The sequence below is a fragment of the Mesorhizobium sp. M0491 genome, assembly GCF_040321265.1.
Classification (GTDB): Bacteria; Pseudomonadota; Alphaproteobacteria; order Rhizobiales; family Rhizobiaceae; genus Mesorhizobium.
Genome location: NZ_JAMYRE010000002.1, coordinates 335425 through 392043 on the forward strand (window position 1 = coordinate 335425; position 56619 = coordinate 392043).

The 56619-nt window shown below is 62.8% G+C and carries 54 protein-coding genes and 1 pseudogene (2 of these 55 cut by a window edge); 29 read left to right on the top strand and 26 right to left on the bottom strand.

Translation table 11 applies throughout. The features are described from left to right. Window positions 1-558, top strand: the 3' portion of a protein-coding gene (locus NKI69_RS03620; RefSeq protein ID WP_126069400.1) for a cobalamin B12-binding domain-containing protein. It extends 141 nt beyond the left edge of the window; the window shows 558 of its 699 coding nt (coding positions 142-699); its start codon lies beyond the left edge, outside the window; it ends in the stop codon at window positions 556-558. 84 nt (window positions 559-642) lie between these two features. Here NKI69_RS03620 and NKI69_RS03625 read toward each other — a convergent pair whose 3' ends face one another. Continuing rightward, the gene (locus NKI69_RS03625) at window positions 643-783 is read right to left on the bottom strand and encodes an entericidin A/B family lipoprotein (RefSeq protein ID WP_013531174.1); all 141 of its coding nucleotides are present in this window, start codon (window positions 781-783) and stop codon (window positions 643-645) included. Window positions 784-845: 62 nt separating this feature from the next. Between NKI69_RS03625 and NKI69_RS03630 the strand changes: the two genes are divergently transcribed. The 10 genes from NKI69_RS03630 (at window position 846) to NKI69_RS03675 (ending at window position 10032) form a co-directional block, all read left to right on the top strand. After that, window positions 846-1475 (top strand): DUF1638 domain-containing protein, encoded by a 630-nt coding sequence (locus tag NKI69_RS03630; protein ID WP_128304379.1) that lies wholly within the window; start codon window positions 846-848, stop codon window positions 1473-1475. Window positions 1476-1587: 112 nt separating this feature from the next. Continuing rightward, on the top strand, window positions 1588-2163 hold the full coding sequence (locus tag NKI69_RS03635) for a DUF4893 domain-containing protein (RefSeq protein WP_128304380.1): 576 nt from the start codon (window positions 1588-1590) through the stop codon (window positions 2161-2163). 93 nt (window positions 2164-2256) lie between these two features. After that, the gene (locus NKI69_RS03640; protein WP_128304381.1) at window positions 2257-3036 is read left to right on the top strand and encodes a formyl transferase; all 780 of its coding nucleotides are present in this window, start codon (window positions 2257-2259) and stop codon (window positions 3034-3036) included. A 203-nt stretch (window positions 3037-3239) separates the two neighbouring features. Next, the gene (locus tag NKI69_RS03645; protein WP_023812316.1) at window positions 3240-3542 is read left to right on the top strand and encodes a virulence factor; all 303 of its coding nucleotides are present in this window, start codon (window positions 3240-3242) and stop codon (window positions 3540-3542) included. Continuing rightward, window positions 3535-4173, top strand: coding sequence for a methylenetetrahydrofolate reductase C-terminal domain-containing protein (locus NKI69_RS03650; RefSeq protein WP_128304382.1), 639 nt, complete (start codon window positions 3535-3537; stop codon window positions 4171-4173). Before NKI69_RS03645 ends, NKI69_RS03650 begins: the two co-directional genes overlap by 8 nt. After that, window positions 4170-5261, top strand: a complete 1092-nt coding sequence (locus NKI69_RS03655) for a methylenetetrahydrofolate reductase (RefSeq protein ID WP_128304383.1) — start codon at window positions 4170-4172, stop codon at window positions 5259-5261. Before NKI69_RS03650 ends, NKI69_RS03655 begins: the two co-directional genes overlap by 4 nt. Window positions 5262-5402: 141 nt before the next feature. Continuing rightward, on the top strand, window positions 5403-6377 hold the full coding sequence (locus NKI69_RS03660) for a methyltetrahydrofolate cobalamin methyltransferase (protein ID WP_023812319.1): 975 nt from the start codon (window positions 5403-5405) through the stop codon (window positions 6375-6377). Beyond that, the gene (locus NKI69_RS03665; protein WP_352552491.1) at window positions 6328-8478 is read left to right on the top strand and encodes an ASKHA domain-containing protein; all 2151 of its coding nucleotides are present in this window, start codon (window positions 6328-6330) and stop codon (window positions 8476-8478) included. Before NKI69_RS03660 ends, NKI69_RS03665 begins: the two co-directional genes overlap by 50 nt. Before the next feature lie 187 nt (window positions 8479-8665). Then, the gene (locus tag NKI69_RS03670) at window positions 8666-8851 is read left to right on the top strand and encodes a hypothetical protein (protein ID WP_127258513.1); all 186 of its coding nucleotides are present in this window, start codon (window positions 8666-8668) and stop codon (window positions 8849-8851) included. Between the two features lie 233 nt (window positions 8852-9084). Continuing rightward, on the top strand, window positions 9085-10032 hold the full coding sequence (locus NKI69_RS03675) for an alpha/beta hydrolase (protein ID WP_128304386.1): 948 nt from the start codon (window positions 9085-9087) through the stop codon (window positions 10030-10032). 27 nt (window positions 10033-10059) lie between these two features. Here the strand turns inward: NKI69_RS03675 and NKI69_RS03680 are convergent, their stop codons facing one another. After that, window positions 10060-10959, bottom strand: coding sequence for a LysR substrate-binding domain-containing protein (locus NKI69_RS03680; RefSeq protein WP_127291815.1), 900 nt, complete (start codon window positions 10957-10959; stop codon window positions 10060-10062). Between the two features lie 218 nt (window positions 10960-11177). Between NKI69_RS03680 and NKI69_RS03685 the strand changes: the two genes are divergently transcribed. The 3 genes from NKI69_RS03685 to NKI69_RS03695 all read left to right on the top strand — a co-directional run bounded on the left by NKI69_RS03685 (window position 11178) and on the right by NKI69_RS03695 (window position 13120). Further along, window positions 11178-11363, top strand: coding sequence for a hypothetical protein (locus NKI69_RS03685; RefSeq protein ID WP_013531162.1), 186 nt, complete (start codon window positions 11178-11180; stop codon window positions 11361-11363). 338 nt (window positions 11364-11701) lie between these two features. Then, window positions 11702-11836, top strand: coding sequence for a hypothetical protein (locus NKI69_RS03690; RefSeq protein WP_023812324.1), 135 nt, complete (start codon window positions 11702-11704; stop codon window positions 11834-11836). A 345-nt stretch (window positions 11837-12181) separates the two neighbouring features. After that, the gene (locus NKI69_RS03695) at window positions 12182-13120 is read left to right on the top strand and encodes a GlxA family transcriptional regulator (RefSeq protein WP_348625597.1); all 939 of its coding nucleotides are present in this window, start codon (window positions 12182-12184) and stop codon (window positions 13118-13120) included. A gap of 76 nt (window positions 13121-13196) precedes the next feature. Here the strand turns inward: NKI69_RS03695 and NKI69_RS03700 are convergent, their stop codons facing one another. The 12 genes from NKI69_RS03700 to NKI69_RS03755 form a co-directional block, all read right to left on the bottom strand. Continuing rightward, a complete protein-coding gene (locus tag NKI69_RS03700; RefSeq protein WP_023812325.1) occupies window positions 13197-13538 on the bottom strand; it encodes a peptidase inhibitor family I36 protein in 342 nt (113 codons plus the stop codon). A gap of 166 nt (window positions 13539-13704) precedes the next feature. Next, window positions 13705-14553, bottom strand: a complete 849-nt coding sequence (locus NKI69_RS03705) for a DUF1194 domain-containing protein (protein ID WP_023812326.1) — start codon at window positions 14551-14553, stop codon at window positions 13705-13707. An 84-nt stretch (window positions 14554-14637) separates the two neighbouring features. Beyond that, on the bottom strand, window positions 14638-17199 hold the full coding sequence (locus tag NKI69_RS03710; RefSeq protein WP_023812327.1) for a GcvT family protein: 2562 nt from the start codon (window positions 17197-17199) through the stop codon (window positions 14638-14640). A 154-nt stretch (window positions 17200-17353) separates the two neighbouring features. Further along, complete coding sequence (locus NKI69_RS03715) at window positions 17354-18112, bottom strand: FkbM family methyltransferase (protein ID WP_023812328.1); 759 nt, start codon at window positions 18110-18112, stop codon at window positions 17354-17356. Further along, the gene (locus NKI69_RS03720) at window positions 18109-19341 is read right to left on the bottom strand and encodes a hypothetical protein (RefSeq protein WP_352720085.1); all 1233 of its coding nucleotides are present in this window, start codon (window positions 19339-19341) and stop codon (window positions 18109-18111) included. Before NKI69_RS03720 ends, NKI69_RS03715 begins: the two co-directional genes overlap by 4 nt. A gap of 21 nt (window positions 19342-19362) precedes the next feature. Further along, on the bottom strand, window positions 19363-20793 hold the full coding sequence (locus tag NKI69_RS03725) for an aspartate aminotransferase family protein (protein WP_245273256.1): 1431 nt from the start codon (window positions 20791-20793) through the stop codon (window positions 19363-19365). A 104-nt stretch (window positions 20794-20897) separates the two neighbouring features. Beyond that, window positions 20898-21905 carry an NAD-dependent epimerase/dehydratase family protein gene (locus tag NKI69_RS03730; protein ID WP_128304388.1) on the bottom strand — a complete coding sequence of 336 codons (1008 nt, stop codon included), beginning with the start codon at window positions 21903-21905 and terminating at the stop codon, window positions 20898-20900. Further along, entirely contained in the window at window positions 21902-22351 is a 450-nt protein-coding gene (locus NKI69_RS03735) for an EamA family transporter (RefSeq protein WP_023812332.1), read from the bottom strand. The genes NKI69_RS03730 and NKI69_RS03735 overlap by 4 nt, the downstream gene beginning before the upstream one ends. Before the next feature lie 123 nt (window positions 22352-22474). Continuing rightward, window positions 22475-23827: an FAD-binding oxidoreductase gene (locus NKI69_RS03740; protein ID WP_023812333.1), complete on the bottom strand. Its 1353-nt coding sequence runs from the start codon at window positions 23825-23827 to the stop codon at window positions 22475-22477. A gap of 2 nt (window positions 23828-23829) precedes the next feature. Beyond that, the gene (locus NKI69_RS03745) at window positions 23830-25263 is read right to left on the bottom strand and encodes a UbiA family prenyltransferase (RefSeq protein WP_023812334.1); all 1434 of its coding nucleotides are present in this window, start codon (window positions 25261-25263) and stop codon (window positions 23830-23832) included. Window positions 25264-25465: 202 nt separating this feature from the next. Beyond that, entirely contained in the window at window positions 25466-25729 is a 264-nt protein-coding gene (locus NKI69_RS03750; RefSeq protein WP_023812335.1) for a hypothetical protein, read from the bottom strand. Window positions 25730-25883: 154 nt separating this feature from the next. Next, entirely contained in the window at window positions 25884-28370 is a 2487-nt protein-coding gene (locus tag NKI69_RS03755) for a mechanosensitive ion channel family protein (protein WP_023812336.1), read from the bottom strand. A 256-nt stretch (window positions 28371-28626) separates the two neighbouring features. On the opposite strand from NKI69_RS03755, the gene NKI69_RS03760 reads away from it, so the two are divergent. The 5 genes from NKI69_RS03760 to NKI69_RS03780 all read left to right on the top strand — a co-directional run bounded on the left by NKI69_RS03760 (window position 28627) and on the right by NKI69_RS03780 (window position 35429). Beyond that, a complete protein-coding gene (locus NKI69_RS03760) occupies window positions 28627-29886 on the top strand; it encodes a sarcosine oxidase subunit beta (RefSeq protein ID WP_023812337.1) in 1260 nt (419 codons plus the stop codon). A 17-nt stretch (window positions 29887-29903) separates the two neighbouring features. Beyond that, the gene (locus tag NKI69_RS03765; RefSeq protein ID WP_023812338.1) at window positions 29904-30218 is read left to right on the top strand and encodes a sarcosine oxidase subunit delta; all 315 of its coding nucleotides are present in this window, start codon (window positions 29904-29906) and stop codon (window positions 30216-30218) included. Continuing rightward, complete coding sequence (locus NKI69_RS03770) at window positions 30215-33223, top strand: sarcosine oxidase subunit alpha (protein ID WP_352720087.1); 3009 nt, start codon at window positions 30215-30217, stop codon at window positions 33221-33223. Before NKI69_RS03765 ends, NKI69_RS03770 begins: the two co-directional genes overlap by 4 nt. Further along, the gene (locus NKI69_RS03775; RefSeq protein WP_023812340.1) at window positions 33216-33818 is read left to right on the top strand and encodes a sarcosine oxidase subunit gamma; all 603 of its coding nucleotides are present in this window, start codon (window positions 33216-33218) and stop codon (window positions 33816-33818) included. Before NKI69_RS03770 ends, NKI69_RS03775 begins: the two co-directional genes overlap by 8 nt. A 168-nt stretch (window positions 33819-33986) precedes the next feature. Then, the gene (locus tag NKI69_RS03780; protein ID WP_023812342.1) at window positions 33987-35429 is read left to right on the top strand and encodes an MFS transporter; all 1443 of its coding nucleotides are present in this window, start codon (window positions 33987-33989) and stop codon (window positions 35427-35429) included. A gap of 11 nt (window positions 35430-35440) precedes the next feature. On the opposite strand, the gene NKI69_RS03785 is transcribed toward NKI69_RS03780, so the two are convergent. After that, window positions 35441-36145 (bottom strand): nitroreductase, encoded by a 705-nt coding sequence (locus tag NKI69_RS03785; RefSeq protein WP_023812343.1) that lies wholly within the window; start codon window positions 36143-36145, stop codon window positions 35441-35443. A gap of 180 nt (window positions 36146-36325) precedes the next feature. On the opposite strand from NKI69_RS03785, the gene NKI69_RS03790 reads away from it, so the two are divergent. Genes NKI69_RS03790 through NKI69_RS03810 form a run of 5 tightly spaced genes read left to right on the top strand, consistent with a single transcriptional unit; the run spans window position 36326 to window position 43910 of the window. Further along, a complete protein-coding gene (locus NKI69_RS03790) occupies window positions 36326-36913 on the top strand; it encodes a helix-turn-helix domain-containing protein (protein WP_502895354.1) in 588 nt (195 codons plus the stop codon). A 20-nt stretch (window positions 36914-36933) separates the two neighbouring features. Beyond that, window positions 36934-39387 carry a GcvT family protein gene (locus tag NKI69_RS03795; RefSeq protein WP_023812345.1) on the top strand — a complete coding sequence of 818 codons (2454 nt, stop codon included), beginning with the start codon at window positions 36934-36936 and terminating at the stop codon, window positions 39385-39387. Continuing rightward, on the top strand, window positions 39384-40289 hold the full coding sequence (locus NKI69_RS03800) for a homocysteine S-methyltransferase family protein (protein WP_023812346.1): 906 nt from the start codon (window positions 39384-39386) through the stop codon (window positions 40287-40289). Before NKI69_RS03795 ends, NKI69_RS03800 begins: the two co-directional genes overlap by 4 nt. Next, the gene (locus NKI69_RS03805; RefSeq protein ID WP_023812347.1) at window positions 40282-41463 is read left to right on the top strand and encodes a pyridoxal phosphate-dependent aminotransferase; all 1182 of its coding nucleotides are present in this window, start codon (window positions 40282-40284) and stop codon (window positions 41461-41463) included. The genes NKI69_RS03800 and NKI69_RS03805 overlap by 8 nt, the downstream gene beginning before the upstream one ends. After that, window positions 41460-43910, top strand: coding sequence for a GcvT family protein (locus NKI69_RS03810; protein ID WP_023812348.1), 2451 nt, complete (start codon window positions 41460-41462; stop codon window positions 43908-43910). The genes NKI69_RS03805 and NKI69_RS03810 overlap by 4 nt, the downstream gene beginning before the upstream one ends. A 101-nt stretch (window positions 43911-44011) precedes the next feature. On the opposite strand, the gene NKI69_RS03815 is transcribed toward NKI69_RS03810, so the two are convergent. The 7 genes from NKI69_RS03815 to NKI69_RS03845 form a co-directional block, all read right to left on the bottom strand. Next, complete coding sequence (locus tag NKI69_RS03815; RefSeq protein ID WP_023812349.1) at window positions 44012-44599, bottom strand: NAD(P)H-dependent oxidoreductase; 588 nt, start codon at window positions 44597-44599, stop codon at window positions 44012-44014. Beyond that, the gene (locus NKI69_RS03820; protein ID WP_023812350.1) at window positions 44599-45180 is read right to left on the bottom strand and encodes an NAD(P)H-dependent oxidoreductase; all 582 of its coding nucleotides are present in this window, start codon (window positions 45178-45180) and stop codon (window positions 44599-44601) included. Before NKI69_RS03820 ends, NKI69_RS03815 begins: the two co-directional genes overlap by 1 nt. 205 nt (window positions 45181-45385) lie before the next feature. Next, the gene (locus NKI69_RS03825; protein ID WP_031213523.1) at window positions 45386-46789 is read right to left on the bottom strand and encodes an FAD-binding oxidoreductase; all 1404 of its coding nucleotides are present in this window, start codon (window positions 46787-46789) and stop codon (window positions 45386-45388) included. After that, window positions 46789-48087: a cytosine deaminase gene (locus NKI69_RS03830; RefSeq protein WP_023812352.1), complete on the bottom strand. Its 1299-nt coding sequence runs from the start codon at window positions 48085-48087 to the stop codon at window positions 46789-46791. The genes NKI69_RS03825 and NKI69_RS03830 overlap by 1 nt, the downstream gene beginning before the upstream one ends. Window positions 48088-48091: 4 nt before the next feature. Then, a complete protein-coding gene (locus NKI69_RS03835; RefSeq protein WP_023812353.1) occupies window positions 48092-48943 on the bottom strand; it encodes an ABC transporter permease in 852 nt (283 codons plus the stop codon). Then, a complete protein-coding gene (locus NKI69_RS03840; protein ID WP_023812354.1) occupies window positions 48930-49757 on the bottom strand; it encodes an ABC transporter ATP-binding protein in 828 nt (275 codons plus the stop codon). Before NKI69_RS03840 ends, NKI69_RS03835 begins: the two co-directional genes overlap by 14 nt. A gap of 12 nt (window positions 49758-49769) precedes the next feature. Beyond that, entirely contained in the window at window positions 49770-50774 is a 1005-nt protein-coding gene (locus NKI69_RS03845) for an ABC transporter substrate-binding protein (protein ID WP_352720094.1), read from the bottom strand. 265 nt (window positions 50775-51039) lie between these two features. Here NKI69_RS03845 and NKI69_RS03850 point away from each other — a divergent pair, with 265 nt between their 5' ends. The 4 genes and pseudogenes from NKI69_RS03850 to NKI69_RS03865 form a co-directional block, all read left to right on the top strand. Beyond that, entirely contained in the window at window positions 51040-51423 is a 384-nt protein-coding gene (locus NKI69_RS03850) for a RidA family protein (RefSeq protein ID WP_023812356.1), read from the top strand. Window positions 51424-51477: 54 nt separating this feature from the next. Next, window positions 51478-52281: a creatininase family protein gene (locus NKI69_RS03855; protein WP_023812357.1), complete on the top strand. Its 804-nt coding sequence runs from the start codon at window positions 51478-51480 to the stop codon at window positions 52279-52281. A 169-nt stretch (window positions 52282-52450) separates the two neighbouring features. Further along, entirely contained in the window at window positions 52451-52705 is a 255-nt protein-coding gene (locus tag NKI69_RS03860; RefSeq protein WP_023812358.1) for a type II toxin-antitoxin system ParD family antitoxin, read from the top strand. Then, a pseudogene (locus NKI69_RS03865) lies at window positions 52705-52989 on the top strand (type II toxin-antitoxin system RelE/ParE family toxin); the annotation flags it as partial. The gene NKI69_RS03860 and the pseudogene NKI69_RS03865, both read left to right, overlap by 1 nt. Window positions 52990-53023: 34 nt before the next feature. Here NKI69_RS03865 and NKI69_RS03870 read toward each other — a convergent pair. Further along, on the bottom strand, window positions 53024-53533 hold the full coding sequence (locus NKI69_RS03870; protein WP_023812360.1) for a tyrosine phosphatase family protein: 510 nt from the start codon (window positions 53531-53533) through the stop codon (window positions 53024-53026). Further along, window positions 53530-54579: a threonine-phosphate decarboxylase CobD gene (gene cobD / locus NKI69_RS03875; protein ID WP_023812361.1), complete on the bottom strand. Its 1050-nt coding sequence runs from the start codon at window positions 54577-54579 to the stop codon at window positions 53530-53532. The genes NKI69_RS03870 and cobD overlap by 4 nt, the downstream gene beginning before the upstream one ends. Here cobD and cbiB point away from each other — a divergent pair. Next, complete coding sequence (cbiB, locus tag NKI69_RS03880) at window positions 54578-55546, top strand: adenosylcobinamide-phosphate synthase CbiB (RefSeq protein ID WP_023812362.1); 969 nt, start codon at window positions 54578-54580, stop codon at window positions 55544-55546. The two genes, cobD and cbiB, sit on opposite strands and share 2 nt — an antisense overlap. A 271-nt stretch (window positions 55547-55817) precedes the next feature. Here the strand turns inward: cbiB and cobO are convergent, their stop codons facing one another. Both cobO and NKI69_RS03890 read right to left on the bottom strand, forming a co-directional pair. Then, on the bottom strand, window positions 55818-56432 hold the full coding sequence (gene cobO / locus NKI69_RS03885) for a cob(I)yrinic acid a,c-diamide adenosyltransferase (protein ID WP_023812363.1): 615 nt from the start codon (window positions 56430-56432) through the stop codon (window positions 55818-55820). A gap of 1 nt (window position 56433) precedes the next feature. Beyond that, on the bottom strand, window positions 56434-56619 hold the 3' portion of the coding sequence (locus tag NKI69_RS03890) for a bifunctional adenosylcobinamide kinase/adenosylcobinamide-phosphate guanylyltransferase (RefSeq protein ID WP_352720126.1). It continues 261 nt past the right edge of the window; 186 of the gene's 447 nt are visible here — the last part of the coding sequence; its start codon lies off the right edge, out of view; its stop codon occupies window positions 56434-56436.

Consider the following 56619-nt stretch of genomic DNA (forward strand, 5'->3'; position numbering starts at 1 on the left):
AAGGTGCTGACTGAAGCGCTGGTCGAAGGCATGCGCATCGTCGGCGAGGATTTTCGCGACGGCATCCTGTTCGTTCCCGAAGTGCTGCTTTCGGCCAACGCGATGAAGGCCGGCATGTTCATCCTGCGTCCGCTGCTCGCCGCCACTGGCGCGCCGAAGCAGGGCAAGATGGTCATCGGCACCGTCAAGGGCGACATCCACGACATCGGCAAGAATCTCGTCGGCATGATGATGGAAGGTGCTGGCTTCGACGTCATCGATCTCGGCATCAACAATGCGGTCGAGAAATATCTCGATGCGATCGAACAGCACCAGCCGGACATCATCGGCATGTCGGCACTGCTGACCACGACCATGCCTTACATGAAGGTCGTCATCGATACGATGAAGGAAAAGGGCATCCGCGACGATTATGTCGTGCTGGTCGGCGGCGCGCCGCTGAACGAGGAGTTTGGCAAGGCCGTCGGCGCCGATGCCTATTGCCGCGATGCGGCGGTGGCGGTCGAGACCGCCAAGGACTACATGAAGCGCAAGCACAATGTGCGCGCTTCGGCCTGATTGGCCAATTCGACATGGACAATAGGAAGCCGCGCCTTGCAGCGCGGCTTTTTTGTTCCCAGATGGTGGAGAAGGCCGCGCGGATCAGGGCTTGGTGACGGTGTCCTCGACCGCCTTGGCAGTCGATTTGACATCCCTGCCGACACCACGGACGGTGTTCGCGCAAGCCGCAAGGGCCAAGGCGCAGGCCAGGATGGCAATCGGCGTGATGCGTAGCAGTTTCATGGACGGTGTCTCCCTCAATAGATAATTAGCGCCACAACAACGAAGGCCGCTCGACTGGTTCCATGGCCAAGACGCAAAAAACGAAACCGAATCAAGACGACAGGCTGCTCGTCATCGCCTGCGGGATGATTGCGCGTGAAGTTCTGGCCGTCAAGGAACAGCTCGGACTGGATCACCTCGACCTGACCTGCCTGCCGGCGGAATTCCATTTCTACCCGGACCGCATCGCTCCGGCCATGGACAAGGCAATCGAAAAGGCCAAGGCCGAAGGCTACAGCAACATCTTCGTCGGCTATGCCGATTGCGGCACCGGCGGCCTGCTCGACAGGGTCTGCGAGAAGCACGGTGTCGAGCGCATGGCCGGCCCGCACTGCTTTGCCTTCTATCAAGGCATGGAGGCCTATGCGAAAATCGCCGACGACGACATGATGTCCTTCTACATGACCGACTTCCTCTGCCGGCAGTTCGACGCCTTCTTCATGAAGCCGCTCGGCCTCGACAAGCACCCGGAACTGATCAAGGACTATTTCGGCAACTATGAGAAGCTGATCTATCTCGCACAGACTAACGATCCGGAACTCGACAAGGTCGCCGAAAAGGCCGCCAAAATGCTTGGTCTCGTCTATGAACGCCGCGCAACCGGCTACGGCGACCTGACGGCCGGAATGGCGCTGGCGGCTGCACACGCCTGAAGCAATTCTTGACCCGCTATGCTCCAACCCTGGATGACAGGCCATCGAGAACGGGTAAGTTGTGCGCCACAAGGCAACAGGCCCTCCAGCCATTCGAACGTGGAAACGCACGATGACCCCTCACCTCTTGATAGCCGTACTCGGTCTCCTCTGTTTCGCCCTGCCCGCTCATGCCGACGGCGAGGTGCAGAAACTCATCACCCCAGCCGACAAGGCACGGCTCGACAAATATGGCGAGACCCGCAAGGCAGCGCTCGCCGAGGCGAAGGCGGGCGACCCGGCCGAGGTCAAGCAACTCGACACCTTGCTGGCAAAACCGCTGGTGGCCTTCTCCGACAAGGACCTGACCGGCAGCTGGCGGTGCCGCACCATCAAGGCCGGCGGGCCTTTGCCGCTCGTCATCTATGGCTGGTTCAAGTGCAAGGTGACCGACGACGGTTCCGGCTGGCGGCTGGAAAAGATCAGCGGTTCGCAGCGCACCAAGGGCCGCTTCTTCGACGATGGCGAGAAACGCGCGATCTATCTCGGCTCCTTCTATGTCAAGGATGATCCGGCAAAGCCCTATGGAAGCGGCCCGCAAACCGACCAGGTCGGCTACGCCTTCCGCAACAGCGCCAAGGAATGGCGTATCGAATTTCCGGCGCCCTACTACGAATCGAAGCTCGATATCATCGAATTCAAGCGCTGACTGTGTATCGAAGGCTGATCACCAAGGATTAACCCGGACGCCCTAGCATCCCAACCATTATCAAGAACGGGTTGCTTGGAGGGGGCAATATCCATGGCAGCATCAGAATCCAGCACGCGGATCGTGGTCGTCACCGGCGGCGGCCAGCATGTCTGGGCTATGATCAATGCAATCGCCGATCGCGTTGGTCCTGTCAGCGTCGTCCTCGAAACCCCTGAATCCAAAAAGCAATTGCTGCGTGGCCGGGCTCGCCGCCAAGGCTGGATCTCCGCCATGGGCCAGCTTGGCACGATGGTGCTGAGCAGGTTGGGCAAGCGATTCCTGGCCGGCCATAGCGCGCGATTGATTGCCGAGGAGAAGCTGGAGGTTGAGCCGCGACCAGGCCAGGAGATCATCCAAGTATCCTCGGCCAATGGGCTTGAGTGCCTGCAGGTAATCCAGAAGATCCGGCCAGGCGTTGTGCTGCTCAACGGTTGCCGACTAATCTCGGCGGAGATGCTGAGCAAAATGCCCTGCCCGGTGCTCAATTACCATGCGGGCATCACGCCGAAATATCGCGGCATGAATGGCGGCTATTGGGCTCTGGTATCAGGCGATGCGCAGAATTTCGGCACGACTGTCCACCTCGTCGACGCTGGCGTCGACACCGGTGGCGTGCTGAAGCAGGCGCGCGGACGATCGAAAAAGGGCGACACCATCTCAAGTCACGCGCTACGCCAGACGGCGTTCTCGCGCGACATCTGCGTCGAGGCCGTCAGCGATGCACTGGCTGGAAAACTCACGACGATCGATCCCGGCCTGCCTTCGAAGCTGTGGTATCATCCGACGATCTGGTTCTACGTCTGGACGGGCCTCAGAACCGGCATCTGGTAGCGAGTTCCTCGCCCGTATCCGCATGCCGCACGCTGGCTCTTCCGGCGCGTCGAACCTGCCGCCAGCACACGCCGCAAACGAATAAACCCACCTTTCATTTTACGACATCCAAATGCGTCGCTTTTGAATGCGCGCGCGTCGTCCCATAACAAGCGGCCCCACTGCGCTTCCGGCAATGCTCGCAGATCGAGGAGTGAGAATTCATGGCCGATCTGATCGTCGTCTACTGGCGCGACATCCCAGCCCAAATCATCGTCAAGAAGGGCCGGCAGAACGCCAAGCGCGAACTGCCGCTGCGCTTCACCGAGGCGATCGACATGTGCGCGATGCGCACTGGCGCCGGCGGCACCGACGATTATCTGGCCGAATGGCGCAAGGCCGATCCCGTCCCGGTCGGCGATGACCTCGAAGCCGAGGTCGAGAAGGCATTCAACGATATCGACACGAAATACGACCGCGAGCGGCTGGTCGCCCTGGTCAAGGCAGGCGGCAAAGAAAATGTCTGAAACCATTCCTGCCAAGGATGGCCAAAGGGTTGTCCAGCCGGTTACCCAAGCCACTCTGGTCAAGAAGGCAGCGCCGAAATCCGACTACAAGCCGGCCGACGTGTCGCCGCAGCGGCGCGTGCAGCGTTCCTTTGCGGTTCGGCTGTGGTCGATCAGGCATTCGCGTCTGCTCGAATGGTTCTACGCCAAATTCGCCGACATGTTTCTGCTCCTCCATCCCCTCTGGAAGGGCATAGGCTACGGCCGCGTCGAAGGGCCGATCAAATTCGTCGAGAAGCGCGTCAAGGGCTTCATGTTCGACTGCCGCATGTGCGGCCAGTGCATCTTGTCCTCGACCGGCATGTCGTGCCCGATGAACTGCCCCAAGCAATTGCGCAACGGCCCTTGCGGCGGCGTCCGCGCCAACGGCAATTGCGAGGTCGAGCCCGATATGCCCTGCGTCTGGGTCAAGGCCTGGGAAGGCTCGCAAAACATGGTGCACGGCGACAGGATCCTGACCGTGCAGAAGCCGGTCGACCAGTCGCTGCGCGAAACCTCGGCCTGGCTGCGGGTGACCGCGCAGGCGGCCACCGCGCGCGAAGCGGCCGCTGCCGCCAAGAATGAGACGGCCAACACCGGGGCGTCGGCATGATCGGCCGCCAGCGCGACGAGAACCCGGCTGGCATCCACCTGCCGCTTGAGCCCTTGCCCGGCCACACCTCGCGCGGCCGGCTGGAGCGCGTGCTTAGGCGCGGCGAATTCGCGGTGACGACCGAACTCAACCCACCCGACAGCGCCGATCCCGAAGACGTCTATAACAGGGCGAAGATTTTCGATGGCTGGGTCGACGCCATCAACGCCGTCGACGCATCGGGCGCCAATTGCCACATGTCGTCGGTCGGTATCTGTGCGCTTTTGACCCGCATGGGCTATGCGCCGATCATGCAGATCGCCTGCCGCGACAAGAATCGGATCGCCATCCAGGGCGACGTGCTGGGTGGTGCCGCCATGGGCGTGGCCAACATGCTGTGCCTGACCGGCGACGGCGTGCAGGCCGGCGACCAGCCCGGCGCCAAGCCGGTGTTCGACCTCGACTGCATGTCGCTGTTGGAAACCTGCCGTATCATGCGCGACAATGGCAAGTTCCTGTCCGGCCGCAAGCTGACGACGCCGCCGCAGCTTTTCCTGGGTGCTGCGATCAACCCGTTCGCGCCGCCGATCGATTTCCGGCCGCATCGCCTGGGCAAGAAGATCGCCGCCGGCGCGCAATTCGTACAGAGCCAATATTGCTTCGACGTGCCGATGTTCCGCACCTACATGCAAAAGGTGCGCGACCTCGGCTACACCGAAAAATGCTTCATCCTGGTTGGCGTCGGCCCGCTCGCCTCGGCCAAGACGGCCAAATGGATCCGCTCGAACGTGCCGGGCATCCATATTCCCGATTCAGTCATCAAGCGGCTGGAAGGCGCCCAGGACCAGAAGAAGGAAGGCAAGCAGCTCTGCATCGACATCATCAATGAGGTGAAGGAAATATCAGGCGTTTCCGGCGTTCACGTAATGGCCTACCGGCAGGAGGAATATGTCGCCGAGATCGTCGATGAATCGGGCGTTCTGAGGGGCCGCCAGCCGTGGAAACGTGAGATCCGTCGCGACGACCAGATGGTCGCCGACCGGCTCGACAGCATCTTGCACGACGACATTACCGAAACGCAGGTGGACATGGTGAAGACCGCGCACTGATGTATGTCGCCCAAAAGTGGGAACCGGTTTTGGGACAACGACATACTTTAACTCGAGGCGAAGCGCGGACGGCCACCCATTCGCTTGAACGAAAACAGACAACGATATAAAGAAATCTTTATATCACGGCGGAGAGAATTCATGACCCGTACCATCGTCGCTTCGGCGACACGAGAAATCATCATCGGCTTCGACCAGCCGTTCTGCGTGATCGGTGAACGCATCAACCCGACCGGCCGCAAGAAGCTGGCCGCCGAGATGATCGCGGGCAATTTCGAGACCGTCATCAGGGACGCATTGGAGCAGGCAGCGTGCGGCGCCACCATGCTCGACGTCAACGCCGGTGTCACCTCGGTTAACCCGAACGAGACCGAACCCGGCCTCTTGGTGCAGACGCTGGAGATCGTGCAAGGACTGGTCGACCTGCCGCTGTCGATCGACAGTTCCGTCACCGCAGCGATCGAAGCCGCACTCAAAGTTGCCAAGGGCCGTCCGCTGGTCAACTCCGTCACCGGCGAGGAAGAAAAGCTCGAAGCCATCCTGCCGCTGGTGAAGAAGTACAATGTGCCTGTCGTCGCCATCTCCAACGACGAGACCGGCATTTCGATGGACCCGGATGTCCGTTTCGCCGTCGCCAAGAAGATCGTGCAGCGTTGCGCCGATTTCGGCATTCCGGCGCATGACGTCGTCGTCGACCCGCTGGTCATGCCGATCGGCGCGCTCGGCGACGCCGGCCGCCAGGTGTTCGCGCTGCTGCGTCGCCTGCGCGAGGAGCTCAAGGTCAACACCACCTGCGGCCTGTCCAACATCTCCTTCGGCCTGCCGCATCGCCACGGCATCAACGCCGCTTTCATCCCGATGGTGATCGGCGCCGGCATGACATCAGCCATCATGAACCCGGTACGCCCGCAGGAAATGGAAGCCGTGCGCGGCGCCAATGTGCTGAACGGCACCGACGAGAACTGCACCAACTGGATCAGAACCTACAAGGATTACAAGCCGGCCGAAGGCGGCCAGGCGGTCGCCGCCCCGACGCAGGTCAATGCGCCGGGCGACGGCGCCGGCAATGGCGGCCGCCGCCGTGGCGGCCGTGAAGCCCGGATGGGCCGAGGATAAGCGCGCAATCGTGAACTCACCTGCAAACATCACCGATCCGCTCGTGCTTTTCATGCCGTCCGGCAAGCGCGGGCGGTTTCCTGTCGGCACACCGGTGCTTGATGCCGCGCGCCAGCTTGGTGTCTATGTCGAAAGTGTGTGCGGCGGACGCGCCACCTGCGGGCGCTGCCAGATCGAAGTGCAGGAAGGCAATTTCGCCAAGCACAAGATCACCTCTTCCAACGACCACATCACGCCCAAGGGCGCCAAGGAAGAGCGCTATGAGCGCGTCCGCGGCCTGCCCGAACGGCGCCGCCTCTCCTGCTCGGCGCAAATCCTCGGCGACCTCGTCATCGACGTGCCGCAGGACACCGTGATCAACGCGCAGACCATCCGCAAGGATGCCGACACCAGGGTCATCGCCCGCGATTCGGCGATCCGCATGTGCTATGTCGAGATCGAAGAGCCCGACATGCACAAGCCGCTTGGCGACCTCGACCGCCTGAAGATCGCGCTGATGCACGACTGGGGCCTGAAAAGCCTCGATTTCGATTTTCATCTGCTGCCGCAGGTGCAAGGTATCCTGCGCAAGGGCAACTGGACCGCGACCGCCGCCATCTACAAGGATGCCGACTCAGAGACAGCGCGCGTCGTGGCGCTGTGGCCCGGCCTCAAGAACGAAGCCTATGGGCTGGCTTGCGACATCGGCTCGACCACCATCGCCATGCATCTGGTATCGCTGCTATCGGGCCGCGTCGCCGCCTCGTCGGGCACCTCGAACCCGCAGATCCGCTTCGGCGAGGACCTGATGAGCCGCGTCTCCTATGTGATGATGAATCCTGACGGGCGCGAAGGCATGACGGTCGCCGTGCGTGAGGCGATCTCGGGCCTGGTCGACAAGGTCTGCGCCGAAGGCAATGTCCAGCGCAACGACATCCTGGACAGCGTCTTCGTCGGCAATCCGATCATGCACCATCTGTTCCTCGGCATCGATCCGACCGAGCTTGGCGGCGCGCCCTTTGCGCTGGCCGTTTCGGGCGCCGTGCATATCAAGGCATCCGACATCGGCTTGAAGCTCAACCAGGGCGCCAGGCTCTACATGCTGCCTTGCATCGCCGGCCATGTCGGAGCGGACGCGGCGGCGGTGACGCTGTCGGAAGGCCCGCATCGCCAGGACGAGATGATGCTGATCGTCGATGTCGGCACCAATGCCGAGATCGTACTCGGCAATCGCCAGCGGGTGGTTGCGGCTTCCTCGCCCACCGGCCCTGCCTTCGAGGGTGCCGAAATCTCCGGCGGCCAGCGGGCAGCACCCGGCGCCATCGAGCGCGTGCGCATCGACCCAGACACGCTGGAGCCGAAATACCGCGTCATCGGCTCGGAACTGTGGTCCGACGAACCGGGCTTCCTGGAGAGCGTCCAGGCAACCGGCGTCACCGGCATCTGCGGTTCCGGCATCATCGAGGTGGTGGCCGAGATGTATCTCGCCGGCATCATTTCCGAGGACGGCGTCATCGACGGCGGGCTTTCGGCCCGTTCGCCGCGCGTCACCGCCAACGGCCGCACCTTCTCCTATGTGCTGAAGGAAGGCTCCGCCGCATTGACGGAAGATGGGCCGAAGATCACCATCACCCAGACCGATGTGCGCGCCATTCAGCTTGCCAAGGCAGCGCTTTATGCCGGGACCAAGCTGTTGATGGAAAAGCAGAACACCGAGCATGTCGACCGCATCCATTTCGCCGGCGCCTTCGGCTCCTTCATCGATCCGAAATACGCCATGGTGCTCGGGCTGATCCCGGATTGCGACCTCGACAAGGTCTCGGCCGTCGGCAACGCCGCAGGTGCCGGCGCCCGCATGGCGCTGCTCAATCGCGGCTACCGCCGCGAGATCGAGGACACGGTCAGCAAGATCGAGAAGATCGAGACGGCGCTGGAACCGAAATTCCAGGAGCATTTCGTCTACGCCATGGCGCTGCCCAACAAGGTCGATCCGTTCCCAAAACTGTCGGCAGCGGTGAAACTGCCGCCGCGCAAGACGGTCAGCGAGGACGGCGTTGCCGGCGACGCCGCTCCCCGACGGCGTTCGCGCGAAGGCCACGCCGCCAGGCGTGGACGGGAATAAGCGGCCGCGCCCAGGCCACCGCCTTTCCAAACTCATTTGCATGCAAATGTTTCCGGATCGCTTGATCCGGAAACCAAAACGCTGTTTTCGTGAAATTCGCCAGATACATGGCAGGCGCATTCAACCGGCATCGAATGGCAGGCTGGAGATATCTTTCAGCCGTCGCAACGCTCCAGAGGAGACAACGATGTCAATGCTCGAAAGCCTCGGCCGCTATGGCACGGCCATCAAGAATGCTCACGACCGCAGCAAGGCGCGGCGCTTGTTGAACAGCCTGCCGCCTGAGATTCAGAAGGACATCGGCTGGCCGGTGTCGCCGCGATCCAGCGAAAAGGCAGCACTCATCAACACCATCTGGAGCGCCGCGCGCTGATGACCTTCGCCGACAAATGCAAATTGCTCGGCATGCGCCGGGGATCTCGCATGTCCCCGGCGACCACCAGCAACCGGCTGCGTGCCGCACTTTTGCCGCGCCGCTGAGCATCGCGGCGCGGATCACACCAGCGTGTAGATACGGCGCGAATCTTGACATTTTCGGCCACGGCACGATCTTCGAAGATAGTGGGGGTTCTCTTAGTCGGCTTTGGCCGAAGTTCGCGTATCCGCATGCCAAGTTTGAAAAGCCATGTCGTGTCTTTTGTCCTGCGGCACAGCCGCAAGCAGGCATTTGCCAGTCCGGAAAATCTGCAGCGCTGGATCGCGGCCGCGCGCAAGACCGAGAACCACCGGCCGCCCGCCTCGCTGCACCAGCGTCTCGACATCGAGATGCATACGGTCGATGGCTTCCCCGTCTACGAAATCGCACCCAGGACCGGCGAGCAGAAGCGGATTCTCTACTTGCACGGTGGTGCATATGTCTTTGAAATCACACCCTATCATTGGCACCTAATCGCCGAGATGGCGGATCGGCTGGGCTACGGGATCACGGTGCCGATCTATCCAATCGCTCCCGAACACGATTTCCATGCCATGTTCGGAATGGTTGGCGATGTCTACCGGCAGATGCTCGCCGAGACGGAAGCCGAAGACATCGTCTTCATGGGCGATTCCGCCGGCGGCAATATGGCTGTGGTGCTGACCATGATGGCCGCCGAAGAAGGACTGCCCCTGCCGTCGCGGCATGTGCTCATTTCGCCGGGTCTCGACGTGTCGCTCACCAATCCCGCAGTGTTCGAGGCGGAACGCAACGACCCTTGGCTGGGCATAGCTGGCGGACGAGAGGCAATTCGCCTGTACAGTGCCGGCATCGATCCCAGCGATTGGCACATCAGCCCGGTCTATGGAGATTTGTCCGTGCTGCCAAGAACGCTGCTTTTGACCGGCTCGCGCGATCTTTTGACTCCCGACAATCTGATCTTCGCCGAAAAAGCCCGCGCAGCCGGCGTTGAAATCGATCTTGTCTATGAGGAAGGCATGTTCCACGTCTGGCCGCTGATCGACATGCCGGAAGCCCGGCGCGCCCGCGAGCGCATCGTCGCCTTTCTCGGGGAGAGCCGGATCGTGCACGATACGAGAGTAAGGCATGAACAGCGCCCCGCCGAAGCGGCGGAGTAGCTCTATACTATCGTCCTTGCCAGCCGGTCAGAACTTGCCGGTTTCCCGGAAGACTTCGAAAGTCGCGCGGATGTGGTCGGCAACGGCCTTGACCGGGGCACTGGCATCCGGCGCCACCACCATTGCCAGATTGTAGGTCCCGATGTCGGGCATGCCGTCCTTCGGGCAGAGTTCGACCATGTCATTGCCGAGGAACGACTTCGGCAATGGCGCCACGGCGAGATCGGACATGATCGCGGCGCGCTGGCCGGCCGTGTGCGCGCTCATATAGGCGATGCGGTAGTTGCGGCCCTCGCGGCCAAGCGCGTCGAGCGCCCCGGCACGCCAGGCGCAGCCCTCTTCCCACAGCGATACCGGCAAGGGCTCGCGCAGATGCGCACAGCCGCCCTTGGCACCGGCCCAGACGATCGGCTCGGTCAGCAGCACCTCGGCGCCGAGCGCGCTGGTCTTGTAGGAATTGGTCAACAGCGTGATGTCGAGCGCCCGGTCGTCCATGCGCCGGCGCAGATTGCTGCTCTGGTCTATGGTGACGTCGACGGCGATCGACGGATGCGACTGCGCGAAACGCTTCAGCACATGCGGCAGCACGCGCTCACCGTAATCGTCCGGCGAGCCAAGCCGCACCACACCGACAATGTCGGGAATGATGAACTTCGACACCACCTCGCGATTAATGGACAGCAGCCGGCGGGCATAGCCGAGCAGCATCTCGCCGTCCGTGGTCAGCGACACCGAGCGAGCGTCGCGCGCGAACACGGAGCGGCCGAGAATGTCCTCGAGCTTCTTGATCTGCATGGAAACGGCCGACGGCGTGCGGAACACGGCATTGGCGGCGGTGGTGAAGCTGCCGGTCTCGGCAATCGCCACGAACGTGCGCAAAACATCGAGATCGAGCAGTGGCAGCGGATGATTGAGCGGGGCGTTCATGGCAACCGACCTTCAATTTTTCTGATACAAAACATCATTCCATTTCGTTTGATTGAACATCAGAATGGGTGGATAGTCAACTCCATCGAAGCAGTAGCTGCCCCAAGCAGCCATGAAACGACCTCGACACAGACCTGCATTCGACACGAAATGAAGTTGAAACAAACCCGCAGTAGCCAACTCGCTGTCTGGCACTAGCCAACCCAAAGGAGAAAGAGATGTCTATCCTGTCGTCCCTTGGTCGCATCGCGACCGAATTCAGCGCGGCACGCGCGCGCTATCAGACCGAGCGCGCTATCCGCTCCCTGCCGATCGAACTGCAGAAGGACATCGGCTGGCCTGAAGCTTCCGACACCAAGACCGGTACTCGCAATGGCATCGGATCCTGGGCTGGAGCAAAGTAGATCGTGTGTACCATGTGCTGAAGGCCTGCCGCGCAGCCCGCCCGGCAGGCCTTCTCTGTTTTACTTGTATTCAACTGAGCTTTGGAGCCATGTCGCCGGCGCATGACGCATATGAGAAAGCCGCATAGCGGCTCCTGTTTCCAATTAATGCCTTGTAAATAATCGTAAATTTTGGGCACCTTGCTCAAATCTGTCGCAATCGATGTCGCATTTCATATCAAGCGCTTCGCTTTTGCGATTTAGTTTCTACTTACACAAGCCTATATCAGCGCCAGCAAACGAGCTGCCCCACTCCATCAAGCGAAGGCGACCCGTCTAAGCAACAAATGGAGATGATTATGAAGCTTTTTGCACGCCTCTTTGCCCGCCGCGAAATGAACCTGACCACCGCTCTCGAGCGTCAGCGTCTTGCCAACACCATGCCCGGCCAGACCGGCGCCATGAATGCGGCGCGCCTCGGCTTCATCGCCTGAAGATTTCTAGAGGCAGCGCATCCCTGCCGCTGCTTTAAAATTGCAACGCCGCCTGGCTCCAGCCAGAGCGGCGTTTTGTTCTGTGCGCAGGCCGTACGTTGCCCGTCCCTTGAACAGTTCGTGCCACTTCCAGGGCTCGCTGCACGCCGATTGCCCATTTGCGACCCATGTCGCAAATTTAATCTTGTCGTAGCGGCGTAGCCGATTGACAGACATGGTTTTTCCTGATGTCGCTATGCTATTCGCGACATCCTGTTCGCGCCATGGCTGTGTGAGGTTCCCTTGAACGCGGTAAAGCATCCGATCAAGCGATCGTTTGTATTCTTCCTTATTCCCGATTTCACCATGATCGCTTTTGCGACCGCGCTCGACCCGCTGCGCTCGGCCAATCGCATGCTCGGCTACGAGGCCTATCGCTGGCGCCTCGCCAGCATCGACGGCAAGCCGGTGCGCGCCTCGAACGGGGTCGAATGCGCGGTCAACACCTCGCTCGAGGATGAGCGCAAGAAGATGGCAGGTCCCGACCGGCCGAACATGGCCATCGTCTGCAGCGGCATCAACGTCGAGCGCTACCAGAACAAGTCCGCCTTCGCCTGGCTGCGCGAGGAATACAATCGCGGCGTCGCCGTCGGCGGCCTGTGCACCGGCGCGCATATCCTCGCCGCCGCCGGCCTGTTGTCCAACAAGCGCTGCGCCATCCACTGGGAGAACCTGCCGGGCTTTTCAGAGGCGTTTCCGAAGGCCAATGTCTTTGCCGACCTCTTCGAGATCGACCAGAATATCTACACCTGCGCCGGCGGCACTGCCGCGCTCGACATGATGCTGAAGCTGATCGGCGACGACTTTGACGAGAACCTCGTCAACCGCGTCTGCGAGCAAGTGCTGACCGACCGCGTACGCAGCCCCACCGACCGCCAGCGCCTGCCGTTACGCGCCCGCCTCGGCGTCCAGAACTCAAAGGTGCTGACCATCATCGAACTGATGGAGGGCAATCTGTCGGAGCCGCTGTCACTGATCGAGATCGCCGACCATGTCGACCTGTCGCGCCGCCAGATCGAGCGGCTGTTCCGCACCGAGATGGGCCGCTCCCCCGCCCGCTATTATCTCGAAATCCGGCTCGACCGCGCCAGGCATCTCTTGATCCAGTCCTCGATGCCGGTGGTCGAGGTGGCGGTCGCCTGCGGCTTCGTCTCGGCATCGCATTTCTCCAAATGCTACCGAGAACTCTACGCCCGCTCGCCGCAGCAGGAGCGCGTCGACCGCAAGCAACTGCTGGCGGCCTGATCCGATACGCCCACGGACAAACAGGCTAGTGTCATGATATCGTCAGGCAGCGGCGCCCCGCTGCCTGGAACCAACCTCAGTAATCGTCGCAGGTGCATTCCGCCGAGGAGATACGGTCGTTCCAGTCGCTGCCGCCCAAATTGCGGATCCTGCGCGTGATCTCGATCGAGCGGCCGCCCATCCTAGAATCCTCATAGGCCACGAGCGTGCAGCCGCGGCGAACGATCACCGACGACACACGGTCATTCCAGAACTGGCCGCCACGAAAATTTACGGAATCCTCGGCACCCATGCCGATGGACCGCCCGCGAAAATTCCCGTTCTCGAACATGATACAGGCAGCCTGGTTGTATTGGGCGCTGGCGACGTCGGCATACAGCACGGACGCGACTGCGGTCAGGATGGCAAGACGTCTCATCGGTTTTTCCTCGGTTCGGCAGCGCTCCTGGCTGGGTCACGCGGCCTGCCCAGTTTGCCACTGCTTCGGTCGCGGAGGCAAGCCTGGAGCGTAAGCCCGAACAGGTAGGCAGCGGGGCAAGAGCGGGAGCCGGTTCGGCAAAGATCACGCTCAATGGGGAAGAGCTTTAGCGGCTGTCGAACATCCAGCTGCGGTTTCGCCACATTTTCTCGCCGACCAGACAATCGGTGGTGGATCTCTCCTGTGCCAATATCACCGGCGGATGCGCGGCTTCTTCCGCCGCCCATTGCGGCGAGGCCGGACCGGCGAGTTCCAACACCAGCTTGCGGCGAATGGCTTCGGGAAACTGCGTCCAGTCATTGACCGGGATCATGAAGGCTCCGGGACCACCAATGACGCAGTCGCTGTAGTAGCGATCGAGATTGCTGACGTCGTAGGCGCCGATGAAGCCGCCTCGCGTCATCAGCGGCAGGCCGTTGATGACGATGCCTTGCTTGATCAGCTCGTCGCGGGTCAGGTTGACCGGCGCGCCCTGATTGTTGGGGCCGTCGCCCGAAATGTCGATGACCCGCTTCGTGCCTCGGTAGCCGCTTTCGGCGAACAGGTCGTTGCCGAACTCCAGCGCTCCGGAGATCGAGGTGCGCCGCGCGCTGTTGGGCGGCTGCGCCGACAACTGCGCAACCACGCGCTCGGCGTCGGTGCGGCTGGCGATCACCGTCCACGGCACGATGACGCGCTGCCAGGTGGTACCGGCCCATTCGACATAGGTAACGGCGATCTTGCCATGGGCGCCGTCGGCAATGGCCTGCAGCACATTGTCGTGCGTCAGCGCCGCTGCGTAGCCGTGACGCTGGATCTCGAGTTCGTCCGGAGACATCGACAGCGAGACATCGACGGCCAGCACCAACTCGACATCGACGGGCTCGTCAGCTTGGGTCGCGGGCGTCAACCAGAGCGTCAGCGCGAACGCGGCGCAGCTTGAAAGGAAATGTCTTGCGCAGGCAAAAGCAGACATGCCGCAAGGGTAAGCGAAAACAGCCTGTTTAAAAAGGGAAAAGCCCGGCCAAGGCCGGGCTTTTCGTTCTCAAATTCTGCGGCTTCAACTGCGCGGCTTCAAATTCTCCGGATCATAAAGCGGCTTGTAACCGACAGCGGCGACTTCAACCGGATAGGTCTCGCCGAAATACTCGATAATGAGCTTGCGGCCTTCCTGGGCGTAGGCCCATGGCAGATAGGCGAGGCCGATGTTCTTGCCGATGGTCGGGCCATAGGCCATCGACGTGGTGAACGACCGGCGGCCGAGTTCGTCGACCAGCGTCTCGCCGGTCTTCGGGTCCATCACCGGCATCGTGCCGACAGGATAGCGGGCAACGCCTTTGGAATCGACATTACTGGTCATCACCAGCGTGCACAGCATGGCCGGTTGGCGCTCGCGGGCGCGGTATTCGACATGCTTGGCCTTGCCGCAAAAGTCGTTCTCCTTGACCTTCGGACGCGCAAGATCGGCTTCGAGCAGATTGTACTCGGTCAAAAGGTCGGCGTTCTGCAGGCGCAGGCTCTTTTCCATGCGGCGGGTGTTGGCATAGGTCTCGACGCCGAAGGGCATCACGCCGGTCGATCGCAGCGCGTCCCAGACAGCGAGACCGTCCTCGTAGCGCATATGCAGTTCCCAGCCCTGCTCGCCTACATAGGAGATGCGGAAAGCGGTGACATCCTTGCCGCCGATCCGGACCGGCTTGATCGCCGCGAATGGGAAGTTCTCAACAGAGAGCCCGTCCGGACTTTCGACCACCTTCTGCAAGGTCGCCCGGGCATTCGGCCCCCAGATGCCGATGGTGACATACTTCTCGGTCACGTCGGTGATGGTGACATCGAAACCTTTGTCCTGTGCCGTGCGGCGCATGTACTGGAAGTCGCGCGGACCGGCGTCGGCGCCATCGATCAAACGGCAGCGGTCGGCCATGCGGATGACGGTAAAGTCGGCGCGCACCATGCCTTCCTCGTCGAGGAAGTGGGTGTAGATACCCTTGCCGATGTTGTTGTCGCCGCCGATCTTGGCCGCGCAGAGCCATTCCAGCAGCGCGACATGGTCGGGACCCTCGATGTCGTACATGGCGAAATGCGACAGGTTGACGATGCCGCAATCCTCGCTCATGGCGAGGTGTTCGGCATTGGAGACGCGCCAGAAATGGCGGTTGTCCCACTCGTTCTCACGCACCGGCACCCGGTTGCCGTATTTCTCCAGCAGATGCTCGTTGGCGGCGTAGCCATGGGCGCGCTCCCAGCCGCCAAGCTCCATGAAATAGCCGCCGAGTTCCTTCTCGCGTTCCCAGAACGGCGAGCGCCTGATGTTGCGGGCCTTGGAGAACGGCTCGCGCGGATGCACTGCCGGATTGTAGACCTTCATCGCCGTCTCGGTGCAGCGATCCCAGATGAACTGCTCCTTTGTCTGGTGCGGATAGAAGCGCGCATAGTCGACGGCGTGGTGATCGATCGCGGTTCGGCCGTCGGTCATCCAATCGGCGATCAGCTTGCCCATGCCGGGGCCGTCCTTGACCCAGATGGCGACGGCATACCAAAGGCCCCGCACCTTCTGGCTTTCGCCCATCGACGGGCCGCCATCCGCGGTCACCTGCAAGAGACCGTTGAAGGAATGGCTTTCGTTATAGCCGAGTTCGCCGAGAATCGGCGTCAGCTCCATGGCGCGTTCGAGCGGCGCCAGGATCTGTTCCATGTCGAGATCGCGCTGCGAGGGTGAAAGCCGCGCCTGGTCCTTCTCCAGCAGGTCGCGCGGATGGCAAAGGCGCGGGTTGGTCTCTTCGTAATAACCCCATTCGACCTGCCCGCCCTCGGCGGTCCTGGGATCGCCTGTGTCACGCATATAGGCCGAGTTGCCCTGGTCGCGCAGCAGCGGCCAGCCGATCTCCTTGCCGGTGCCGGCAAACTCGTTGTAGGGGCCGAAAAAGGTCAGCGGATGGTCGATCGGCATGACAGGCAGATCCTCGCCGACCATTTCCGCGATCAGCCGGCCCCATATGCCGGCGCAGACGATGACATAGTCGGCCTCGATGGTGCCGCGATCGGTCACCACGCCTGAAATGCGGCCGTCCTTGACGACAAGCGACCGAGCCGGCGTGTTGGCGAAGGATTTGAGCTTGCCCGAGGCTTCCGCCTGGTCGACCAGCTTGCCGGCGACCGTCTGCGAGCGCGGGATGACCAGACCGGCATCGGGATCCCACAGGCCGCCCTGCACCATCGCTTCTTCGATCAGCGGAAATTTTTCCTTGATCTCGGCCGGTTCGATCAGACGGGCGCGCGTGCCAAACGCCTTGGCGGAGGCGATCTTGCGCTTGATCTCTTCCATGCGGCTGTCGTCGCCGACACGCGCAACCTCAAGGCCGCCGATACGCGCGTAATGACCCATCTTCTCGTAGAAATCGATGGAGTAGAGCGTCGTCCAGCACGACAGGAAATCGTGGCTGGTGGTGTAGCAGAAGTCGGAGGCGTGCGCGGTCGAGCCGATATCGGTCGGGATGCCTGATTTGTCGATGCCGACAATATCGTCCCAGCCGCGTTCGATCAGATGATGGGCGATCGATGCGCCGACAATACCGCCCAGGCCGACGATGACGACCTTCGCCTTTTTCGGAAACTCTGCCATTGCCCGCGACTCCAAAGTGATAAAGCGGGCGGACTATAGGGCGGAGCGGCAGGCCGATTGAAGCCTGTTTGCGACATTGGCAAAAAGCCGAGCGACCAGACGGCAGAATGCTTCACACCGGCGCCTGGGGCGGTTCGCTTTTCGGTGGGCTAACTCAGGCGAAGGCCCAGATGTCCTCGGCCTGAAAGCCGACCTGATAACCTGATGTCTTCAGCTTGACCACGACCTGGCCGATCTCCGGGGCGGGCAGCGCGCCGACCTCGACCTTGATCATGCCGGGGCGGTAGCGCTTGAGGTCCAGCTGTTCGAAGACGATCCAGTCGGCGCCCTCGCAATCGACGAGGAAAGCGTCGATATGGCTGATGCCGTTGCGATCGAGCAGCGTCTGCAAGGTCTCGGATGGCACCTCGATGTCCCTGAGATGCGGCGCGAACTTGTTGAAATTGGCGTCGGCCTCGCCCCAGGCATTCTTGCCCGACATCAGATTGGTGTCGGTGACCGACGAGCAGCCGATAAATTCGATGGGCAACGTGCCGGCCTCGAGGGCGGCGGCATCGAAGGTGTGGACGGTTATCGTGCCCTTTGTCTTCGTCACCGCCACCGGCTCGATGATGAAGCGGTCCGTGTCTGGATAATTGGCGCGCAGTCTCTTCTGGTTGTACGGGATCGGCTCGACCAGCATGGCCCGTGCACCGGGAATCCTGTGCAGCCAAGGCGTCACATCGTCGAACAGTGCGCCGTCGCAGGCGCCGACATTGACCATCTGGAACGGTCGCCCTGCACCACCAAAACGCGCCTTCAGCGCCGCCCTGGCCAGGAACTTGGTGCCGCGCAGCGACGGGCCGCGATCGAGAACGCCCTTGGGAAGAGCAAGCGACAGGGCAACGCGCGCCAGGCTGGATAGCGAACTCATGACTTGTCTCCGGGAATGATTTGCATGGCAGCGCGATTCTGGCCGCGAGCCACGGCTGCCCACAGCGCCATGAACGGCGTCGCCAGCAGCAGGAATGGCGGAATCAGATGGGGGAAATAGATGCGCGTGTCGTGGATCGGGAAGACGGTGAACTTCGCCAGCGCACCGAGCACCAGCGCCGCAAACAGGATGCCGGCGCGGCGATCGAGGCGGAAGCCGGCGCGGGCGGCAGCAAACCAGCCGGCCAGTGCCAGCACCGACACGCCGACCCAACTGTTCAGGCTGACGGCGCGCAGCAGCGAGGTGGCAAACGCCCTGAGATAGGTGGTGACCGAGAATGGCGGCTCGAATCCGTCCATATTGAAGTGCTGCTCGATGCTGGAGAACCACAGATGCGGCGCCCAGCCGGGATGATGCGCCCAGTGAGAGATGGCGAAGTAGGCCACGAAGGAAGCGGCAAAACCGGCCAGCGCACCCCATGCCCTCTGCCGGTACGCGACCAGCAGCACAGCGAAAATCGCCAGGAAAACAATGTTGTCCGGCCGTACCATGAAGGCGAGGAAGAGCAGGATCGCCGTTGCCACCTTGAGGCCGCGGACATAGGCATAGAGCCCGCCGAGCAGCAGCGCTGAATTGAGCAGATCCGGTGTCGAAGCGCGTGCCGCATCGCCGAAATCGGCCATGATCAGCACCGCGCCGACGATAGGCGCCAACGCCAATGCCCCTGTGGAGCGTAGCCACATCAACGCGATCGCGCCAAACAGCAGCACGGAGAACACTGAGACCAGTCGCATTGCCTCGACCGGCGACATCACCGCGCTCAGTGTCGACAGGATCTCGGCATAGAGGAACTTGATCCGGTACATGCCGAGCAGTGAATGGAAGTCGGCGGCATTCTCCGTCATGTGACTGCGGAAGCCGCCTCCATCGTCGGTCAGCGCCTTATAGTCGCCTGCGGACACGCCCGATTTGACAGTGTTGTAGGCATAGTCATGCAGCGCCTGCGCATCGGGATAGGTGCCTTCCTCCGATATAGCGAGATAGGGCAGCATGTCCCAGTTGGCGTCGGGCATCACCCAGGCGGTGAACGCTGTAAAAAGAATGTAGAGCGCGAAGGCCGCCGCGCCGATCGGTGCTGCCAGCCGCGCATAAGTCCCCTCGCCCCACGCCAGACCGGCTCCGATGAGGCGGTCGAGCGGGTTTTGTGGATCGGGCGACTTGGTCAGCATCGTTGTACCCAGCGAACTCGCTTAACGAACCTGGCTTTTGACGAAATCCTTGACGATCGACACGATGCCGCGCGACAGCAGGCTGTCGAAGGCGTCGACGAAGCGGTCGACATGCTCGCGCTGGCAGATCAGCGGCGGCTCGAGCCGGATGACGTTGCGGTTGTATTCGGTGAAGGCGACCAGCACATCGTAGTCGCGCAACAGCAGCGCCCCGATGAAGCCCGACAGCGAACCCTTCAGCTTGTCGTCGAGCACGCTGACGATCGGCCGCAACACCATCGGCAAGGTCTGCGAGAAGTCGTGGAACTCCAGGCCGATCATAAAACCCCTGCCGCGCACCTCCTTGATGATCTTCGGGTACTTTTCCCTGAGCGTCTGCAGGCGCTGCAGCAAATAGTCGCCGGTGATGGCGGCATTGTCGATCAGCCCTTCATCATAGAGTACATTGAGCCCCTCGATCGAGGTGACGCAGGCCTCGCCCATGCCGCCGAAGGTCGCCATGGCATGGATCATCGCCGTTTTCGGCGTGCCATAGGCCTTCATGTAGACCTCGCGCCGCGCGATCATCGCGCCGACCGCCGCCTTGCCGGCGCCAAGCGATTTGGCCAGCGCCGTCACATCGGGAATGACGCCGTAATGCTCGAAGGCATAGAAGCGGCCTGACCGGCCATAGCCGCACTGCACTTCGTCGGCGACCCACAACACGCCATACTGGTCGCACAGCGCCCTTAGCTTCTGCCAATATTCAGCAGGCGCCTGGATGATGCCGCCGCCGCCCTGGATGGTTTCCAGCACGATGACGCCGACCTCCGGGTCGGAACGGAACAGGCGCTCGACCGCCTCGATGTCGGCAAACGGGATGCGGACCGTGTTTTCGGCCACCTTGAAGTCGGCGCGGTAGAGCTGGCCGTCGGTGATGCCCAGCACGCCCTTGGTCTTGCCGTGGAAGGAATTCTCGGCATAGACGATCTTCGGTCGCTTCGGACCGGCGGCGCGCTCGGCGAGCTTAACCGCCGCTTCCATCGCCTCCGAGCCGGACGAACCCAGAAACACCATGTCGAGATCGCCGGGCGAGCATTTGGCGATGTTGTGCGCAAGTGCCGCCGCATATTGCGACATGAAGGCGATGGCGATTTCCTGGCGCTTCTCCTCCTGGAATTTCTTGCGTGCTTCCAGGATGCGCGGATGATTGTGGCCGAAGGCCAGCGATCCGAAACCACCGAAGAAGTCGAGGATCTTGCGGCCGTTCTGGTCGATGTAGAACATGCCTTCGGCACGCTCGATCTTGATCTTGTGGAAGCCGAGCAGCTTCATGAAGTGCAGCTGGCCGGGGTTGAGATGCGCCTTGAACAGGTCGGTCATGCGGGCGACGTCCATCGCCTTGGCCTGCTCGACGCTGATCAAATCGGGCTTGGCGATGGTCGCTGGCGACAGCGACGGCGCGCTGACCATGGTGCGCAAATTGGTCTGTTCGGGCTTGGCCATGACGGTCATTTCAATCTCCTGTCTGCACGCACGACCAGGATCGGGCGCAACGAAAGCTGTTTTGCGAGCCGCTATTCGGCGGGCACATGTTTGGTGGCGACTGCGTGGCCGGCTTTCTTTGCGCGGTACTCGCTATAGGCGGCGATCAGCATGTCCTCGTCGCGATATTGCGGCACCCAGCCGAGCTGGCGCCCGGCCTTGGACACGTCGAGCACGCAGTCCTCGTCGGCGATCAGATACTGTTCCGGGTCCATGATCGGCATGTTGAAGAGGTCGAGCAGGTCGAGCGTGCGCTTGACCGCCCAGCCCGGTGTCGGGATCAGGATCGATTTCGAGCCGGCATGCCGGATCAAATCGCCGAGCAATTTCTTGACCGGCGGCGGGTTGAGCGAACCCAGATTATAGGCCTCATTAGGCACACCGGCCTTCCAGGCCGCGCGCGCGGCCTCGGCGCAGTCGAACACCGAGATGAACTGATAGGGGTTCCTGCCCGAACCGATCATCGGCACGGGAAGGTTCCAGTCGATCAGCTTGAACAGCTTTTCCAGGATGCCGAGCCGGCCTGGGCCGATGATCAGGCGCGGGCGAAACAGCGAGATCGACATGCCGCGCTTGCGCCATTCGGCCGCCAACTCCTCTGTCTTCTGCTTCGACCAGCCATATTCGCCCAGCGGCGCCACCGGGTGCTCCTCGGTCATCGGCTGCGTGACCGTGTGGCCGTAGATCATGTCGGTCGTGTAGTGGACGAGTTTTGTCGCACCGGCTCTGTCCATGGCCTGCATGATGTGCTCGGTGCCGTGGAAATTCACCGGGAAAAAGAAATCGTGCCGCTTGGCCCGCACCTGGATCGGCGACAGCATCTTGGCCGACAAATTGTAGACCATATCATCGGCCTTCAGCCCGACCGCCGCGACCGACGCCGGATCGGTGACGTCGCATTGGATAAAGCGGACGGTGCGGTACTGCGGCAGGTCGCTCTTGACGACGTCGGCGACGACAACCTCTTCACCATCGGCCACAAGCTTCGGAGCAAGGTGGCGGCCGACGAAACCGTCACCGCCGAAAATCACATGTCTCATCGAATGATCTCGTTTGCTTGGATCTTGTCGGGCATGATGGAAGCGGTCTGGTCCTCATGCCCTTGCTTACCCAAATCCCGGCCACTTTGCGCGATCAGCACCGTGCCGACGCAGATGAAGGCGATGCCGGCGATCCGCCAGCCATTGAGGTCCTCGCGGAAGACGAAATAAGCGAAGATGGCGACGGCAACATAGGCGAGGCTGAGGAACGGATAAGCGAAGGAGAGCTCGACCTTGGACAGCACATAGAGATGCGAGGCCATCGAGATGACGAAGGTGCAGAGGCCAAGGAACACCCAGGGGCTGAAAACGATCTGCAACAGCTTGACGAGCGGATTGACGCCCTCGAACGAGATCGGCCCGAGCGACATCATGCCTTGCTTCAGCATCAGCTGTGCGGCGGCATTGGTCATGACCGTAAAGAGAATGAAGACGATGTATTTCATGTGTTCCGAGCCACCCCTTCATGCTTCCTATTACAAACCAGCAAACATTTCGTGAAGCCACAAGAATGTTTTGAGTGAATCATGGATTTAACGATCGATAACCAAGAATTACTCAAGTTATATCTATTCCGCTGCCTCGGCTACGCAGCGCCGCGTGTCGAGCTTCCTTGCCGTCCGCGCCCAGAAACTCGATAGGAAGGCGGGATCGCGAAGCAACTCCAGCCGCGGCCATTCGGGAAAGGACGAAGCGAAGATGTCTGCGCCCATACGAGCATCCTTGTAGGGATTGACGGCGCCGCCTGCCTCGACGGTGATGCGATCGAGTTCCCGCAACAAGGCCAGCGTCGCAGCCCCCCTGTTGGGGAAATCCAGCGTCAGCGTGTAGCCGGGACGCGGGAACGACAGCAGCGCCGGCGAGCGGATGGAGCCGAAGCGTTTCAATACGGTGAGGAACGAGCCCTGCCCGGCTTGCCTTGCAGCCGCAAGCAATGCCGGCACGGCCTCGCGCGCCGCCGCTTCCGGCACCACGCTCTGGTGTTGGAAAAGCCCTTTCGGCCCATAAAGCCGGTTCCAGTCGCGCACGCCGTCGAGCGGGAAGAAGAAGCCCTGGTAGCCAACCTGGCGCGGCGCCGTCGACCGCCCCTTCTTCCACCTGTAGGCGGCGTTGAAGGCGGTCAGGAACGGCCGGTTGAGCACATTGAACGGCGGCTGGACCGGCACCGAGAGATTGCCACCGGCGCGCGAGGCGGCATGCGAGCCGTGCTCGGCATGATTGCCTGTAAACAGCAACCCGCGACCGCTATTGCGGCCGCCGGCAAGTTGGTCGATCCAGGCGACCGCATATTCATTGGCCTGATCGGCCGCCTCGGCCAAACCGAAGAACTCGTCGAGATCGCGAAACGGCGTCGCCTTTTCGACGATGTCGAGCGAATGAACCCGCATCAACCGGATCGAGGCAGACAGGATGAGACCGGTCAGCCCCATGCCGCCGATCGTCGCCGCAAACAGGCGCGCATTGTCTGCTGCCGAGCAGCGATAGGTCCTTCCGTCGGACCTGAGCAGCGTGAAGCTCTCGACATGGCAGCCGAAGGTGCCGCGCCGGTGATGGTTCTTGCCATGCACGTCATTGGCGATGGCGCCGCCGAGCGTGACGAATTGCGTGCCTGGCACAACCGCCGGAAAGAAGCCGTAAGGGGCGGCGTGGGCGATGATGTCGGACAACAGCACGCCGGCATCCGCCTCGAGAACACCGGTTTCGGCGTTGAAGGCGTGGATGCGGTTCAGCGATCGCATATCGACGACCGCTCCGGCCTCGTTCTGGCAGGAATCGCCGTAGGAGCGGCCATTGCCATAGGCAAGCAGCGACGCCGGCTTGGCCCGACCGCCCTTCAGCAGCGCGATCGCCTCATCGGCCCCGATGGCGCGCGGCGCCGGCGGTGTGGCAAGGCCAAAGCTTGGGAAACGTCCGGCGGCCATGCCTACCAGCCCCCGATGACCAGCATCACCGCACCGATCAGCACCACGATCTGGCTGCGCCAGTCGCGGATGATGAACACGACCGGATCGTCATGCATCTCGTTGCGGCGCGCCAGGATCCAGACGCGCATGGTGAGATAAAGCACGATCGGCGCCAGCGGCCAGATCAGCCATGGATGCGGATAGAGCTCCCGCACCGCGACACTGTCCATGTAGAGCGCCAGCACCAGCGCCGAGGAGAAGGCCGAGGCCATGCCGGCCTGGGCGACGATCTCCTGGTCTTCGGTGCGATAGCCGCGGCCGGCAATGCGCTCGCCAGGCGGAATGGCGGTGGTGCGCAATTCGACGAAGCGCTTCACCAGCGCCAGCGACAGGAAGAAGAAGATAGAGAAGGCCAGCAGCCAGAACGAGACGTCGACGCCGGTCGCCGCCGCACCGGCCAGGACGCGGATCGTGTAGAGGCCGGCGAGCGTCAGCACATCGACCAGCAGCATGCGCTTGAACGACAGCGAATAGGCCGTGGTGACGACCATGTAGCCGCCAAGCACAGCCAGAAATTCGTGCGACAAGAACAGCCCGGTGCCGAAGCCGATCGCCAAAAGCATCGCAATCGCGCCAAGTCCGAACGGGATGGACAGCGCACCGCTGGCGAACGGCCTGTTGCGCTTGGTGAGGTGTTTGCGGTCGAGCGCGAGGTCAAAGAAATCGTTGAGGATGTAGATGGCCGATGCCACCGCACTGAACGAGACGAATGCCAGCAGGCATTGCCAGATCATGTCGGTGTTGAAATATTCGTGCGAGAGCACCATCGGCACTGCGATCAGCGAATTCTTCAGCCACTGATGGACACGCAGCATCTTGACGATGGTCCGCAAAGTCGGCTTCGGCGCCGGCATCGTCTCGGCGCCATGTGCCGCCTGCCAGCGCGCGGCATGGCGGTCGGGCGCGACGACGATCGCGTTGCGCGCTGCATCAAAGACTTGGAGATCGTGACGGCTGTTGCCGGCATAGTCGAAACCGCCATCACCATAGGCTGCGATCAGCGAAGCGCGCTTCCTGCCCGAGGTGAGATTGGCGAGACCATCGGTGGCCAGCACCTGGTCGAAAATGCCGAGATGGACCGCGATGGCATCGGCGAACTTGCGCGGCGTGCCGGTCGCCAGCACGATCTTGCGGCCTTCGGCATGCTCGGTCCGGAGGCGGCAAAGCAGCACCTCGCGATAGGGCAGCGATGCCGGATCGATGTCGATGCGCTGCGCGATTGCCTGCTTCAGCCGCGCCGGTCCGCCGGCGGCCCAGAAAGGCACGAGGAAGATATAGAGCGGGTTCTTCTTGAGAAGGATGAACAGCCCTTCCCACAACAGGTCGGTCGCGATCAGCGTGCCGTCGAGATCGACCGCAAGCGGTATTGCGTTCCTGTCCGACCGCGCATCCATGTCCTACCCTGCCCGCGTAGAGTTGCGCGCCGCTTTTCGGCGTCTTGAGGCTGGTATAGCGGGCGATGACGTAGCGAACGTTAAAACGCACGGTTGCAGACGGCTGCCATGGGGGTATTTCCGGCGTCATTGTTAAACAACCGCTACCGGAAACGATAAAAGGCCGGGCAAATTCCCGGCCTCCGCAATCGTGACGCCAGGATTACTTGATGCGGGCGACACCGCCCGAAATCTCGACGGTTTCCGAACCGGTCAGGGCTTCGAGGTCGCCATTGGGCAAGGTGACGAAGCAGCCATTCGGGCAGAACTCAACCGTTTCGCCACCGGCCAACGCAAGGTCGGTCTTGCTGCCGCCCTCGGTGACGACCAGCGTTCGGGTCTCGGCGTCCTTGTTGACCGCGCTCGCGGCATGGACCGAGCCGATAGCGGCGACCAGGGCGACGGCAGCGACGAGAGACTTCCACATGGTGCAATATCGGTGTTCCCACCGCCTCTGTTGCATTTCGCAAGGCATTTTCGCCTTTGCATGGAGCTTATATGAGATGGAAGCTGAACCGCAACTGAATGCCCCATTCATGCCGCAATCGGCTTTCGATGGTTGAGACCCACCGATTCCCAGCCTAGTCCGGATCTGGCTTCCTGGTTTTGCGGGACTTGACTAGTCGCTTCTTCTCCGCCTCGGCTTCGGCCTTCACCTGCTCCTGTTCGGCGAAGTCGGCCTCGATCTTGTCGTCGTCTGTCGGCCAGGCCTTGGGCTTGTGGGCCTCGACCACGGCGCGTGGCGTCGAGGGCATCTCGATGTGTTCGCTGCTGAATTTTTCAAGCACGGCAAAACGGATGTCGTTCTGCGCGATGTTGCCGTTCATCACATCGGCCAGGAACACGCGGATCTCGAATTCCAGGGCGGCAGGGCCGAAATTGGAAAACAGCACGAAGGGTTCGGGGTTCTTCAGCACCATCGGGTGGCTGCGGGCGATCTCCAGCAGGACGGCATGAACCTGCTTGACGTCGCTGCCATAGGCGACGCCGACCTTGATGTCGATGCGGCCGAGCTTGTTGCGGTGCGTCCAGTTGCCGACGGCATTGTTGATCAGGTTCGAGTTGGGCAGGATCACCGATTGCCGCTGGAAGGTTTCGATCTCGGTGGCGCGCACGCTGATCTTCTTGACTGTGCCGCTGACATCGCCGGCAACGATCCAGTCGCCCACCTTGAACGGCCGTTCGGCCAACAGGATCAGGCCGGAAACGAAATTAGACACCACGTTCTGCAGGCCAAAGCCGATACCGAGGGAAAGAGCGCCGGCGACCAGCGCCAGGCTGGACAGGTCGATGCCCGCCGCCGAGATGCCGACCAGTGCCGCGAGCGCGACGCCGGCATAGCCGACCGCCAGCCGGATCGAGTTGCGCACGCCGGTATCGACCTTGCCACGCGCCATCACGGAACCGTCGAGCCAGCCCTGGAACCAGCGTGTCAGGAAATAGCCTATGACGAAGACGACGATGCCGGAGAGGATGCCGGTGACCGAGATCGTCACCGAGCCGATGTTGATCCCGGTTGCGAGCTTGTAGGCCCAGGCCTGGATATCGCCGGGCTGGAAACCCCACATCAGCAGGATCAACGGCAGGAACACCAGCACGATCATCACATTGATGGCAACGCTGACGACAAGGCCGAGCTGGTCGAGGGCTGTATCCTCGTAGCTGGATTTGGCCGACAGCCAGCGCCCGACGGTCGTGTTGGCGAAAGCACCCTCCTCGCCGATCGCCTGCGCCGACAGGAAGCCGATATAGGCGGTGATCAGCACGGTGCCGGTAACGACGACCTGCAACGAAACGAACAGAGCAAGGCCGATGTAACCGAGCAGCGCCGCGACGATGGTGAAAAGACCGAGCGCAAGCGCCGTATAGCGCAGCCATGCCGGCCAAGGCCGCCAGCTTCCGTCACGCGCCTTGAACGGCCTCAGCATCGCCATCAGGATCAGGATGACGCCGACGATGATGGTGGCGCCGAAACTGCGGGCGATGGTCAGCGACAGCGGCGAGCCCATTTTGTCGTTGATGACCGACAGGAAATAATTGACGCCGATGACCACGGCCATGGCGGTCGTCAGCCGCACCAGCCAGCGCGCCGGACCTGTCTCGACGGGGATAAGGCGCCAATTCGGCAGCCGCGGCTCGAGCGCCGCATTGGTCAATCGGTTGACGCAGAACACCACCCCGATGACGGCCGCGAGCGCATTCAGGAAGAGGCCGATGTCGCCACGCAACACATTGTAATAGTTGAAAAAGAACACCGTGGAGGCCAAGAACACGCCAACCGCCAGCGTCGGCAGCAAGGTCGACCAGAAGGCCACCGACAAGCGGCTGAGATAGGATGGATCCTCATTGGCAGGGTCGGCTTCGAACACGCGCCCGAACAGGCGCCGGCCACCGACCAGCAGCACCAGCGCCAGCCCGAGCGCCACGAAGGTTGCCGCCAGAATGGCCTGGAACTTGAACTTGAAAGCGAAGCTTAGCCATGACGACACCGCTTTGTAGAAATTGCCGAATTCGTCCCTGGCGTCCGAAAAGACCTGCGGGCTGAGCGCGTCGGACAGCACATAGCGCTTGGTGAGCACATTGCGGAACAGCTCGCTGCGCATGTTGCCGATCTTGTCGATCAGCCCGCTGATGCGGATCGAAAGCGATTGGGCTTGCGCAATGACGGCATTGATCTCCGCCTTTTCCGACACCAGCGCCTCGCGTTCGCCGCTGACGATGTCGGGCTCCGGCGGCTGACCCGCGGCAGGTGCCGCGCCAAGCTGCTCAAGACGGCTGTTGATCTCGCCAAGACGCGTACGGAAGGCCAGTGCGCTGTTCAGCGATTGCCGCGACAGCTCCTCGAGTTGCAAGCGGATATCGACAAGGCTGCTATCCTCCTCGCCGTCCTGCTGTATCTGCTTCTCGAAATTGTCGGTCTTGGTCGTCAGCGCCTGGATGATCTTCTGCTGGTCGGCGACCAGTCCGGCAGGCGCCTGGCCAAGCCCCTGTGCCACCGCATCGAACGACAGCGGCGCCGAGACGACAAGCGTGAGGATCAAAATGAGACGAAGCAATCGGAAAAGCATGATTTGTTGGCGACTCATCGGCGGCGAAGGCAATTTGAAAGCCTGTCCTTGATAAAGACGGCCCTATCATGGGGCAAGCCGTCGCATCGCGGACTCATCCGATCATTGACCTCACTGATCCTGACTCTCATTGAGCCCAGACCCCATTGATCCCCTGACCGATGCGTCGGCCAGTCGAAAGGCGATGGCGCAATATTGGCTTTGCCGGTGCGGCCTGCTCTATAGTCTGCCGCATCGCCCGAACCGGATGACATCAATGGCAGAGTACTCGGCCTTTTCGCTGCTCGCGAACGCGCTCAAGGGAAACAAGGATTGGAAGCCGGCATGGCGCAAGCCGGACCCGAAGGCGTCCTATGACGTCATCATCATCGGCGGCGGCGGTCATGGGCTGGCGACCGCCTATTATCTTGCCAAGGAACACGGCATCACCAATGTCGCCGTTGTGGAAAAGGGCTGGCTCGGCTCCGGCAATGTCGGCCGCAACACAACGGCGGTGCGCTCGAACTATCTGCTGCCGGCCAACACCCGCTTCTACGAACACTCGATGAAGCTGTGGGAAAACCTTTCGCACGAGCTCAACTACAATGTCATGTTCTCGCAGCGCGGCTGCCTGAACCTGGCGCACACGCCGGCCCAGTTCGACGACTATGCAAGACGCGGCAATGCCATGCGCCATCTCGGCGTCGATGCCGAACTGATGACGAAGGCTGAGATCAAACGTCTGATTCCGGCGCTCGACATCTCCGACAGCGCGCGCTTTCCGGTGGTTGGCGGCCTGATGCAGCGACGCGCCGGCACCGCCCGCCATGATGCGGTGGCCTGGGGCTATGCGCGCGGCGCCGACCGTCGCGGCGTCGACATCATCGAAAACTGCGAGGTCACCGGCTTCCTGCGCGACGGCGACCGCATTTCAGGCGTGACGACGTCCCGTGGCGACATCCGCGCCAGGAAGGTGGCCGTTGCGGTCGCCGGCAGCACCGGGCGTGTCATGCAGCTTGCCGGTATCGAGACAATGCCGATCGAGAGCCATGTGCTGCAGGCCTTCGTCACCGAATCGCTGAAACCCTTCATCGACACGGTCGTCACCTTCGGCATGGGCCATTTCTACATGTCGCAGTCGGACAAGGGCGGCCTCATCTATGGCGGCGACATCGACGGCTACAACAGCTACGCCCAGCGCGGCAATTTGCCCGTCGTCGACGAGGTGATGAGCGAAATGCTGGCGCTGTTTCCGGGCCTTGCGCGCGTGCGCATGCTGCGCTCCTGGGGCGGTGTTTGCGACATGTCGATGGACGGCTCGCCGATCATCACCACCGGCCCCCTGCCCGGCATGTATCTCAACTGCGGCTGGTGCTATGGCGGCTTCAAGGCGACGCCGGCTTCCGGCTGGTGCTTCGCCTGGACCATCGCCAAGGACCAGCCGCACGATCTCAACGCCCCCTTCACCCTCGACCGCTTCCACCGCGGCCTGGTGATCGACGACAAGGGCCAGGGTGCAAACCCGCGGCTGCATTAGGCATTAGGTAGAGTTCAATGTTGATCACTTGCCCCTATTGCGGCCCGCGCGACGTCATCGAGTTCACCTATCAGGGTGACGGCAACCGTGAGCGCCCCGACCCCGCCTCGCAGAATTTCGAGGCGTGGAACGCCTATGTCTATGACAGGCTGAACCCGGCCGGGGATCACAACGAGATCTGGCAGCATTCCGGCGGTTGCCGCACGCATCTGCGCGTCGTGCGCAACACGCTGACGCATGAGATTTCCAGCGTTGCTTTTGTGCGCGGTGATCATCAAGGGCGCGGCGATCATGGCTCCGCCGCGCGCCGCAAGGCGGAGGACAAGTCATGAGCCCGCGCCGCACCGACACCGGCGGCCGCATCGACCGGCTGAAAACCATCCGCTTCACCTTCGATGGCGCGGCCTACACCGGCCATGCCGGCGACACGCTGGCGTCAGCCCTGCTGGCCAAGGGCGTCACGCTTTACGGACGTTCGTTCAAATACCACCGCCCGCGCGGCCTGCTCACAGCCGGCGTCGAGGAACCCAACGCGCTGGTGACGGTGCTGAAGGGCGAGGTTCGTGAACCCAACATCCCAGCGACCATGGTCGAGATCCATGACGGCCTGGTTGCCATCAGCCAGAACCGCTTTCCCTCGCTTGCCTGGGACATCAACGCCGTCAACCAGCTCGGCGGCAAGATCCTGTCGGCCGGGTTCTACTACAAGACCTTCATGGGACCGGTGTTCGGTCCGCTCAAAGGCACGCGCTTCTGGATGTTCTGCGAACACTTCATCCGTCGCGCCGCCGGCCTCGGCAGCGCCGGATCGGCAAAGGACCCGGCCCGCTACGAACGCATGAACGCCTTTTGCGACGTGCTGGTGGTCGGCTCCGGCCCCGCCGGCCTGATGGCCGCCAAGGCTGCCGCCGATCAGGGCGCCCGCGTCATGCTGGCCGATCTCGAGCCGCGTTTCGGCGGTTCGGCCAACTGGTCCGATGAAACGATCGACGGCGCGCCTGCCGCCGATTGGGCCCGTCGCACGGTCGCCCAGCTCGAAGGCCGAGACAATGTCCGCCTTTTGCCGCGCACCACGGTCTGGGGTTACTACGACAACAACACGCTTGCCGCGCTCGAACGGGTCAGCGACCATAAGGATCAGCCAGGCAAGGGCGAGCCGCGCCATCGCTATTGGGCGATCCGCGCCAAATCCGTGGTCCTGGCCACTGGTGCGTTCGAGCGGCCGCTGGTCTTCCCCGGCAATGACAGGCCCGGTGTGATGCTGGCGCATGCCGCCGAGCGCTACGCCAACGAATTCGGCGTGCTGCCGGGCGAGCGGATCGCACTGTTCACCAACAATGACAGCGCCTATCGGGCGGCGGTCGCCTTGAAGAAGGCCGGTGCCGCGGTCGTCGCCATCGCCGATGTCAGGCCGGAACTTTCGCCGGAGATGCGCAAGCTGGCCGCGGAAGCCGAGGCCGAGATCTTCGCTGGCCATGCCGTCGTCGCCACCGAAGGCGGCAAGGCGCTGTCCGGCCTCAAACTGCAGCGCTTCGACATGACCAACGGCACGCTCATCGGTGATGCACGCAGCATCCATGCCGATTGCCTGCTGATGTCGGGCGGCTGGTCGCCGACCGTCCATCTGGCCAGCCAGGCCGGTGCCAAGGCGGAATGGAACGCCGCCCGGCAAGCCTTTCTGCCGCCGAAGCCGACACAAAAGTGGCCCCCACAGCAATGGATCGGCGCCGGTGCCTTCACCGGCAGTTTTTCCACCACCGAAGCCATCGCCGAAGGCCGCGCCGCCGGCCTCGCCGCCGCCGGCGGGCAGAGCACACCGTCCATGCTGCCGACCGTCGAAGCAGTGCCCGGCGATCCCGATCCCGCCCCGGTGTTCGAGATCAGGGCCAAGGGCAAGAGCTTTGTCGATTTCCAGCACGACGTCACGGCTGAGGACGTGCGGCTGGCCCACCGCGAGGGCTTCGTCTCGGTCGAGCATCTGAAACGCTACACCACGCTCGGCATGGCGACCGACCAGGGCAAGAGTTCCAACGTGCCTGGCCTCGCAATCATGGCCGAAGCGCTGGGCAAGCCGATCCCCGAGGTCGGCACGACGCGCTTCCGGCCGCCCTTTGCACCGGTGTCGATCGGCTCGCTGGCGGCCGAGCGTTTTGGCGACCTGAAGCCCGAGCGGCTGACTCCGATGCATGACTGGCATCTGGCCAGTGGCGCGACGATGTATTCCGCCGGCCTCTGGTACCGGCCGATGATCTACGGTCATGCCGGCGAGACGGTCGAGCAGGCCTATGTGCGCGAAGCCAAGGCGACGCGCGAAAGCGCAGGGATCGTCGATGTCTCGACGCTGGGCAAGATTGCCGTGCAAGGCCCTGACGCCGCCGCATTCCTCGACCGCGTCTACACCAACATGTTTTCGACGCTCGCCGCCGGCAAGGCACGCTACGGGCTGATGCTGCGCGAGGACGGCCTAGCCTTCGACGACGGCACCACTTGGCGGCTCGGCGATCAGGATTTCCTGATGACCACCACCACGGCCAATGCCGGCAAGGTGATGCAGCATCTGGAGTATTTCCTCGACGTGATCTGGCCGGAGCTGAAAGTCCACGTGACCTCGGTGACCGACGAATGGGCGGGTGCCGCGATCGGCGGGCCGAAGGCCAGGCAGATCCTCGCCGCCTGTGTCACCGGCACGTCGGTCGACAACGCCGCCTTGCCCTTCATGGGCATCGTGCGTGGCGATATAGCAGGCGTGCCGGTGATGATTTGCCGGCTGTCCTTCTCCGGTGAAATGGCCTTCGAAGTCTATTCCGGCGCCGGCCACGGCACCCATGTCTGGGAAGCGCTTATTGAAGCCGGCAAGCCGTTCGGGCTGGCCACCTATGGGCTCGAGGCACTGGGCACCATGCGCATCGAAAAGGGCCATGTCACCGGCGCCGAGATCGACGGCCGCACCACGGCACGCGACCTGCATCTCGACTGGATGCTGTCGAAGAAGAAGCCTTTCATCGGCTCGGCGATGATGGACCGCGAAGGCTTGATCGCATCGGACCGCCTTGAACTGGTCGGCCTGATCGCCCTCGATAACCGGCCACTCAACGGTGGCGCCCACATCGTCGAGGAGGTTGACGAAGCCAATCCGCACGACTCCATCGGCCATATCACCGCCTGCTGCTATTCGCCGGCGCTCGGCAAGCATATCGCGCTGGCGCTGGTCAAGGGCGGCAAGGCACGGCAGGGCACGCGCGCCCATGTCTCCGATCCCTTGCGCAACCGCTTTGGACCGGTCGAGATCGTCTCCAACCACTTCTTCGATCCGGACGGGAGCCGCATGCATGGTTGAGCGCCAGTCACCCGAACCCTTGTCGCCACTCGAACCGGAATTTCACGTCGGCTCACACGGCAATTTCGAGCATGGCGTCGAGATCATCCTGACCGAGACGCGGCCTGGCTCGATCGTGCAGCTGGCAGCGTGGCCCGGCGAGGAGAAGAAGCTGATAGCAGCCATCCGCACCGTCACCGGGCTTGCTCTGCCCGATGGCGCAGGCGGCGGCTTGAGCGACGGCGTGAAATCGGTGTTCGGCTTCGCGCCGGGAAAGTTCACTATCGCCGACGAGGCCGAAGGGTTGGCCCCCGCCTTTGCCAAAGTGGTAACGCCGGCCATCGGCACCGTGACCGATCTTTCACATGGCCGCACCGCCATCCGCATTGCCGGGCCTAAGGCTGAATGGGTGCTGGCGAAATTCTTCGCCATCGACTTTTCGCTGCCGGCCTTTCCCATCGGCGCCGGCCGCTCGACCACCCATCACGACATCTTCGCCCAGATCCAGCGCACCGGCGCCGACCAGTTCGACATCTATGTCTTCCGCTCATTCGCACGCTCGTTCTGGAAGGCGCTCTGCCATGCCAGCGAGGAAGTCGGCTACGAGGTGCAGTAGGCGCCCTGTCGGCCAGGGCGCCGCGTCACTTCTGGCATCAACGCCAGCCGGTTCTGCCGCTAGAGAATCGCGCCTCGGGCGCTCATGGTTGGAAACATGACCGCCAGGCCGGTCCAAGGGGTAAATCCCGTCTCAGAGTCGGCACATTCGTTTGGTTCGAACATCTCCATGACCGCAGAACTATCCGCCGGCGCCACGGATTGCGCCGATGTGCCGGCCAGAGCCTTGCTCCTGCTGCCGCTAACGGTCGCCTGCGGCGTGTTCATGACCAGCCTCGACCAGAATGTCGTGGTGACCGCGCTGCCGGGCATCAGCGAAAGCCTCGGGCGTCCGCCCAGCCAGCTCGGCCTCTTGATTACCGTCTATGTCGCCAGCCTGATCATCTCGATGCCGCTTGGCGGCTGGGCCGCCGACCGCTTCGGACTGCGCAACGTCTACTGCTTTGCCTTGCTGGTGTTCGCCGCCTCGTCGGCGCTCTGCGGGCTGTCCGACAACATCTGGACGCTGGTCGGCGCCCGCGCGCTGCAAGGCTTTGGCGGCGCCTTGATGGGCACGCTCGGCCAGGTCGTCATCCTGTCGACCTTTCCGCGCAGCCGAACGCTGAAGATCAACATGTACATCTCGCTGGCCGGCCAGTCCGGACCGTTGGTCGGTCCGCTCGTCGGCGGCGCGCTGACCACCTACATTTCCTGGCGCTGGATCTTCTTCATCAACGTGCCGTTCGCGCTGGCTGCGGCAATTCTTGCCGCCTCGCTGTTTCCGACGATGACCAAGCCGGTGCGCACGCCGTTCGATTTTCCGGGCTTCCTGCTGGTCGGCAGCGGCATGGTCCTGCTGGTCTTCGGCATGGATTCGCTTGCCGCCAAGGATGCCGCGGGCGGCATCATCGCCGCCGAACTGGCGCTGGCGCTCGTTATCCTGACCATCGCCTCGTTCTACTGCCTGCGCGTGCGCAATCCGCTGCTCGATCTCAAGCTGTTGCGCATCCGTACCTTCCGCATTTCGTTCCTCACCGGTGGCGGGCTGGACACGATCGGCCTCAGCTCCGTCGTCTTCCTGCTGCCGCTGATGTTCCAGCTCGGCTTCGGCATGAGCGCGGTTCAGGCGGGATCGCTGACCTTCGTCGCCGCGGTCGGCTCCGTGGCCATGCGGTTCTTCATGCCGCGTGTCCTCAACCGTTTCGGCTTTCGCCGCGTGCTGGTCTACAACACGCCCATCGTCGCCGCCCTGGTTGCCGGCTTCGCGCTGATGCAGGCGACGACGCCGGTATGGATCGTGCTCACCTACATCTTCGTCTTCGGCGTCTTCCGCTCCGCGCAATGGGCCTCGACCGGCAACCTCGCCTATTCCGACATCGCGCCCGAGCAGCTCGCCCGTTTCAGCGCGCTCTATTACATATTATGGCAGCTGGCAGTGGCGATCAGCGTTGGCCTGGCCGCCGCGGCACTGTCGTTTCTGGCGGGCGGCGGCCCTGCCGTCGCCGACGACTTTCGCATCCTGTTCGTGATCGAGGGCGTCATCACGCTCTGCGCGCTGCTTGCCTACCTCAAGCTGACGCCGCAAGACGGCGTCCATGTCAGCGGCCACGGCGCACAGATGAACACGGAATGAAGCTGGCTGGCTTACTCGCTGAACGTCACCCACTCTTCCAGCGGCACGCGGTCGGTGCGGAAGGCGTTTTCAGGCTTTGACGTATCTTCGTAACCAACCGCCATGCCGCAGACGACGATCTCTTCGTCCGGAATGTCGAGCACCGGCCTGATCTGCCGGTGATAGGGCGCGAAGGCCGCCTGCGGACAGGTGTGCAGACCCCTGCCTCTAGCTGCGACCATGATGTTCTGCAGGAACATGCCGTAGTCGATCCACGAGCCCTGGTTGAGGCGGCGGTCGATGGTGAAGATCATGCCGACCGGAGCGTCGAAGAAGACGAAGTTGCGGTCGTGCTGGGCGCGCATCTTGTCGACCTCGCGGCGACCAATGCCGAGCGCGCCATAGAGGCCGAAACCGTTGGCGCGGCGGCGGGTCAGATACGGCTCGAAGAACTGGGTGGGATAATACCGGTACTCGTCCCAATCGGCTTTTTCGGCGCGAATGCCGGAATTGAGAATGGCGTCTGATATCCGCTGCTTGCTCTCGCCCTTGGTGACATAGACTTTCCATGGCTGCATGTTGGTGCCGGATGGGGCGCGCGCCGCAACCGCCAGAATGGCGCGGATGGTGTCGTCGTCGACCATGTCGGGCAGGAATGCGCGCACCGAACGGCGCGACAGGATCGCCTCGTCGACAATCTCGGCATCGCCCGCGATTCGGGGGTTATTTTCCAGCATGGGCCGTCCCTTACCCTTTGTCTCGATCGGACGTCCCCACTCGCCGCTCTCGGCGGAGCCTTTGCATGAACCGTCAAAATCGCGCAAGCAAATCTTGTGCATCCGTGAAAATCTACTTGATTTTTTCATGAGCTTGATTTCTCATGAAATTTGACGGTATTTTTTCATGAAGAGAGCGTTTTGCCTTCGACTACCGCAAGAACATTGCAGGGACCTGACGAACGCGTGCTGGCCGGCGATATCAGGGCCCTGCGCAAGGCGCGCGGGCTGACGCTCGCCGAGATCGGCCTGAAGCTTGGCCGTTCGGTCGGCTGGGTCAGCCAGGTCGAGCGCGGCCTGTCGATTCCATCGCTCGGTGACCTCCGAGCCTTCGCCGAACTGTTCGGCGTGCCGATCAGCCTGTTCTTCAGCCATGACGTGCCTGTCGAAAGCGAGCGCGGCGTGGTCGTGCGTGCCGGCAGGCGCCGCACGCTTGGCACAAGCGAATCCGGCCTGGTGGAGGAGCTTCTGTCGCCCGATCTCGGCGGTAGCTTCGAGATGGTGCGTTCGGTCTTCGCGCCGGGCGCGGAACTGAAGGCCGAGGCGCAGCGGCCGACCGAGGAAGCCGGATACGTCGCGTCCGGACTGTTCGACATCGAGATCGGAGGTGTCTGGCATCGGCTTGGCGAGGGCGACTCCTTTCGCTTCGAAGGCAAGCCCTACCGCTGGCGCAATCCGGGTGCCGAGCCGGCAATTGTCATCTGGGTGGTTTCACCACCCGTCTATTGAGTTCAAGTTTGGAGAAGAACATGGCGGGTTTGCCGAGCACGGCGCGCGTGGTGATCATCGGAGGCGGTGCCGTCGGCACCTCCTCGCTCTACCATCTCGCCAAGGCGGGCTGGACCGACTGCGTGCTCTTGGAAAAGAACGAGCTGACTTCGGGCTCGACCTGGCATGCCGCTGGCAACGTGCCGACTTTCTCCTCGTCCTGGTCGCTGATGAACATGCAGCGCTATTCGACCGAGCTTTATCGCGGGCTGGCCGACGCGGTCGACTATCCCATGAACTATCACGTCACCGGCTCGCTGCGCCTTGCCCACACGAAAGAGCGCATGCAGGAATTTCAGCGCGCCAAGGGCATGGGCCTCTACCAGGGCATGGACATCGACATTGTCGGTGTCGACGAGATCCAGCGTCGCTATCCCTTCATCGAGACGCATGACCTGAAAGGCGCGCTCTACGACCCGAGCGACGGCGACATCGATCCGGCGCAGCTCACCCAGGCGCTGGCCAAGGGTGCGCGCGACATGGGCGCGAAGATCATCCGCTTCTGCCCGGTCACAGGCGTGCGCCGTGAGAACGACGAATGGGTGGTCGAGACGGCACAAGGTGAGATCCGCTGCGAGATCGTCGTCAATGCCGCCGGCTACCGCGCCGCCGAAGTCGGCCGGATGTTCGGCCGCGACGTGCCGATGATGGTGATGAGCCATCAGTACATTTTGTTCGAGGAGATTCCCGAACTGGCGGCATGGTCGAAGGAACAGGGGAAGAAACTGCCGCTGCTGCGCGACGTCGACACCTCCTACTATCTTCGCCAGGAGAAGAACGGCATGAATCTCGGCCCCTATGAGCGCAATTGCCGCGCGCATTGGGCCACCCACAACGACCCGATGCCGGAGGATTTTTCCTTCCAGCTGTTCCCCGACGATCTCGACCGGCTCGAACATTATCTGGCCGACGCCGTCGCCCGCGTGCCGATCCTGGGCACCGCCGGCCTGTCCAAGGTCATCAATGGCCCGATCCCCTACACGCCGGACGGCAATCCGCTGATCGGCCCGATGCCCGGCGTTCCCAATGCCTTCGAGGCCTGCGTCTTCACCTTCGGCATCGCCCAGGGCGGCGGTGCCGGCAAGGTGCTGGCCGAATGGGTGACAGAGGGCCAGACCGAATGGGACATGTGGTCATGCGACCCGCGCCGCTTCACCTCCTTTGCCGCGGCGCCGGACTATTGCGTCGCCAAGGGCATGGAGATCTACGGCAACGAATACGCCATCCAGTTCCCGCGCCATGCCTGGCCGGAAGGCCGCGACCGCAAGCTGTCGCCGATCCACGATCGCATCAAGGCGCTCGGCGGCCGCTTCGACGCCTATAATGGCTGGGAGCGCGCCACCTGGTATGCGCAAGAGGGCGATGATATTTCAGAGGAAGCGACGCTGACCTTCCGCCGCGACGGACCGTGGCATCATCGCGTGCGCGATGAATGCCTGGCGGTGCGCGATGCCGCCGGCATTTTGGACCTGCCGGGTTTCTCGCGCTTCAACCTCGAGGGTCCGGGCGCTGCCGAATGGCTGAGCCTGCAGGTCACCGGGCTGGTGCCAAAACCCGGCCGCATCGGTCTCGTCTATTTTGCCGACGACAAGGGCCGCATCGTCACCGAAATGTCCGTCGTGCGCCACGACGAGAACGTGATGACGTTGATCACCGCGGCGGTCGCCCAATGGCATGATTTCGAATGGCTGAAATCGCGCCTGCCCAAGGACGCCCCGTTCAAGCTGATCGACCGGACCGAGGAATTTTCCACCCAGATCCTGGCCGGCCCCAACTCGCGAAAAATCCTCGCCGATGTCTGCGAAGCCGACCTCGCTTTGCCGTGGCTGACGCATCAGGAAACGAAGATCGCCGGCCGCTGGGCCAAGCTCGTGCGCGTCTCCTTCGCCGGCGAACTCGGCTGGGAAATCCACACCAGGATCGACGACACCGCCGCCATCTTCGATGCCATCTGCGCGGCGGGACAACAGCATGGGCTGAAGCCGTTCGGCATGTATGCGCTGGATTCGCTCAGGCTCGAAAAAGGCTACCGCACCTGGAAGGGCGACCTGTCGACCGACTATTCGATCCTGCAGGGCGGGTTGGAGCGCTTCGTCAAATGGGACAAGCCCGACTTCCGCGGCAAGGCGGCACTCCAGAACGAAAAGCAGCAAGGCGTGAAGAAGCGCTTCGTCACGCTGGTGGTGGAAAACCCCGGCGATTGCGACGCTCCGTCAGTTTCTACACTCTGGCATGACGGCAAGATCGTCGGCGAGACGACGTCGGGCGGCTGGGGTCATCGCATCGACAAGTCGATCGCACTCGGCATGCTGCGCGCCGACCTGGCCGAACCAGGTACATCAGTCGAGGTCGAAATCTTCGGTGACCGCTTTCAGGCGATCGTGCAGAAGGATGAACCGCTGTGGGATCCGAAGAACGAAAGGCTGCGCGCATGAAGAAAATCATCCTCACCGATGGCGGGATGGGCCAGGAACTGGTCCGCCGCAGCAAATCCGAGCCGACACCGCTTTGGTCGGCCAGGGTGCTGATCGACGAACCCGATTTGGTGCGCGACCTGCACGCGGAATTCATCCGTGCCGGCGCACGTGTCATCACCATCAACACCTATTCTGCGACACCCGAACGCCTGGCGCGCGAGGGCGCGGAAGACCTCTTCAAGCCATTGCAGAAGCGCGGCATCGAATTGGCCAGGCAGGCCCGCGACGAGGCCGGCGATGCAGCCATCGCCGGCTGCCTGTCGCCGCTTTTCGGCAGCTATGCACCGGCACTGACCATTTCCTTCGAGGACACGCTCGATATTTACCGCCGCATCGTTGCCGAGCAGGCCGATGGCGTCGACCTGTTCCTGTGTGAAACCATGGCGTCGGCGGACGAAGCCCGCGCGGCGGTCACCGCGGCATCGGAAAGCGGCAAGCCGGTATGGGTGTCGTGGACGCTGGCCGACCACGGCAAGCCACGGCTGCGCAGCGGCGAGACAATAGCCGCCGCGGCAGGCGCGCTCGATGGCCTGGCAGTCGCCGCGCGGCTGGTCAATTGCTGCCGGCCGGAAGCAATCGCCGCGGCTTTGCCTGAACTGATCGACCTCGGCGGCCCGGTCGGCGCCTACGCCAATGGCTTCACTTCAACCGAAGCACTCAAGCACGGCGGCACCGTCGATGTGCTGCACGCCCGTCACGACCTTGGCCCGGATGCCTATGCCGACCAGGCGATCGGCTGGGTCGAGGCTGGGGCAAGCATCGTTGGCGGCTGCTGCGAAGTCGGACCGCCGCACATCGCCGCCCTGCGCGACCGGCTCGAACAGGCCGGCTACGAAATTTCGGGAGTTTTGCATGCCTAGACCATCATCGCGTATTTCCGGCATCGTGCCTTCGGGCAAGGACGGCTGGGAAGTCCATTTCGCCGCCTGGACGCGCAAGGAGGCCGGCGAAGACATCATCATGCTGTCGGTTGGCGACCATGATTTCGACACGCCCTCGCAGACGATCGAAGCCTGTGTGACCGCGGTTCGCGGCAGCAATCATCACTACACCCCGCTTCCCGGCTTGCCGCGCCTGCGCAGGGCGATGGCGGCGGCCTCGACCGCCTGCACCGGCGTCGAGACGTCGCCGGATCAGGTGATCGCCACACCGGGTGGCCAGGCCGCACTCTACGCCGCCGTGCAGGGCGTGCTCGACCAGGGCGATCACGCCATCGTCGTGGCGCCCTATTATGCCACCTATCCCAACACGTTCAGCGCCGCAGGCGCTGATTTCACCGTCGTTGAGACACCGGCCGAGGATGGCTTCCAGCCGCGTGCCGACATGATCCGCGCGGCAATCCGGCCGAACACGCGCGCCATCCTGATCAACACGCCGAACAATCCGACAGGTGCTGTCTATTCGCGCGAGCGGCTGGAGCAGTTGGCAGAAGTCTGCCGGGAGCACGACCTCTGGCTGCTGTCGGACGAAGTCTACTGGACGCTCGGCGGCGGCGAGCACGTCTCGCCGCGCTCGCTGCCAGGTATGGCCGAGCGCACGCTGGTCATCAATTCGATGTCGAAGAGCCACGGCATGACCGGCTGGCGCATGGGCTGGCTGAATGGGCCGGAGGAGATGATCACACTCATGATCAATCTCAATCTGGTGACGACCTACGGCCTGCCGGCCTTCATCTCGATCGCTTGTTCCGAGGCGCTGGAGAACCGTTACGGCGTCAAGGAGATCGCCGAACGTTACGCGGCACGCCGCACCGTCTTGCTCGATGCCGTGCGCGGCATGAACGATGTCACCGTGCGCGGTTCGGAGGGCGGCATGTATGTCATGCTCGACATCTCGGCCGTCGAACCGGACGACGAGAAATTCGCCTGGGCCCTGCTCGACAACGAAAAGGTTGGCGTGATGCCCGGCTCCAGCTTCGGCGAGGCGGCCGCCGGCCACATTCGCATCAGCCTCTGCCAGCCCGAACCCGTGCTGCGGGAAGCTGCACGTCGTCTGCGCCGCTTTGCTTCCAGCTACCGTCGCGAGGCAGCATGACCGCCAAGGCAGTTCCCGCCAAAGCAAAAGCGGTCATCATCGGCGGCGGCGTTTCCGGCTGTTCGGTCGCCTATCACCTGGCCAAGCTCGGCTGGACCGATATCGTGCTTCTCGAACGCAAACAGCTGACGTCGGGCACGACATGGCACGCCGCCGGCCTGATCGGCCAGTTGCGCGGTTCGCAGAACATGACCCGGCTGGCGAAATATTCCGCCGACCTCTACGTCAAGCTGGAGGCCGAGACGGAGGTCGGCACCGGCATGCGCCAGGTCGGTTCGATCACCGTGGCGCTGACCGAGGAGCGCAAGCACGAGATCTACAGGCAAGCGTCGCTGGCGCGTGCCTTCGATGTCGACGTGCGCGAGATTTCGCCCAGGGAAGTCAGCGAGATGTACCCGCATCTCAATGTTTCCGATGTCGTCGGCGCCGTTCATCTGCCGCTCGACGGCCAGTGCGACCCCGCCAACATCGCCATGGCGCTGGCCAAGGGCGCGCGCCAGCGCGGCGCCACCATCGTCGAGAATGTGAAGGTCACCAAGGTCCATACCAAGGCCGGCCGCGTCAGCGGCGTGTCCTGGGCACAGGGCGAAGACCAAGGCACGATCGAAGCCGACATCGTCGTCAACTGCGCCGGCATGTGGGCGCGCGAACTGGGAGCGCAGAACGGCGTCACCATCCCGCTGCATGCCTGCGAGCATTTTTACCTCGTCACCGAACCGATCCCCGGCCTCACCCGTCTGCCGGTGCTGCGGGTGCCGGACGAGTGCGCCTACTACAAGGAGGACGCCGGCAAGATGATGCTGGGCGCCTTCGAGCCGGTGGCAAAACCCTGGGGCATGGACGGCATCCGCGAGGATTTCTGCTTCGACCAGTTGCCGGAGGACATGGAGCATTTCGAGCCGATCCTCGAAATGGGCGTCAACCGCATGCCGATGCTGGCAACCGCCGGCATCCACACCTTCTTCAACGGTCCTGAGAGTTTTACGCCCGACGACCGCTACTATCTCGGCGAGGCGCCGGAGCTGTCCGGCTACTGGATGGCGACCGGCTACAACTCGATCGGCATCGTCTCCTCCGGCGGCGCCGGCATGGCGCTGGCGCAGTGGATCAATGACGGCGAAGCCCCGTTCGACCTGTGGGAAGTCGACATCCGCCGCGCCCAGCCGTTCCAGAAGAACCGGCGCTATCTCAAGGAACGCGTCTCCGAAACGCTCGGCCTGCTCTATGCCGACCATTTCCCTTATCGGCAGATGGCGACCTCGAGGAATGTCAGGCGTTCGCCGCTGCACGAGCATCTGAAGGTGCGCGGCGCCGTGTTCGGCGAAGTCGCCGGCTGGGAGCGCGCCAACTGGTTCGCTCGCGAGGGCCAGGAGCGCGAATACCGCTATTCCTGGAAGCGCCAGAACTGGTTCGACAACCAGCGGGAAGAACACCTCGCGGTCAGGAATGGCGTCGGCCTGTTCGACATGACCTCCTTCGGCAAAATCCGTGTCGAGGGCCGCGACGCCAGCGCTTTCCTGCAAAGACTGTGCGCCAACGACATGGACGTCGCGCCGGGCAAGATCGTCTACACCCAGATGCTCAACCAGCGCGGCGGCATCGAGAGCGACCTGACGGTTTCGCGGCTGTCGGAAACGGCTTTCTTCCTCGTCGTCCCCGGCGCCACGCTGCAGCGCGACCTGGCTTGGCTGCGCAAGCACGTCGCCGACGAGTTCGTCGTCGTCACCGACGTGACGGCGGCCGAAAGCGTGCTCTGCCTGATGGGCCCGGACGCAAGAAAGCTGATCCAGAAGGTCAGCCCCAACGATTTTTCCAATGATAAAAATCCGTTCGGCACGTTCCAGGAAATCGAGATCGGCATGGGCCTGGCCCGCGCCCACCGCGTCACCTATGTCGGCGAACTCGGCTGGGAACTCTATGTCTCGACCGACCAGGCGGCTCATGTCTTCGAGGCGATCGATGAGGCCGGCGCCGAAGGCGGCCTGAAGCTCTGCGGCCTGCACACGCTGGATTCCTGCCGCATCGAAAAGGCCTTCAGGCATTTCGGCCACGACATCACCGATGAAGACAATGTGCTGGAAGCCGGCCTTGGCTTCGCGGTGAAGACCGCCAAGGGCGACTTCATCGGCCGCGATGCCGTGCTGCGCAAGAAGGAAGCCGGCCTGTCACGCCGGCTCGTCCAGTTCCGCCTGAAGGATCCAGAGCCCCTGCTCTTCCACAACGAAGCGATCCTGCGCGACGGCAAGATCGTCGGCCCGATCACTTCAGGCAATTACGGCCATCATCTCGGCGGCGCGGTCGGGCTAGGCTATGTGCCATCCGAGGGCGAGAGCGAAGCGGATGTGCTGGCTTCATCCTACGAAATCGAGATCGCCGGCGAGCGCTTTGCGGCGGAAGCCTCGCTGAAGCCGATGTATGATCCGAAGGCCGAGCGGGTGAAGATGTAGCGCCTCTTACCCTCCCCCTTGTGGGGAGGGTCGGCTCGCGGTCGGAGCAGAGCGGAGATTGCGGGACGGGGTGGGGATAGCGCCCTACGAGACCCCGCTTCTCAAAACCGCTCCAGCTTTGCCCGCACCTTCGCCAGAAACGCCGCCCTTGTTGCCGGCGTCGAGGCATCCATCAAATAGTGCGCCAGGAAAAACGTCCGGCAGCGCGTCGCGCACAGCGCCCGCATGCCGCGCAGCAGGGTCTTGCGTCCCGGCTGGCCGACGACGACGCTCCACCAGGTCGGGGCGCCGCAGGTGGTGATGACACCGACCTTGGTCACATGCGTCATCAGCGACTTGATCCGCCCCTTGCCGGCCGGCAGCTTGAAGGCGACGTCCGTCGCCCACACCCGGTCGAGCCAGCCCTTCAGCATCGCCGGCAGTCCGTACCACCAGGTCGGATATACAAACAGGATCGCTTCGGCCCAGTTGAGCAGCTCGAAATGCGGCTTCAGCGCCGGGTCCTGCGGCGCCTGGTCATTGTAGGAGCGTCGCTCGTCGCAACCCATCACCGGGTCGAATTTATCGGCGTAGAGGTCGAGCAGCCGCACCTCCCAGCCTCGTCGCATCAGCACCTCGACGGCGCTGTCGCGAATGGCCGCACAGAAGCTGTCGGGCACCGGATGGCAGTAGACCACCAGCGCACGCATCAGAAGGCATCCATGCTGGCCGCGACCTTGGCAATGAATTTCCGCCGTGTGTCATCGGTCGAGAGATTCATCGCGTAGTGCGCGAGGTAGGTCACCGGCGCGCCCGGTTTGACGGTGGCGCGCAGCATGCGCTTGATCAGTTTGCGCGGCGGATCGCCCATCAGCATGGCGCGGAACCGGCTGCCGCCATAAGTGGTCACCGCCGCAACCTTGCGTATGTTGTGCAGCGACGGCTGCGCCATGCCGTCGACCAGCTTGAACGACACGCCGGGAAGGAAGACGCGATCGAAAAAGCCTTTCAGTATCGCTGGAAAGCCATAGTTCCAGACTGGATAGGAAAGCACCAGCGCATCGGCTCGCAGCAGGCGTTCGACATAAGGTGCGGCAGCGTCAGCGGCGCCGCGCGGATTGTGGTAGTCCAGCCTTTCCTGCCGCGTCATCCGCGGATCGAAATCCTCCGCGTAGAGGTCGCAGTCATCGACCGTATGGCCCGCCGCCGTCAACCGCTCTACGATCATGCGGTGCAGGCCGGCATTGAAGCTGGTCTCGACCGGATGGGCGTAAAGGACGAGGATGTTCACAGGGGAATATCCCCTAGGTCAGTGCGAGGCACCCCCCTCTGCCCTGCCGGGCATCTCCCCCGCAAGGGGGGAGATCGGACTGCCGTATCGCTTTCGCTAACTGTCGACGCCTCAGAATGGTCGCGACTCAAAGGCTGCCAATCTCCCCCCTTGCGGGGGAGATGTCCGGCAGGACAGAGGGGGGTACTCAAGCGCAAACCTCTCCTCATCCCACTCTCTGCAGCCCCTTGAACAAAAAAGTCCGACCCGAACGGTAGTCGTAGTCCGGGTTCTCCCAGGCGATCATCTTGCCGGGGTTGAGCAGGCCTTGCGGATCGGTCTCGCGCTTGAAGGCGAGCTGCACCGCGTCGGTCTGCTTCATGCCGCCCTCTTCCAGCGTGTAGCGATGCGGGTTGAAGATCGGGCAGCCATTCTCCTCATGCAGGCGCACGATCTCGTCGAGCCGAGCCTCGCTGGTGAACTTGACCAGCGGCAGGCCGAAGCAGGTGATGTTGCCGTCCAGCCGCACGAATTCCAGATGCGAGAAAACCTCGCCCGGAAACATCTTGTCCATCTTTTCGACCAACGCGAGCTGGTTGGGAAAGGGATAGAGCGACTGCAGATAGGTAATCGAAGGATCGACGCGCAGCGCCCTCAGCGTCGTGTGGTTCCAGGCCAGCTCATAGGCCGGCGGCAGCCCCTTCTTTTCGTCCAGCGTTGCGGTTGCGGCATTGTAGATCACCTCGCCACCGGCCCGGCCGGTGAAGGCCAGTAAAGCGTCCAGCCCATGCCGCGCCACCATGACGACGCAGATGCTCTGCCCCTGCTGCAGGAATTTCTGGTGCCGCTTGAAATAAAGCTGTGGCACGGGTGCCGCTATCGGCGTGATCAGCTTGGTCAGGATACCGTCCTGGCACGCCAGTGCATTTCCATAGCGGGCCGCATCCATGAAAGCGTCGAAGCCGACGATGACGTCGATCCATTCATAAGCCGCGGTCAGCGGCATCTCGACCTCCGATATGATGCCGTTGGTGCCGTAGGCATGGGTCACCTTGTGCAGATCCTCGCCGGTGAGTTCGAGCGCTTTCGGCTCGGCCTCCATGGTCACCACGCGCAGCCGGAGCACATTGCCGAAATCACGCAGGCCACCGAAATTGATCGAGCCGACGCCGCCCGAACCGCCGGCGATGAAGCCGCCGATCGAAGCGGTGTTGTAGGTAGAGGGCGATAGCCGGAGTTCCTGCCCGGAATGCGCTCGCGTTGCCTTGTCGATATCGGCCAGAATGGCCCCCGGTCCGGTCACGACGCGACCCGGGGCGATCGACTTGATCTCGTTCATCTCGGCAAGGTTGAGCACGACGCCGCCGGAGAGCGGCATCGCCTGGCCGTAATTGCCGGTGCCGCTGCCGCGCGGTGTCACCGGCACGCCATGGCGATGACAGGCGGCAAGCACGCGGATCAGTTCGGCCTCGTTCTTCGGCGTCACGATCAGATCGCCGGTGACATGGTCCAGTTGCTGCTTCAGCACCGGGCTGTACCAGTAGAAGTCACGGCTCTTCTGCTGGACGATGGCCGGATTGTCGTCGACCTTGAGCCCGTCAAGATCGCGTTTGAGCGCCGAAACGTCCATCATTCCACCATCAGTTCGTCGAGTTCGGCATAGTCGGGCAATTGCCGGTCGATCGCCTTGCCGCCGCGCACCACGATGCGATCCGATTCGGGCCGCGAGAGCAATTCCGTCCAGCTTCGGCCTTTGAACAGGACAAAATCGGCATCGCCGCCGGCGGCAAGCGTGCCGAAGCCATCAAGCCGCATCACCTTGGCCGGCGTCGCGGTGACCGCTTGCGGCCAGTCGGCGACCGGATGGTCCAAATGCAGGATGCGCGTCGCCATGCGGTAAACCTCCAGCATGTCGAGATCGCCATAGGCATAAAATGGGTCACGCGTATTGTCGGATGCGACGGCAACCGCAATGCCCCTCGCCTTCATTTCGTGCAGCAGCGTCACACCACGCCAGCGCGGCGTGGTGCCGTCGCCGCGCCGATCCTGCAAATAGAGATTGCACATCGGCAATGAAACGACGGCTAGCCCTGCCTTCGCCACCTTGTCCAGCGTGTCGAGCACGTCGAGGTCCGGCTGGCGCGCAAGCGAGCAGCAATGGCCGACGAGGATCTTTCCTTCGAAACCGTTCCAAAGAGCGGCCTCGGCGATCTTCTTCAGCGATATGGCGGAGATGTCATCGGTCTCGTCGGCATGGAAATCGAGATCGAGGCCATGCTTGATCGCTTGCGCGAAGACATGGTCGAGCAGTTCTTCGAGGTCCGGCACCATATAGGTGACGACACCGAGCACGCCCTTTGCCGCGGCAACCCTCTTTGCCAGCCTGTCGAACCACTTTTTGTCGCGTACGCCTTCGATGCCGAGCAAACAGGCGCCCTGCAACTCGATGCGGCCGCGCCATGCCTCGCGCATCGTCTCGAACACCGGCCAGGAGATTTCTTCCTGCGGCGCGACACTGTCGAGATGCGTGCGCATTGCCCTGGTGCCATGGGCGTAGGCTGAGCGCAGCGAGAAATCCATCCGTTTCGCAACGTCCTCGGCGCTCCAGCGTGCCACACGATCGGCGCCGGCGGCATTCAGCGCGCCCAAGAACGTGCCGTCGGGATTGGGCTTTCGCGGCCAGATATGGCCCTTGTCGATATGCGTGTGGCAGTCGACGAAGCATGGCAGCACGATGCGGCCGCCAAGATCGACGGCATCAGCAGGCGCTGCACGACCGTGGGCGGCAATGCCTGCGATTTTGCCGTCCGCGATAGTGACGTCGGCAAGCGCAAAGCCATCCCTGTCGAGAGCAGCGCCAAGGCCTGGGGTCAGGGATGCGTGAAGCCTGACATTGGCGAGCCGGTATGAACCTGTGTTCGGAATCAAGGGCCTAGCGCTCCTGCTTCAGTGCGCTTTCGTGCCAGCGCCGCAAAATGAGATGCGAAATCAGCGACAGCACGAGGAAGATCAAAATGCCGGTCAGCGAGATCAGGAACAGCGCCGCGAACAGCCGCGGCGCGTTGAGCCGGTAACCGGCCTCGATGATGCGCGAGGCAAGGCCAGAGGACTGGCCGGTGGTGCCGGCGACGAATTCGGCCACCACGGCGCCGATCAGCGACAGGCCGCCGGCGATCTTCAATCCGCCGAGGAAATAGGGCATCGCCGCCGGCAGCCTGAGATAGCGCAACTGCTGCCAACGCGTCGCGCCGTTGAGCTTGAACATATCGCGCAGATTGCGGTCGACGGAGTTGAGGCCAAGCGTGGTATTGGACAGGATCGGAAAGAAGGCGACGATCCAGGCGCACAGCAGAAGCTTGGTCGTCTGGTCGTTCACATAGATGTTGATCAGCGGGAAAATCGCCACGATCGGCGTCACCTGCAACACGATGGCGAAGGGGAAGAATGACATCTCGACCCATTTCGACTGCGCGAACAGCACCGCCAGCCCGACCCCGCCGATGACGGCCAGAGCCAGGCTGAGGAAGGTGATGCGCAAGGTGACCAGCAGCGAGGAAAACAGCAGGCCGGCATCGTTGTAGAGTGTCCACAGCACCACGCCGGGACGCGGCAGGATGTATTGCGGGATCGCGTTCCACACGCAGATGCGATCCCACAGCCAGATCGCCAGGATCATGATCGCCAGCGGCAGCACCCAGCGGCCGATCCGTTCGAACCGCTCCTGGCGCACGCGGCGTGCTTCCTCGGGGTCGAGTTTGAGCACACGCTCGTCAATGGCCGTCATGATGCGCGCCTGCTGTTGAATTGATGGCCTTGACCAGCACATCGGAGGCCTGACGGCACAGTGCCGCGTAGTCGGGCGAGGTGCGAAACGCCTCGTCGCGCGGATAGGTGGCCTCGATGGCGAGTTCGTCGAACACCCTGCCCGGCCGCGCCGCCATGACGACGACGCGGTTGGAGAGGAACACGCTTTCAAAGACGCTGTGGGTGACGAAAACGACGGTGAAGCGTTCGTCCTGCCACAGTTCCAGGAGATCGTTGTTGAGCTTGAAGCGGGTGATCTCGTCGAGTGCCGCGAACGGTTCGTCCATCAGCAGCACGCGCGGTTTGGTCACCATGGCCCGCGCGATCGAGACGCGCATCTTCATGCCGCCGGACAGTTCGCGCGGCACCGCGTCTTCGAAACCGGTCAGGTGCACCCGCGCCAGCATCTCCGTGATCGCCGGTGTCGCCTTGGCGCGCGAAATGCCTTTCAGCCGAAGCGGCAGCCAGACATTGTCGAAAACATTGGCCCAGGGCAGCAGCGTCGGCTCCTGGAAGACGAAGCCGATGTTCGAACGGTCAAGCGAGCCGCCGCCGCGCCAGTCGAGCACGCCGGAGGTCGGCGTCGACAGGCCGGCGATCAGCCGCAGCGCCGTCGACTTGCCGCACCCCGACGGCCCAAGCAGGCTGAGGAAATCGCCTTCCCGGATGGTCAGGTCGACGTCGCTGAGCGCCGTCACGCCGTTGGAAAATACCTTGCCGACGCCGCGCAGCGCCAGAAGCGTCGGGGCCGTACCCGACACAGCCGGCGCTGGCGCCACTTTTTCCCTTATCATGCCGGGACCGGCCTATTTCTTCAGCTCGAGCCCGACGCCCTTGTTGATGAAGGTCAGCGTGTAGGCCTTCTTGATGTCGATGCCGGCTGGCGTGACCTTGGCCTTGACCATCTTGTCGTAGAAACTCTTGATCCGCTCGTCGGTCATGGCGCCGATGCCGAGCTTTTCGGTGTCGCCGGAATCGGCCAGGCCGAACTTCTTCATCTGCTCGATCGAGAACGCGATCTGCTCGTCGCTCATGTCGGGATTGTCTTTCTTGATCAAGTCGTTGGCGGCCTTGTTGTCGCCGTAGAGATATTTGTACCAGCCCTTGGCGGAGCCATCGACGAAGCACTGGACCACCTCCGGCTTCTTGTCGATCGTGTCCTGCATCACCTCGATCGTCGTCGAGTAGGTATCCCAGCCATAGTCGGCGAGCAGGAACTGGTTCGGCACGAAGCCGCCTTCCTTCTTGACCGCGAACGGCTCGGAGGTGACGTAGCCCTGCTGGATCGACTTCTTGTTGGCGAGGAAGGGAGCGGTGTTGTAGGTGTAGGGCGCGCGCTTGGAGGCATCGAAGCCGAGTTCGATGACCATCCACTGGAAGAAGGTCTGCACGCCCTCGTCACCCAATATGTACTGGTCGGCGTTCTTCAGGTCCTCCCATTTGTCGAGCCCTTCGCCGGGATGGGACATCATGACCTGCGGGTCCTTCTGGAAATCCGCCGCCACCACCCGCATCGGAATGCCTTGCTGCACGGCATCGAAAGCCGACAGCAGATTGCCGCCCATGTAGAAATCGATCTTGCCGGCCAGCAGCATCGGCCGGCCGCTGACCTGCGGACCGCCCTGCATAATGGTGACGTCGAGGCCGCAGGCGGCATAGGTGCCGTCCGCCACGGACTGGTAATATCCGCCATGCTCCGGCTCGGCCAACCAGTTGGTGCCGAAGGTGACTTTCTCATTCGCAGCAGCACCCAGCGTGCTGGCTGCAAGCAGGGCCACAATCGCCACCGAGATCTTCTGTTTTCCGTACATCGACACCACCCTCTGTTTGCTCCGGCGCGCCACGCGCCAGGCTCGACACCAAAGATTCAAGAAGCAAGACACATGCCACCGGCGTCTGGCGCCGGGGCCGCCCGCTTGAAAGACGTTGCCATGCCAAGCGCGGACGGGTCATGCTGTACGGAAGGCATCGTGCCTATTTTTTGAACGGCTGTCCATAATCGCCCGGGCAACATGCACCGCCATCTTGAAGGTGTAGTGGGTCCGGCTTTAGGCTGACGGCATCCAGGAGATTGCCATGTTCAGATTCCTCACCCCGAAGTCGATCAAGCCGCCCTTTGCCCGCTACAGCCACGGCGTCGAGGTGCCGGCTGGCAAGCGGCTGGTGCTGTGCTCGGGTCAGGTCGCCATCACCGCGGACGACCAGATTCCCGAAGACGCCGGCGCGCAGGCCGAACTCTGCTTTCAAAACATCGCGGCGATTCTCGGCGAAGCCGGCCTGGGTCTGAGGGATATCGTGCGCATCAACACCTATGTCACCGATCGCGCGCATCTGCGGCCCTATATGGATGTCCGCGACCGGCTGTTTTCCAGCCCCGCGCCGGCCTCGACGCTGATGATCGTTTCCGGCTTTGCCCGCCCCGAATTCAAGGTCGAGGTCGAGGCCATCGCGGCCGGGTGATCGACAGACCGCGCTTGCCGCGCTAGGTCTGCCGGACCATTGAAGAGGCATGACATGACCGTACCCAAAAGACGTGTGTGGTGGGGCGACTACCGGACCACCGAATACGCCTCGATCGATCCGGAGGCGACGATCGCCGTGCTGCCGGTGGCGGCGATCGAGCAGCATGGGCCACATCTGCCGGTCTCTACCGACACTTCGATCATGAACGGCATGCTCGACACGGTTATTTCGCGCCTGCCCGACGATCTCGACATCCGCATCCTGCCGGTCCAGGCAGTGGGCAAGTCGAACGAACATCTGCACGCGCCGGGCACCCTCACTCTGCCGGCAACCACGCTGATAGAAGCCTGGACCGAGCTTGGCCTGTCGATCGCGCGCGCCGGGGTGCGCAAGCTGATCGTGGTCAATTCGCATGGCGGCAACGAAGAGATCATGGGCATTGTCACGCGCGAACTGCGCGTGCGTGAAAAGATGCTGGCGGTAAAGACCAGCTGGCAACGCTTCGGCCGCCCGTCCGGCATGTACACCGAGCTCGAGGACCGCCACGGCATCCATGGCGGCGATGTCGAGACCTCGCTGATGCTGCATTTCCGGCCGGACCTCGTCGACATGGCCAAGGCCGACAATTTCGTTTCCAATGTCGCCAAGGCCGAGAAGGAATTCTCGCTGCTGCGCCACACCGGCACCCACGCCTTCGCCTGGATAGCTGGCGATCTCAACCCGAACGGCGTCGTCGGCGATGCCAGCATCGCGACGGCGGAGAAAGGCCGGCTGACGGCAGAATATCAGGCCGACGGCTTCATCAGCCTGCTGCGGGATGTCCGCAAGGCGAAGCTCGCGGACTGGTTGACGTAGCCTCCAAACCAGTGGTCTGGCATCGAAAGGCAAACGCTGTCCTCTTGAACAAACCAGGCGACGGAGGGCGGATCAGACGATCACGCTTTTGCACAGAGAGATTTCCGCACAAGAGATTTTGACAAACTTTGCCAAAATGGGCCATACTGGACGGGATATGGAGGCCAGTATGGCAACGATGAACGTATCATTGCCCGATCCGATGAAAGATTGGGTTGAGGCGCAAACCGAAACGGGCCGCTACGCCAACGCGAGCGATTATGTGCGCGATTTGATCCGTCGGGATCAGGAGCGCAACGACAAGATTGCCGCCATGCAGCGCTTTGTCGATGATGGCTTGAAGAGTGGCATCGGCAATCGATCCAGGGACGCGCTTTTCACGGAGGCGGTTAAACGCGCTGAAAAGCCATCCGGCAATAGGTAGTGGGATTTCGCCTTTCTTTAGCCGCGGAAGAGGACATCGTCGGTATTGCCGAGCAAGGGGTGCGCCTGTTCGGCGCTGTGCAGGCCAGACAGTATCATGACGAGTTGTTCACGATCTTTGACCTGATCGCTGCCAGTCCCCGAATAGCGCGAGAGCGGCTTGAATTGAGGCCACCGATGCGTATCCATCCCTTCAAAGCCCATCTTGTCGTCTACCGGATCGAAGCCGACGACGACGTGTTCATTGTCCGGGTACGCCACGGGCATGAAGATTGGGCGAATGAAGGCCACTCGATAATCGAACAACGACATGGGGCAGCTAGCTGTCGATCCTCAGCGCAAAGGGCGTGCCTTCAAAGGCATCCGCACCGCGCCCGATCGATTCGATTGCCTCGATCATGCGGCCGTTGCGATCAAGCAGCGCATCGGCCACCGCAATCAGCCGCGGATTGGGTGTCGCCGATGGCGACAGCGTCCGCAATGTCTGAGCCAGTTCGGCCTCATCGCGTTTCGGCGCCAATGCCGCCGCAATGATGTAGGCGGAGGCGGTCGAGCGGCTGATGCCGGCATAGCAATGCACGAGCATCGGCCTTGCCCGGTCCCAGCGGCGCGCGAAATCGAGCAGGTTACGGACATGCTCCTCGCCCGGCATGGTCATGCCGTCCTGCGCCGCCGCGATGTCATGCATGACCAGATGCAGATGGTTTTCTCGGGCGATCGACGCCGGACGGACCACCTCCGTTCCGGCGGCAAGCAGCGACAGCATGCGGTCGGCGCCGGTCCTGGCCACCGTTTCCTCGATCTTTGCCAGCGAACAGACATGGATCATTGTTCCGAACCCTTCGATTGATCCTCGCGCCGCGACGCCCATTCGGCAAGAGCGGTCTCGAGCCGCTGCCATTCCTCCTCACTTCCCGGCAGGCCGGCGCGCAGAACGTCAGGCCGATCGGCAAAATGGCGAAGCAGGATGCCGCGCTCGCCGAGCGCGGCAAACAAATCGGCGGCATTGGTCAAACTGAGGAAACGATACAATGTGGTGCCGCCCGCTACGGGTACGCCGAAGCGGGCCAACAGCGCGTCGAGCCGCGCCGATGCGCCGGCAAGAGATGATCGCATCGCGTCCTGCCAGTCGATGTCGGCAAGCGCGCGGATGCCGTATTCCAGCGCCGGGCCGGCGACGGCCCATGGCCCGAATTGCGTCTCAAGCCGTTCGACCGTCGCTACATCGGAAAGTGCAAACCCGAGCCGCAGCCCGGCCAGGCCGAAGAACTTGCCGAACGAACGCAGGACGACGATACCGCCCTGGCCGACATCGCCGCAGAGGCTATGCTCGCGCGGCCCAACATCCATGAACGCCTCGTCGACAACCAGCAGCCCGCCCTTGGCGCGCAATCCGGCAGCCAGAGCCAGCAACCGGTCGCGCTCGATGACACGTCCATCCGGATTGTTCGGATTGACGATGATGGCAAGGTCGGCGTCCGCCAGGTCAGCGAAATCGCCGACCTCGGTCACCGCGTGCCCGGCGATCACTGCTGCGCGGGCATGTTCGGCGTAGGTCGGACCCAGCACCAGCGCCCTTCCGGGGGTAATCAGCGAGGCGACGCGCGGCAACAGGATCTGCGTGCCCGGTGCCGCCACGATGTTGGCTGGCGACGGCGCCCCATAGGCACTGGCAGCGATCTCTGTCAGCTCACGCGTGCGCGCGGCTTCCGGCAACCGCGACAGCGAGGTGGCGGGCAGGTCGAAAAGCGGGTAGGAGTGCGGATTGATACCGGTCGAGAGGTCGACGAATGGCAGCAGGGCGTTGGGAAAAAGCCCCCTCGCGCGGCCAAGACTTCCACCATGGTCCACAACCGCCCCATTAAGAAGCTTCATGTCAGTCCTGATCGCTTTCCTGTCATTGGCCGTCGAATTCGCCCTCGGTTACCCCGATTGGCTGTTTCGCGCCATCGGCCATCCGGTGACGTGGTTCGGCAGGCTGATATCCTTTCTCGACCACAGGCTCAACCGCGCCACTGATCCCGACGCGCTGCGTCGCAAGCGTGGTGTCCAGGCGCTGCTGGTCATCGTGCTGGTGCCGGCGATAATTGGCCTGGGCGTGCAGATCCTGTTCTGGTTTGTTCCCATGGGCCTCGTCATCACGGCCCTTCTGGCAACGTCGCTTCTGTCGCAAAAGAGCCTCTATGAGCATGTCGAGGCGGTGGCTGACGCGCTCGACACCGGCGGCCTGGCTTTGGGCCGCGTTGCCGTTTCGCGGATCGTCGGCCGCGACCCTGAAACGCTCGACAGGGCCGGCGTCTGCCGCGCGGCGATCGAGAGCCTGGCCGAGAATTTCTCTGACGGCATCGTCGCCCCCGCCTTCTGGACCGGCGTCGGCGGCCTGGCCGGCGGCGCCGCCTACAAGGCCGCCAACACCGCCGATTCGATGATCGGCCACCGCACCCCGCGCCACGAGGCGTTCGGCTGGGCAGCGGCGCGCTTCGACGACTGGATCAATCTGCCGGCGTCGCGGCTGACGGCGCTGCTGATCGTGCTGGCGGCGTTCCTCGTCAAAGGCGCTGATGCGAAAAATGCCTGGCATGCGGTATTGCGCGACGCGAAAAAACATCGCTCACCCAATGCCGGCTGGCCGGAAGCGGCGATGGCCGGCGCGCTCGGCCTGTCGCTCGCCGGGCCGCGCAGCTACGGCGGCGTACTGGTCGACGACGTCTTCATGGGCGAAGGTGGGCGGCGCGAAGCCGACAGCCTCGACATCAGGCAGGCGCTGAAACTCTATCGCGTTGCCGACTATCTGCTGATCGCCCTGTTCGGGTTGGTTTCGGTCGTTGTCATCGTGACGTGATCTCACGCTCCCCCTTGTGGGCAGGGCTATCGCATATGGAATTCCTGAGATGTCTGCCCGGCACGGACCCCCACCCCTAGCCCCTCCCCACAAGGGCGAGGGAGACTTCCGCTGGCGCCGACCCAAGCGAATCGCCTGTCTTTTCGGCGCCAAAGAAGAATTAAAGGCACGCGGCAGCGTTCCCTCCCCCTTGTGGGGAGGGTTAGGGTGGGGGTCCCTCTTCGCAAGAATCCATATGCGATAGCCCTGCCTTCAAAGGGGGTAAGAAGCCTCAGAACTCGATCCCCTGCTGGGCCTTCACGCCCGCGGAAAAATGGTGCTTGGTCACGCCCATTTCGGTGACGAGGTCGGCCGCCTCGATCAGCGCCGGCTTGGCATTGCGGCCGGTGACGACGACATGCAGGTCCTCGCGTCGCGCCTTCAGCGCCGCAACCACTTTGTCGAGGTCGAGATAGTCGTAGCGCAGCGCAATGTTCAGTTCGTCGAGCACCAGCAGGCTGATCGACGGATCGGCCATCAGTTCGAGCACCTTGACCCACGCGGCTTCGGCGGCTGCGATGTCGCGCTTCAGGTCCTGCGTCTCCCAGGTGAACCCCTCGCCCATCGCGTGCCAGACGACGCGGTCGCCGAAGGCGGCGAAAGCATCCTTCTCGCCGGTGTGCCACTTGCCCTTGATGAACTGGACGACGCCGACGCGCTTGCCGTAGCCGAGCATGCGCAGCGCCAGGCCGAAGGCAGCTGTGGTCTTTCCCTTGCCCGGTCCGGTGTTGACGATGAGCAAGCCCTTCTCGACCGTCTTGCTCGCCACCTCGGCATCCTGCACCGCCTTGCGCTTGGCCATCTTGGCGCGGTGGCGTTCTTCGCCCTTATCGTCGATGTCGGTCATGTCATTTCACCTTGAGCGGCAGCCCCGCCACCATCAGCAGCACCGTATTGGCGACAGCGGCGACCTGCTGGTTGAGCCGCCCGGCGGCATCGCGAAAGCGGCGCGCCAGTGCATTGTCCGGCACGATACCCTGGCCGACTTCATTAGACACCACGAACCATGGCCCGCGCGGCCGCGACAGCACGTC

Excerpts from the sequence above, each read along its gene's own strand:
- NKI69_RS03625 (WP_013531174.1), bottom strand. The coding sequence starts at position 783 with ATGAAACTGCTACGCATCACGCCGATTGCCATCCTGGCCTGCGCCTTG.
- NKI69_RS03630 (WP_128304379.1), top strand. The coding sequence starts at position 846 with ATGGCCAAGACGCAAAAAACGAAACCGAATCAAGACGACAGGCTGCTC.
- NKI69_RS03635 (WP_128304380.1), top strand. The coding sequence starts at position 1,588 with ATGACCCCTCACCTCTTGATAGCCGTACTCGGTCTCCTCTGTTTCGCC.
- NKI69_RS03640 (WP_128304381.1), top strand. The coding sequence starts at position 2,257 with ATGGCAGCATCAGAATCCAGCACGCGGATCGTGGTCGTCACCGGCGGC.
- NKI69_RS03645 (WP_023812316.1), top strand. The coding sequence starts at position 3,240 with ATGGCCGATCTGATCGTCGTCTACTGGCGCGACATCCCAGCCCAAATC.
- NKI69_RS03650 (WP_128304382.1), top strand. The coding sequence starts at position 3,535 with ATGTCTGAAACCATTCCTGCCAAGGATGGCCAAAGGGTTGTCCAGCCG.
- NKI69_RS03655 (WP_128304383.1), top strand. The coding sequence starts at position 4,170 with ATGATCGGCCGCCAGCGCGACGAGAACCCGGCTGGCATCCACCTGCCG.
- NKI69_RS03660 (WP_023812319.1), top strand. The coding sequence starts at position 5,403 with ATGACCCGTACCATCGTCGCTTCGGCGACACGAGAAATCATCATCGGC.
- NKI69_RS03665 (WP_352552491.1), top strand. The coding sequence starts at position 6,328 with ATGGCGGCCGCCGCCGTGGCGGCCGTGAAGCCCGGATGGGCCGAGGAT.
- NKI69_RS03670 (WP_127258513.1), top strand. The coding sequence starts at position 8,666 with ATGTCAATGCTCGAAAGCCTCGGCCGCTATGGCACGGCCATCAAGAAT.
- NKI69_RS03675 (WP_128304386.1), top strand. The coding sequence starts at position 9,085 with ATGCCAAGTTTGAAAAGCCATGTCGTGTCTTTTGTCCTGCGGCACAGC.
- NKI69_RS03680 (WP_127291815.1), bottom strand. The coding sequence starts at position 10,959 with ATGAACGCCCCGCTCAATCATCCGCTGCCACTGCTCGATCTCGATGTT.
- NKI69_RS03685 (WP_013531162.1), top strand. The coding sequence starts at position 11,178 with ATGTCTATCCTGTCGTCCCTTGGTCGCATCGCGACCGAATTCAGCGCG.
- NKI69_RS03690 (WP_023812324.1), top strand. The coding sequence starts at position 11,702 with ATGAAGCTTTTTGCACGCCTCTTTGCCCGCCGCGAAATGAACCTGACC.
- NKI69_RS03695 (WP_348625597.1), top strand. The coding sequence starts at position 12,182 with ATGATCGCTTTTGCGACCGCGCTCGACCCGCTGCGCTCGGCCAATCGC.
- NKI69_RS03700 (WP_023812325.1), bottom strand. The coding sequence starts at position 13,538 with ATGAGACGTCTTGCCATCCTGACCGCAGTCGCGTCCGTGCTGTATGCC.
- NKI69_RS03705 (WP_023812326.1), bottom strand. The coding sequence starts at position 14,553 with ATGTCTGCTTTTGCCTGCGCAAGACATTTCCTTTCAAGCTGCGCCGCG.
- NKI69_RS03710 (WP_023812327.1), bottom strand. The coding sequence starts at position 17,199 with ATGGCAGAGTTTCCGAAAAAGGCGAAGGTCGTCATCGTCGGCCTGGGC.
- NKI69_RS03715 (WP_023812328.1), bottom strand. The coding sequence starts at position 18,112 with ATGAGTTCGCTATCCAGCCTGGCGCGCGTTGCCCTGTCGCTTGCTCTT.
- NKI69_RS03720 (WP_352720085.1), bottom strand. The coding sequence starts at position 19,341 with ATGCTGACCAAGTCGCCCGATCCACAAAACCCGCTCGACCGCCTCATC.
- NKI69_RS03725 (WP_245273256.1), bottom strand. The coding sequence starts at position 20,793 with ATGGTCAGCGCGCCGTCGCTGTCGCCAGCGACCATCGCCAAGCCCGAT.
- NKI69_RS03730 (WP_128304388.1), bottom strand. The coding sequence starts at position 21,905 with ATGAGACATGTGATTTTCGGCGGTGACGGTTTCGTCGGCCGCCACCTT.
- NKI69_RS03735 (WP_023812332.1), bottom strand. The coding sequence starts at position 22,351 with ATGAAATACATCGTCTTCATTCTCTTTACGGTCATGACCAATGCCGCC.
- NKI69_RS03740 (WP_023812333.1), bottom strand. The coding sequence starts at position 23,827 with ATGGCCGCCGGACGTTTCCCAAGCTTTGGCCTTGCCACACCGCCGGCG.
- NKI69_RS03745 (WP_023812334.1), bottom strand. The coding sequence starts at position 25,263 with ATGGATGCGCGGTCGGACAGGAACGCAATACCGCTTGCGGTCGATCTC.
- NKI69_RS03750 (WP_023812335.1), bottom strand. The coding sequence starts at position 25,729 with ATGTGGAAGTCTCTCGTCGCTGCCGTCGCCCTGGTCGCCGCTATCGGC.
- NKI69_RS03755 (WP_023812336.1), bottom strand. The coding sequence starts at position 28,370 with ATGCTTTTCCGATTGCTTCGTCTCATTTTGATCCTCACGCTTGTCGTC.
- NKI69_RS03760 (WP_023812337.1), top strand. The coding sequence starts at position 28,627 with ATGGCAGAGTACTCGGCCTTTTCGCTGCTCGCGAACGCGCTCAAGGGA.
- NKI69_RS03765 (WP_023812338.1), top strand. The coding sequence starts at position 29,904 with ATGTTGATCACTTGCCCCTATTGCGGCCCGCGCGACGTCATCGAGTTC.
- NKI69_RS03770 (WP_352720087.1), top strand. The coding sequence starts at position 30,215 with ATGAGCCCGCGCCGCACCGACACCGGCGGCCGCATCGACCGGCTGAAA.
- NKI69_RS03775 (WP_023812340.1), top strand. The coding sequence starts at position 33,216 with ATGGTTGAGCGCCAGTCACCCGAACCCTTGTCGCCACTCGAACCGGAA.
- NKI69_RS03780 (WP_023812342.1), top strand. The coding sequence starts at position 33,987 with ATGACCGCAGAACTATCCGCCGGCGCCACGGATTGCGCCGATGTGCCG.
- NKI69_RS03785 (WP_023812343.1), bottom strand. The coding sequence starts at position 36,145 with ATGCTGGAAAATAACCCCCGAATCGCGGGCGATGCCGAGATTGTCGAC.
- NKI69_RS03795 (WP_023812345.1), top strand. The coding sequence starts at position 36,934 with ATGGCGGGTTTGCCGAGCACGGCGCGCGTGGTGATCATCGGAGGCGGT.
- NKI69_RS03800 (WP_023812346.1), top strand. The coding sequence starts at position 39,384 with ATGAAGAAAATCATCCTCACCGATGGCGGGATGGGCCAGGAACTGGTC.
- NKI69_RS03805 (WP_023812347.1), top strand. The coding sequence starts at position 40,282 with ATGCCTAGACCATCATCGCGTATTTCCGGCATCGTGCCTTCGGGCAAG.
- NKI69_RS03810 (WP_023812348.1), top strand. The coding sequence starts at position 41,460 with ATGACCGCCAAGGCAGTTCCCGCCAAAGCAAAAGCGGTCATCATCGGC.
- NKI69_RS03815 (WP_023812349.1), bottom strand. The coding sequence starts at position 44,599 with ATGCGTGCGCTGGTGGTCTACTGCCATCCGGTGCCCGACAGCTTCTGT.
- NKI69_RS03825 (WP_031213523.1), bottom strand. The coding sequence starts at position 46,789 with ATGGACGTTTCGGCGCTCAAACGCGATCTTGACGGGCTCAAGGTCGAC.
- NKI69_RS03835 (WP_023812353.1), bottom strand. The coding sequence starts at position 48,943 with ATGACGGCCATTGACGAGCGTGTGCTCAAACTCGACCCCGAGGAAGCA.
- NKI69_RS03840 (WP_023812354.1), bottom strand. The coding sequence starts at position 49,757 with ATGATAAGGGAAAAAGTGGCGCCAGCGCCGGCTGTGTCGGGTACGGCC.
- NKI69_RS03845 (WP_352720094.1), bottom strand. The coding sequence starts at position 50,774 with ATGTACGGAAAACAGAAGATCTCGGTGGCGATTGTGGCCCTGCTTGCA.
- NKI69_RS03850 (WP_023812356.1), top strand. The coding sequence starts at position 51,040 with ATGTTCAGATTCCTCACCCCGAAGTCGATCAAGCCGCCCTTTGCCCGC.
- NKI69_RS03855 (WP_023812357.1), top strand. The coding sequence starts at position 51,478 with ATGACCGTACCCAAAAGACGTGTGTGGTGGGGCGACTACCGGACCACC.
- NKI69_RS03860 (WP_023812358.1), top strand. The coding sequence starts at position 52,451 with ATGGCAACGATGAACGTATCATTGCCCGATCCGATGAAAGATTGGGTT.
- NKI69_RS03870 (WP_023812360.1), bottom strand. The coding sequence starts at position 53,533 with ATGATCCATGTCTGTTCGCTGGCAAAGATCGAGGAAACGGTGGCCAGG.
- cbiB (WP_023812362.1), top strand. The coding sequence starts at position 54,578 with ATGTCAGTCCTGATCGCTTTCCTGTCATTGGCCGTCGAATTCGCCCTC.
- cobD (WP_023812361.1), bottom strand. The coding sequence starts at position 54,579 with ATGAAGCTTCTTAATGGGGCGGTTGTGGACCATGGTGGAAGTCTTGGC.
- cobO (WP_023812363.1), bottom strand. The coding sequence starts at position 56,432 with ATGACCGACATCGACGATAAGGGCGAAGAACGCCACCGCGCCAAGATG.